The following is a 57,671-nucleotide window of genomic DNA, read 5'->3' as shown; positions in this document are numbered from 1 at the left end:
ATAACACCACTATTGTGAAAATTAAATATTCAAAACCAAGTATTAAAAGTTAATATGCTAAGGGTAACCTCCATGTCTGCTGCTAACTATTCACCCCTTACTATGCATGCACCATATCAAATATATTTGAGGCAAACGTTACCTGAATCTGAGCACTATACGATTACCTCATTATTGAGCTTGTTACCAACCGATTGTATTCACGGTATTCAGCGACACTGTGATGATATGCAAAATCCATCTGCTATTCATATCAAAGATATGGTGGATGGACGCGGACTTGCCTGCCCAATGCCCTTATTAAAAACCAAAGTGGCACTACGTAACGTGGCAATTGGTGAATCTCTATATGTAGTTGCAACTGACCCCAACTCTCAAGCTGATATCCTCGCTTTTTGTCAGCAAACTCAGAAAATAGCTACTACTGATAACTTGTTATTAATGGTTAATCAAACCACTAATGGCTCGTCCATTGGTAGCTTGTCTACCCAAACGTTCGATACAATATTTCACTTCATCATTACCAAAACCGATAGCAACTAAGCAGCGCTATCCTTTACAATCAAGACAACGAAAATCTTCATCTGTAACTTGCTTACCTATTCAATTTTAATCAAGGTCAAGAATATGGCTACTGACTCGGCGACAACGACAACAATGCAGAATAGTGACAGTCCTGCTCCTGAAAAAAATCCAGCCCGTGAAGCGGCGCTGAAGGCAGCAGCACAGCGCCCACCTTATGATGCCAGTGCGCTCGAAGATACCAGTACACGTGATTTAGTGCCTGCCATGCCGACGCATCTGTCGGCACCAGGGGTGAATTTGGGTGCCTATATTAATACTGTACATCAAATTCCTATCTTAACACCGGCCCAAGAGCAGGAACTTGCACATCGTTATTATGATGAAGGCGACGTTGAAGCCGCACGTTTGCTAGTGATGTCGCATTTGCGTTTTGTGATTCATATTGCCCGCAGCTATTCTGGCTACGGTTTACCGCAAGCGGACTTGATTCAAGAAGGTAATCTAGGCTTGATGAAGGCCGTTAAGCGCTTTGACCCCAATAAAGGTGTGCGCTTAGTATCATTTGCAGTACATTGGATTAAGGCTGAAATTCATGAGTTTGTGATTCGCAACTGGCGGATTGTTAAAGTGGCGACGACTAAAGCCCATCGTAAGTTATTCTTTAATTTGCGTAGCCTCAAAAAGACCAATAACCAGCTGACTTTAGAAGAAGCTGATGCCATTGCTAACGACCTTAATGTCACCCGCAAACAAGTGTTGGAGATGGAATCACGTCTGACTTCTTATGATGCGTCATTTGAGACCCAATCGAGCGATGATGATGATGGACGTTATGCACCGCAACTATTCTTAGAGGATGGTTTTGATCCTGCTGAAATGGTAGAAGAAGCAGACTGGGAAGACAATAATTCCTCAGCTCTAATAGCAGCGATGGATACCTTGGATGATCGCTCACGCGATATCGTCGAACAGCGCTGGCTTACTGAGCAAAAATCTACCTTGCACGAGCTGGCAGCGGTATATTCTATCTCTGCAGAACGGGTACGCCAGATTGAGAAAAATGCAATGGATAAAATCCGTGATGCGATGACTATTGAAAGTGTAATTTTGCCTGATGATATTCAATAAATAGCAGATAGAGGGTCAAAACGCCGCATAATTGATAATAAATAAAATAAATACCACTTATAAACTTTCAAGGTTGGTGAAATTTTCTCGCTTACGGTGCTGTGGCTGCGCTACTGCGTAGGCTATAAAAATTTCTACAGACCTTGGGTATCCGTTTTAGAGTAAATCAGCTAGTAACCAGCTGATAATTTATAGAGGTTGGATAATGGTCAACTGGATAGGTATTGCAGCGATTAATCTTACCATAGCAGTTGCTTTAGGGGCATTTGGCGCTCATGCTATCAAAAGTATGGTCACTGCTCAGGAGCTTGAATGGTGGCATACTGCGACGCTATATTTATTTGTTCATGCCCTTGGATTATTAATGGTTGGATTGCTTATTCGTCTTAACTATGCGACCCAAACTAGCGCATGGTTGCTACAAATTGGAATTATCATTTTTGCGGGTAGCTTATATGCCATGACGCTTGGTGCGCCACGTTGGTTTGGCGCCATCACGCCTATCGGTGGGGTGTTAATGATTGCTGGCTGGGCATGGTTAGCAGTGACAGCATTTCGATTAAGTAATCCAACCAGCTAAATAGCAGAATAATCAATTGATTCAAAAACTTCTAATAAAGAGTTTTTAATAAAAGATTATTACTAAAGGATCGCTACTACAATTAGGGAGTAAGTATTATGAGTCTCATTAGCGTCAATGGAAAAACCTTACAGACGACTCATCAGACCGTTCAGTTGGTCGTTAATGAGTTGGGACTGAGTGAAGGTCGTTATGCTGTCGAAGTGGATGGTGACCTTATTCCTAAAAGCGAGCTTGGAAAATTAGTTATCGTCGATGGGATGTCTATAGAGGTTGTACAAGCGGTTGGCGGCGGCTGATCTTGATATTTTTCATATTGCTCTTTACTGTTTTTTAATAGAATCTTTATTATTTAGTAGAACCTTTGTTTTGATAGTAATTTTATCTTCAAAACCTTATCCCTATAAAAAAGACCTCAATGCATTATATGCGTGAGGTCTTTTTATTATTGAATATAAAATATATAGGGCTCCTTAAATAATAATTAGTTAAAATCAAATAAAGTAAGTTGAGATAAACGGCTTGATAGCGTGGTAATAAAGATTTTATTATTATTATTGTTATTACCTATTACCGCTACCAAGCCGGGCAAAACATCATTCTTTCTAATAACTTCTTCTCTTACTCTCATTTATTTTCACTATGATGAGATAGAACCCTAGACAGCTGGAACCGTATCAGCAATTTCATTGTCTTCGTAGCGTCCATCACGCCCGGCACCGCGAATCTTTTTGCGCTCTTGACGAGTTTTATATTTTCGTACTTGTCTATCTAGTTTGTCTGCCATCTCATTAATGGCTTTATACATATCATCATCAAAAGCTTGGACGAACATTTCTTGACCCGAGACTCGCATAATGGCTTCGGCTTTATTGCTCTTTTTGCCACCATCACTTGCGCCGCTATTATCTAGCGACAGAATCACTTGAATGCTTTGTATTTGATCAAAGTGACTCTCAATTTTACTAAGCTTGTCGCGAACGACTGTGTCCATGGCATCAGTAACGCTAATATGGTGACCACTGATAGAAACATTCATAGTCTTATCCTTGTATTTATCACTTATGTACAACAGATGAACCAGCACTCCTGCCTTTATCACCTTGCCTTATCAATAATACCGTTAGCTTGTCATCACTGGCTGTTATGTCCTTTTACCGCCTCGAATGATTCAATAAATAAGCTGTTTGGTTTTTCCTATTGATGTGCTTCTAATTTGTCATGAAAACGAAATAGTAGCAAGCCAGTAAAGTGTAATTAAATGTAAAAAAATCTTTTGTTCTTTACATAATTCTATATAATCAGAAATTTTTGTTTTTTATATATTATTTTGAGTATGTCAAAGTTACTGCAGAGTGTTTAATATTTCTGTTTACGCTGAGTAGAAGAGCCAATATTCATCGCTTCGCGATACTTAGCAACGGTGCGCCGAGCAATGTCGATACCATCGTCTCGTAAGTGCGCTTGAATGCGGCTGTCAGAAAGCGGTTTTTTAGGATTCTCAGCACCAATAAGCTGTTTAATCATAGCGCTGATAGCCGTTGATGAAATATCACCATCGTTACTACTCACGTGTGACGAAAAGAAGTGTTTAAGCGAAAATAGTCCTTGCGGAGTCAAGATAGTTTTACTGGTGGTCAAGCGCGAAACGGTGGACTCATGTAGATCAACTTCTTCTGCAATATTCTTTAAAATAAGGGGCTGCATAGCCGTCGCACCGAAGCGCAGAAATTCTTGTTGATAACGTACGATACTACTAGCAACTTTTAATAAATTTTGATTGCGCTCCTCAATACTACGGATAAACAGTCGTGCATCGGTGAGGTTGTCACGTAAATACTGATTATCAGGACTGTCATCGCCGCGCTTAACTAAGCGGGCATACTCCTGATTGACGCGCAGTTTTGGTAGGGTTTCAGGATTAAGGCGCACATGCCAGCCCTCTTCTTCAGCAGATATAGCGTGCCGTATGGGAGTTACTAAAACGTCAGGAATATCATAGCTGGTAGGTGGCTGAGTATACTCAGGCTGATTACTCTGAAAGGATAAGCCTGGTGCAGGGTTTAACGTGCGTAGTAAACTGAGCGCAGGGGTAATGTGTTCAGGTGCGAGTTTGGTGATTTCAGTTAAGGCTCTGATATTGTTACTGACTAAATGTTCGCTTGCAGACAACAAAGCCTGTGCATGTTTGAGATGTTCAGTATACGGGTCAATCTTAGCAAGTTGAATAGCAAGACATTCGCTGAGATTACGCGCCCCAACACCGAGCGGATCGCAAGATTGGATGATGCGTAGCACGGTCTCCATCTGAGCACGCTCAATCGGCGCGTCCCATTGATAAAAACTTGCCATCGTATCAAAGCTTTGATGTAACTCATCAATATCGATTCGGATAAACCCCATATCATCCATGGACTCGACCATATAATCGGCAATCATCACATCGCTATCAGATAAATGCTTAAAGTTAAGCTGCCAGCGCACATGGTCTTGAATGGTGGCGCAGGTACTACCTTGATAGCGGTCTAGCTCATCATAATCTGAACCTATAGCTGCAGTAGACCCATAGTTACCGATATCAAAATTGCTATAATCATTATCATTGGTCGTATTTTGATAGTCATTATCACTATGATCAACAGCACCGTCATCGATACTGTTCTGCGTTAACTTATCTAGGCTATCGCTAAATGTATCAGAGTCGTATTCGATTGTGGTGCTCTTATTGGCATCAGTCGCTGAACCAGTTACAGCATTACTATTCCACATCTCAAGCGTTAAAGGCTCCGCCCAATCATCGGTCATCTCATCAGTATGCCTCTCATCACCTTCATCATCTTCCACTCGTTCGAGCAGTGGATTACTGTCTAATTTGGCCTGAACCTCTTGCGCCAATTCGAGACTAGAAAGCTGCAGCAATTTGATAGCTTGCTGCATTTGCGGGGTGAGCTTTTGTGAGGTACTTAGCGTGGTCGCCAATCCGAACGACATACTCATGGACAGTTTATTGCACTCCGGTATTGATGATATTTCAATTATAATGAAAGTTTAGTTACAGGTTTAATTTTGTAATATCTTGACGATAGCATTTTTTGCAGTACTGTTGCTATGATAATTTATAACTTGTGTGCAGGGACTATTATTTTATATGTTATAAACGGCTGTAAGGATACTTCAATATTTACGCATTGCCGAACACTATAGAACCCAAGTTACTACTAGCTAAACAAATTAGATATTAAAATAGTAAAACCCATAATTATAATTGAGAAACCACTATGAACGATAATCAACTTACCCTTGCTGCCGTACAGCTGAATAGTCAGCAAGATATTAAGGCTAACCTTGCCTCTATTGAGGCTGCGATTAATGACGCCTGTGCGCAAGGGGCCAAGCTGGTGGTACTGCCGGAGAATTGCTGTAGCATGGGTGAGCAATTTGCAACCGCAGAACGCTTTGAGGTTTTATCTGCCACCCTAGCAGACTATGCGCGCGTACATAATGTTTATTTGCTAGCGGGTACCCTACCTTGTCTTTACCGTCCCGATGGCGTTATCGTCCCTGACGGCCGCTTACGCCAAGTCAGTCAGCTGTTTGCCCCGGATGGTAAGTTGGTCGCGCGCTACGATAAAATTCATTTGTTTACAGCCACTGTCGCTGATCAGCAAGGCAGCTATAACGAAGCTGCAACCTTTGAGGCAGGCACACAGACGGTGACTGCTGCTATTGAGGCGAGCAATACAATTTACCAATTAGGGATGATGGTCTGCTTTGATTTGCGTTTTCCGGCGCTTGCTCAGCGTTTGCGTCAAGCGGGCGCTGATATACTCAGCGCGCCCTCTGCTTTTACTTATATGACGGGTCAAGCGCATTGGTCATTATTATTACAGGCACGCGCCTTAGACAGTCAATGTATGGTCATTGGCGCAGCGCAAGGCGGTGATCATCATTACAAAAGCGGTAATATTCGCCAGACCTGGGGACATACAGCGATTAGCGCTTTTGATGGGGCTGTTGTTAATAGCTATGAGGATAGTAATATCAACAGTTATGATGATAGTGAGCTTAAGAGTCAAAAAGCGGATAAAAATTATGCACTGGTAATGGCAACCTTAGACAAACAAGCTCAAGAACAAGGACGGCAAAAAATGCCTATTTTTCAGTGTCACCGATTGGCGTAAGGCGTATTTGAGTTCTAGGCTTTAAATCTAGCTTTTATCATTCTGGGTATAGGTCGCGCGTGGATGAGCGCGATCATAAACTTGGGTGAGCTTAGCAAAGTCGACATGAGTATAAATCTGGGTCGTACTGATATCGCTATGTCCTAGCATCTCTTGCACGGCGCGTAGATCTCCGCTACCTGAGAGCATATGCGAGGCAAAACAATGGCGCAGTAGATGTGGATATAAGTTTTGGACAATGCCAGCCCGCGTTGCCGCGACTTTCAAGCGCTGCTGAACGGCGCGCGTTGATAATCGCGTCCCTAATTTCTCACTGATAAATAAGGCACTATCCTGCTGCTCTAACCATAAATTACGATGTGGCAAATAACGATTGATGGCCACTGCCGCTTTAGTCCCTACTGGCACTAAACGGGTTTTATTACCTTTACCAGTAACTCGTACGCGCAAATCAGATAAATCTATATCTGCCATATCAAGCCCGACCAGCTCGCCAACACGTAGACCACTGCTATACAGTAGCTCAAACATCGCCTTATCACGTAGCCATAACCGTGCCTGTTCTGGGGTATCAGGAGCGGGTTGGTCAAGCAGTTGAGTGAGCAAGTCTATATCAGCAATTGACGGTAGTGGTCTAGGACTACGCTTAAGCTGATAGCCAGTGGCCGGATTAATACGCGCCAGCTGTTCTTCAATCAGCCAACCATAAAAATGGCGGATAGCTGACAATTCTTGCTGTACGCTAGAAAGAGCAAGCTTATCCTCATCAAGACGCTGACTAATATGCTGCGCTAATTGACGTTTATCACAGCGTGTCCAAGTCAACCGCTTACCGCGTAAAAATAGCGCCAGCTGATTAACCCCAGCAAAATAAGCTGTTAGAGTATGCGCCGAATGGTTGCGTACTGCCAAAATATGAAGCCAGCGATATACGGGTGACAACAGTTCTCTCAGTGTTTCATCCGACTCTACTGCCAACGCTGATTCTACTGATATCCATGACTCCTGAGGCTTAGTTCGTGGCTTAGATTTAGGCGTTGATTGAGACATTGATTCAGCCTCTTTATTGGGAGCAAACATAAGAGCTACCTAGCAGTAAATACTCGCCACTTATTATAGTGAATAAAATAGATGCAACGGCTAAACTCGCAAGACTGGCAAAATTTTCTCGCTTGCTGTGCGGCTTTGCCACTCCAGTGGCTTCGAAAATTTCCCACAGCCATGCTCGCTGTACCTCTCTTATAGTAGACCAACTATATCAAATCAGTATCAAATCATTAGCTATCTGGACTGGGCTTGATGCCCGCTTGCGCCATCAAACCATCCGGACTAAATACCCCTTCATACACAAAAGCTGTCGGGCCGGTCATCATCACCGAATAACCGGGCTGCCAACGGACAACCATGCTGCCGCCATACAGCTGAGCGCGCACATCTTCGCCTTCATCTAACCAGCCCTCTCGTATACCGACTGCTACTGCAGCACAAGCACCAGTACCACAGGCTTGGGTCTCGCCGACACCGCGCTCGTAGACTCGCAACCGTATATGACGCTGATTCATCACTTGCATGAAGCCGACGTTCACCTTATTGGGAAATGCTGGATGAGATTCGATAGCCTTGCCTAATTTTTCGACATCAGCATCGAGCACATCATCAACTTTGATGACCGCATGAGGGTTGCCCATATTGGCCACATATAGTTGAACGGGCGTGCCAGCAACATCTAAATGATACGCGTTTTGAATTTTGGTAATGGCTTTTGGCGTGAATGGAATCTCATTGGGCTCAAACTTAGGTTTACCCATATCTACTTCTACCCAACCGTAACGATCGGTAGTTAAAGAGATAACGCCACTAGCGGTCTCAACGCGCAAACGCTGCTTAAATGACAGCTTACGCGCTTGGACAAAACGAGCAAAACAGCGCGCACCATTACCACACTGCTCGACCTCACCACCATCGGTATTAAAAATACGATAACTAAAGTCGACATCAGGGCGCATTGGGGGCTCAACCACGAGCAATTGATCAAAGCCAATGCCTAGATGGCGATCACCCAATAATTGTACCAACTCCTTGGTCAGATCCAAGCGCTGGGTCACCAGATCGATGACCATAAAATCATTGCCCAGACCATGCATTTTGGTAAATTCTATTAGCATATCCTTGTGTCCTATCCTATTTTTATATGTCCGTTATATTAGCATGGTGGCTGGCACAATGATAACTATCAACGCCGCTGGTACGGCGTTATCCTTGATAAAAATCTTGTCATAAAAAACCCATTGTTATTACAATAATGGGTTATTTTTACACTATTGTAGACAGTCACTATTTACCTTGCCATAAGTTCTCGTGCGCATATAATTCTTCAATCGTTTCGCGTTTACCAATCAGCTGATGACCGTCATTAGCAACCATCACTTCGGCTGCACGCGGACGTGAATTATAGTTGCTACTCATGGTAAAGCCATAGGCACCAGCACCGGTTATTGCTAAAATATCACCCGTCGCTAATGATAATAGGCGATCTTTTGCTAAAAAATCACCGGTTTCGCAAATGGCACCGACGATATCCCATGGCTGCATGCCATCACTATTAATACCGTCACTGGGCAATACATTAGGAATCACCGCCATTTCCGCTTGATAGAGAGCCGGACGAATTAAATCGTTCATCGCTGCATCAACAATAGCGAAATTCTTATGCTCAGTAGGTTTTAGCACATCAACACGGGTCAGTAACACCCCCGCATTAGCAACCATGCTGCGACCGGGCTCAAAAAATACTGTCAAGCCCAGCTCCGTTAATTTTGGCAATAAGGCTTGTGCAAACTCGTCAATGGTGACGGGGGTCTCATCGATATAGCGCACGCCCAAACCACCCCCTAAATCAATATGGCGCAGCTCAATTCCTTTATTACGTAAGCTATGAATAAGCTCAATTATTTTATCCAAAGCCGCAACAAATGGCTTTACTTCGGTTAACTGAGAGCCAATGTGACAATCAATACCGATGATATCAATATGTGACAATTGCGCTGCTTGCTCATATACCGCCAGCGCTTGTTCATGAGCAATACCAAACTTATTGTCTTTCAGTCCGGTTGAGATATAAGGATGGGTATTGGCATCAACGTCAGGATTGACTCGTAGCGATATTGGCGCGCGCTTATCTAACTGCTGCGCGGCGTTATTGATTAAGGTCAGCTCGCTAATAGACTCAACGTTAAAGCAGCTGATACCTTGAGTTAGCGCATACTCAATATCATCACGAGTTTTACCAACGCCTGAAAATACCACGCGGCTTGCCTGCCCGCCTGCTGCCAGTACGCGCATCAGCTCACCGCGCGACACGATATCAAACCCAGCACCCGCCTGCGCAAGTATGCCCAAAACGGCAAGGTTGGAGTTGGCCTTGACCGCATAGCAAATTTGGTGCTTCAGTAGGGCAAAGCTATCACTATAGGATTGATATACATCCAATATCGCCTGCTTTGAGTAGACATAGCACGGCGTATCGTAGCATTCAACCAGCTCACTAATGCTCACTGCCTCCATATACAACGCATGGTTGCGGTATTGCAAGGCCGGTAGATGCGCGGTTAAAGCTTCGGGATCGATATACAACCCTTGCTCCGTTTGGGTAGTTACGCATTGGCTGGTTATAGGATTAGTCACGCAAGCTTGCGGCTTAGAATTATTCATATAAATATCTCTAATGTAATCAAGGTTGAAGGGTATAAAGTCTTACGGCGATTTTACGACGATTTTGATAAAAGCATCATGACCGGTGAAAATTTACTTGCTTACTGTACGGTTGTTCCAGAAGCTAGGTAAATTTTCTCAGCCACTCAGTAACAGAGTCGAAGCAGACACTTTAGGAATGTGAAAGGCTAAGAGACATTAATAATCGTTAGGATCGTCACTGGCGGCGGGCGGCATTTGCTTTTGTTCTGAGTAGCGCGATTTTTGAGAGGTATCATCATCGATACCTGCAAAGGCAGCATCTTGCGGATGACTGGTGCTATCTAATACTTCTGATGCTGACGTATCGGAGCCACTAGTAACCAGTTGGCTGTCAGTATCTGTTAAGTACAACGCGCCTTTTTGTCCGCATCCTGTCACTCCAATCATAACGACGCCGAGTATCAGCGTGCCGATAATACGGTAACTGGCATTGATAATAGGAGGTAGCAAAATAATACTTTTTTTGACATCTTTCACGGATGAATCGGCATCACTAACATTAAAGATCTGAGGGATAATAAGCATAAATACAAACAACCTTGCAAGGGGCTAAAACCATAAGAGAAGCCATAAAAAGAGCAATAAAAAACTACATCAAACCGTCAATTGTAGTTACAAACACACCGCTTATCGGCATTAAAAATTTACCAAAATTTGCCGTTAACGGTCATTGTTTAATCATAGCATTATTCCGTAAAGCTATGCGCATCTCGATTTTATTTAGGCGACAATTATATTAAATCTGATATTTTTTATGGTTATTTCTACGTGGCTTTTTATTAATACTTTGCCTTCATAGCTTACTATCGACTCACCTGATTTGTGATTTATATAAGGTTTTAACAGCTGTTTGACAAACTTTCTTACAATTTGGCTGCTTCCCTCCTATAGCTGCAAGGTACTGGATAAGCAGCAATAGCAAGGGCTTGACTACTGTCAACCTTAAACCTTATGGTTATCATGGTATAACAGCCAAAATATGTTACATTATACCTAGACCTAGCGACAGCTATGGATTGCTAGCATGCATACCCTAATAAATGCGGCTATCGAGTACCTTGAATCAGTAATTAGCATTGATAACTGTTATCAATAATACCGTATTTTTAGCTGTGCTTTTATGCAGCAAAAGCTGGTTATCATAGAGATAATATAGCTGATTTTTGTTTGTTCAATTGGTGTTAATCCGTTATGATTCACCACTTATTTACCCATCATCTAAGGATAGAGCATGAGCGACAGCGTAAGCACCCCCACCTTTAGCGACCACACTACTGGTAAATCAAAACTGATTAATCCTACTTTGGTACTTAACTGCGGTTCTTCTTCAATCAAATACGCGCTGATCAGTGAAGACGAATCTACTCGTATCACAGGGCTCGCTGAAAACTTAGGCCTAGATACCGCTCGTATTAAACACACTACTTTGAATGGCGAAAAGCTTGAAATTACCATTCCAGGTGGTCGTCACGAGTTGGCACTACAAAAAATCCTTGCCTTACTTGAACAATATCACTTTGTCGCTGTTGGTCATCGCGCAGTACATGGTGGCCGTGAATACTCAGAAGCCGTCCGCGTTAACGAGCACGTGTTAGAAGAAGTTAAACGCTTAAAGATTTTAGCGCCACTACATAACCCTGCTAACGCTTTAGGTATCGAGGCGGTTCAAGCCATCTATCCTGATATCCCCCAAGTCGTTGTCTTTGACACCGCATTCCACCAAACTATGCCGCCAGTTGCCTACCGTTATCCGATTCCAAAAGCCCTATATGAAGAAGAAAAAATCCGTCGCTATGGCTTCCACGGTACCTCGCATGCCTATGTTTCAGAACGTGCCAGCTTAATTACTGAGGCCAAAGGTCCCCATGGCTGGTTGACCGCGCATCTAGGTAATGGCTGTTCTGCAGCTGCCGTTTATGATGGCAAAAGCTTGGATACCAGTATGGGACTCACCCCACTTGAAGGCTTAATGATGGGCACTCGTAGTGGTGACGTTGATCCTGGCCTCCACATTCATCTAAAGCGTAAGATGGGCATGAGCCTAGAAGAAGTTAATGACATGCTGAATAATGACAGTGGTTTACTGGGTATTTCAGGCCTATCAAACGATTTACGTACGATTGAACAAGCGGCTAATGAAGGCCATGAAGATGCGCAGCTTGCCATTGAGATGTTCTGCTACCGTGCGGGTAAATACTTAGCCAGTCTAAGCTGTGCGTTACCTGAATTCACCGGCATTGTCTTTACCGGTGGTATCGGTGAGAACTCAGCCACTACCCGCGCGCGTATTTTAGATGTGATGCGTCACTTTGGTATCAAGTTTGATGCCGACAAAAACGCGACTCTGGTCGGCGGTGCAGAAGGCAATTTCCAGACAGCAGACAGCAGTATTGAGCTCTGGGTTATACCAACGGATGAAGAGTGCCGAATTGCTCAAGAGACTCGTCAAGCATTAAGTTTAAACTAAGCGTCTGTAAATGTGTTTATGATACGGTATCGTAGAATTATTTAAACCAGCGCGTGTCATTTAACCTTGCTAATTACTGGTGTTAATTATTAGCGCCAGTATGTACCAAGCATTAACCCACCGTCATAAATTACAGGGTTAAAACTCCAGTATTAAAAGTAACAATAGCCAATCAGCAATACCCCTCAAGGATATAATAAATAGTAGGATACGCTATGCAAACCATTTTACTTGTTCCCATTAGTCGCGGTATCGGCGTGACCTCAGCCGCACTTGGCTTGATTCGTGCGCTTGATTATAACGGCGTTAAAGCCGGGTTTATGAAGCCTTTTTTGCAAGATGATACTTTAGACAAACAAAACAGTTTAGACAGCTCAAGCGCTTTGACTATGCACGCCTTTGGTCTTACGCCGCCTAAATCTATCAATCGTCAGCGCGTTGAACGTATGATAGGTGATGGCAATCTTGATGACTTAATGGAAGAAGTGGTCGAAAACCATCACTCTATCGGTGGCGATCAAGACGTCATTATTTGTGAAGGCTTGGTACCCACGACCGAAGCGTCTTATGCCTCGCAAATCAACCGTGCCATCGCCCATGCGTTAGATGCCAAAATTATCTTTGTAAGCACTGTTGATACCAGTAATCCGGCCTATCTTGCTGATAAGCTTGATGTCCATGCGCGTGAGTTTGGTGGTCTGGTAAATGATCGCACTTTAGGCTGCATATTAATGCGCGTGCATGATGTGCCGAACACTTTTGAGAATCAGCCGGTTGCCCCAGGTGAAGCCGTGGTCAGCTTAGACGAAGGCTTTATGCAAGAAGTACAGCGCCTGTCACCCCATTTCAATACCGATCAATTTCGCTTAATCGGGGTGGTGCCTTTTAGTGATTCATTATCAGTGCCACGTACTTGGGATATCGCCGCTGAGCTTGACGCGACATGGTTAAACGTTGGTGAAGCTAAGTCCCGTCGTATTAACCACATCAGCCTAACGGCCCGTTCAGTAGCGCGCGTCGATGAAGTATTCAAACGCGGTACGCTCATTGTTGTTCCTGGTGATCGTGATGAGCTATTGTTAGCTGCTGCCTTGGCTTGTATCAATGGCGTACCACTGGCAGGTCTGGTATTAACAGGCGGTGTCGCGCCTAATGCCACTGTCGCTGAGTTATGGCAGTCTGCTCTCAAGACTGGTATTCCGGTCATGAGCGTTGAAACTGATAGCTTTGAGACCGTACAGAGCCTGATGCACATGAGTTCTGAGATTCCAAGCGATGATATTGAGCGCGCCCAAGAAGTGACTCGTTATGTGGCTGCGCACTTAGATTTGAGCTGGATCAAAGAATACTTTAGCAATGACCATAAGCCGCGCTTATCACCGGCCGCATTCCGCCATCAAGTGGTCAAAAAAGCCCAAGCTGCCAAAAAGCGCGTGGTATTGCCAGAAGGTTCTGAGCCGCGCACGGTAGAAGCTGCCTGTATCTGCCAAAGCCGTGGTATCGCTAACTGTGTTCTGTTAGCTAAACGTGCTGATGTCGAGCAAGTGGCCAAAAACCGTAACTTAATCTTACCTGAAGGTTTGGAGATTATTGATCCTGATACTCTCGATATGAGCAAATATATTGCTGCCGTCGTTGAGCGCCGTAAAGGCAAAACCACTGAAACTGTCGCCGCTGAACAGCTTAAAGACACCGTCTTCTTAGGCACTATCATGCTGCAGATGGACGAAGTTGATGGTCTGGTTTCTGGCGCGATACACACCACTGCCAATACTGTACGCCCCGCATTTCAGTTGATTAAGACTGCACCGCAATACTCACTGGTATCGTCTATTTTCTTTATGCTGCTGCCTGAACAAGTGGTGGTTTATGGTGACTGCGCCATTAACCCTGACCCAACTGCTGAAGAATTGGCTGAGATTGCCATCCAGTCTGCTGAATCTGCGGCGGCTTTTGGTATTGAGCCAAAAGTTGCAATGATCAGCTATTCAACTGGCTCATCAGGTACTGGCGCTGATGTCGAAAAAGTCACTCGTGCCACTCAAATCGTTCGCGAACGTGAGCCAACACTCGCGGTTGATGGCCCCTTACAATATGACGCTGCCTCAGTCATGAGCGTCGGCAAACAAAAAGCGCCCGATTCACCCGTTGCTGGTCAAGCGAACGTGTTTATCTTCCCAGATCTAAATACCGGCAATACCACTTATAAAGCCGTCCAACGTAGTGCCAACGTTATCAGTGTTGGTCCTATGCTCCAAGGCTTAAATAAACCTGTAAACGATTTGTCACGTGGTGCATTGGTCGATGACATTATCTATACCATTGCCTTGACTGCAATCCAAGCTTATAGTGATGTGATTTAATATTATAAGTTAAATACTCAGCTTAGAAATTTATCGTCTTCTTCGCCGACCTTCATATCATTATGATGGTCGGCTTTTTAATGGCTAGTTGTTTAATGAGCTACCATAAGTTGATGACAATGCTAATGACAAGTGCGCGCCTACCCTCTACAATAGTACTGAATAAACATTTTACTTGAATCATTCTATTCAGCCATCTTACCTATGCCAGATACGCACTTCAGTACCAACATTCGCGCTTCTAAAACAGCCACTGCCCCTACGATTCGTGCCTACCTTGGCGGGTCGTTTAATCCGGTACATAATGGTCATATCCAAATGGCGATGGCCGTTTATAATGGCCTTGCACCTATCGCTGCTGAGCAACGATGTGCGCTACAGGTGTCTTTACTGCCCAATGCACGCTCACCTTTTAAACAACAAAGTATGGACCCTAAACACCGACTGGCAATGCTAAAATTAGCGATTGAAGATACGCCGCTACAAATCAGCGAGCTCGAACTATGGCAAACGCCACCGGTGTATAGCATCGATAGTGTGCGCACTCTATGCCAGTGTTACCCTGATGACAGTCTGATATTCATCATGGGTATGGATAGTGCTCGTAGTTTAGAGAAGTGGAAAGAGGGTCTACAATTGACCAATTATGTGCATTTATGGATTTTTAGCCGGTCTGATAATGATGATACCGCCCAACAAAGCGCTTTTACTCATAAAAACAGTCCTATTAAAAATCTTTCTGCGCAAGATATCATTGCCTTATGTCATGAGCTACCGACTAGGTTACAAACGCAAATTACTTACCTACCGACAGACTTAGCGCAGTCGTTGAACATCACACTAGAATCTAGCAAACCCTTGAAAAACAATACTCAAGGACGCATTTATATAGATCCGCACCAAGTTACCGCGGTGTCGAGTACGCATATACGTCAACAGTTACGTCAGCTCATATATGAGCCAGTACGGACAGACGCCAACCTGACCACCAAACCCAATAATCTGATTAAATTAATAAATCCTACGGTTTATCAATATATTATCGCCCATCAGCTATATTCTGCTGCTCAATTCCGTTAAAATTGCTTTATCTTTGTCATTTCGCCTTTAGCAGGTCTATATATGACTTGCTAGACGCTACAAAATGACCACTTATCACTTTATTTTTAATAATTACGATTCAAGAGACCAAAATTTATGACCAATACCATGACTGACGAACGCTTAGAAGAATGCTTAACAATTGTAAAGACCGCTTTGGAAGATATGAAAGCGAAAAATATCACCGTTCTTAATGTAGAAGACTTAACAGACGTAATGGAACGCATGGTCATCGCTGACGGTACCTCCAAGCGTCATGTACGGGCGCTTGCCGATAGTGTCGGTGCTGAAGCTAAGCAAGCTGACTTTATGCCACTTGGGCGCGAAGGCGGCGTTGATTCAGACTGGACTTTGATCGATTTGGGCGCAGTCGTCGTTCATATGATGACCCCTCAAGCGCGCGAGTTCTACGACTTAGAAGGTCTATGGTCATCACCTGAACAGTTAGCTGAGCTAGTCGCAGTCCCACGTGAAAAGAAAACAGCCGGTCGACGTAATAAAAATAAATAAGGCTATTCATTAAAACTACAATGTAAACCTTAAAAAGGTCAGATTAATTATCTGGCCTTTTTTTATGCTTGGATTTCGATTCATTTAAATAGGGTAAATAAGCTGAAAGACACCAATGTTTGCGCTAAGATAACGTCATTAATTAAATAACTTTTTTATCAAAGCTATTCTTCAGAGCTACCCTCTATAGGACAATCCATGAGCGCAGAAACGATAAAACTACCCACCCAAAAAGTTAAAGCTGACTTCAATCATGCCTTACCTTTGCATATCGCGAACTTAATTGACGTCCGTGCAGGCAAGGCGATGCCGTTCACTCGGGAACAAATGAGTGCCATTGATAAAGCACCGATCAAAGCGCCCGTTGCGGTCAATTTTATGGGATTGACTACTGATGAGCAAGCTGATCGCAAGCATCATGGCGGCCCGCTAAAAGCGGTACATCAGATGCCCCTTGCCACTTATGAGCAGATTAATGCTGAGTTTAATCTCAAAGTTCGTATTGGTACTTTGGGTGAAAACCTCATCACCGAACCTGTTAATGGCTTACCTCATATGGACGAGACCACGGTCTGTATTGGTGATATTTTTCAGTACGGTGGGCCACATGGTGATGAACAGGTGAATGATAGTGATAGCGTTCAATTACGTGTCGTCCAACCGCGCAGACCTTGCTATAAAATTAATGACCAAATTGGGCAATTTACTAAAGTGCCTAATATAGCATCGTGGATTACCAAGCAAGGTATCGCTGGCTGGTATTTTGAAGTGGTTCGTGATGGGATGATTGCTGCTCATTTACCCGTATATTTGATAGCACGCCCTTATCCGTTCGCAACGTTAGAAAAGCTATGGCAACTATCTAATTCAAAAGAGAAATTTGAGGTTGATATTATTGAGTCTTGGTTAGCTATTGAGTGTTTAGAGGACAGTTGGAAGACGGTGCTTAAGAAGAAGGTTGGTAGAGGTTAAATATAGTTGATTCATTTTAAAACAGGCACAGTTTGGCTTGGATAAATTTTTGCTGCCTCTGGAGTGGCGAAGTCGCACAGCAAGCAAGAAAATTTTTACCAGCCACACGCGACTATGAGCGTATCTATTTTATTTTGTATTAACTATAAGAAGTACTAAGAAGAATAAATCGTTATTAATTGGCAATGATATCACCTCCTGATAATAGAGTATTTTATACTATCTCTTTTATAATACTCCTTCCATATTGAGCGTTTCATGGCAAAAGATATCACTTCAATTGCATCAACATTAACACTGGCATCAGTATTAACATTATTCTTAACGTTACCACTGATTGGCTGCGTAACAACCACAGAGCCCCGTTACATTATTGATAGCCAAACCTATCAAGCGACTGGTAAAAGTGAGCGAATTAAAACCATCATTTTGCACTATACCGTCAGCGATAATGAACGCTCAATTAAGCTATTGACTGTCGGTAACGTAAGCTCCCATTACCTTATTCTAAATGAAGACGACGATAAAATTTATAATTTGGTACCGGAAAGTGAACGCGCTTGGCATGCCGGTGATGGCGGGTTTGCAGGTAGAACCATCCTAAATGATACTTCTATAGGCATAGAAATTGTCAATAACGGTATTAAACCAGAGTATAGGAAGGCACTTAAACGAGGCGTCCAAGACTACCATCCTTATGAGCACTATGTGGAATTTGAAGAGAGTCAGATTAAGAAAGTCGCCCAACTGGTACAGGATTTGGCAGTGCGATATGACATCTCACCAAAAAATATCATTGGTCATTCCGATATGGCGCCCTCTCGAAAAATCGATCCTGGTGCTAAGTTCCCTTGGCAACGACTATATGAGCAATATGGTATTGGCGCTTGGTATGACGAGCAGGATAAAAAGCTTTTTATGAATCAAGAAGAGTTTGATGCAGCAACGATTTCCGAAATGAAGCAAGAATTTAGAAATTACGGTTATCAAATCAATGATAGCGATGAATGGGATAAAGCCAGTCACGATGTGATTTATGCGTTTCAGCTGCATTTTAGCCCGCAGCATCTCACCGCGACTATGGATTTGGAAACTTATGCTATTTTAAAGGCATTGAATAAGAAGTATGCTGGTACCGATGATTTTTATTGAGTTGTGTAGGATGAGTTAGTTTTGCCAAATTCTAGTAGAGAAGGCAGACAAGACGTAAACCACTCTACGCTATTAATAAGCGATTTCTAATCATAAGCGGTTTCTAAGCATAAGCAGTTTCTAATTAAAGGTATCCCATGACGCTACGCATCCATGCCCTATTCCATACAGATTATGAAGACCTTAGTTTCATCAAACAGTGGGCAAACAACCACCATCATATGATTAGCGTCAGTCGCTCTTACGATGACTATTCCTTGCCAGAGCACGACAGTTTCGATTGGCTAATAGTGATGGGTGGGCCAATGAGTGTCCATGACGATGAAAAATATCCTTGGTTAGTCAATGAAAAACGGTTGATTAAACAAAGTATTGATAATGGAAAAACGGTTATCGGCGTTTGTTTGGGTGCCCAACTTATCGCGCATTGTTTGGGTGCCCAACTTATCGCGCATTGTTTGGGTGCTACCATCCAGCCGTCTAGCGTAAAAGAGATCGGTTGGTTGCCCATTCGGTTGACGAAAGAAGGTCAGTCACATCCTTTATTACAAGATTTACCCAAGCAACCTTTTACGGTATTTCATTGGCATGGTGATGGTTTTGATTGTCCACAAGGGGCAACCGCTATTGCCACTTCGGAGGCATGGTTCAATCAAGGATTTATCTATCAAACACCGCTACATAAAGAGCTTGGCACTTGGATTATGGGCTGGCAGTGTCACTTTGAAGTGACCAAAGAAAGTATCGTCAAAATGGTAGAAAATGGACATAATGCTATACAAAGTGGACTTAGCAACTATCCCAAAACCGTACAATCAGCTAATGAGATTATAGAAGCTGGACATAAGTATATCGAAGACAACAACGCAAGATTAGCAGCTATGCTAAATCGCATAGCAAAGAGTGACTAAAACTAAATTATAAGAGGAATCAACTATGAGTAATTCACAACAAGACGAACTTCAGAAGTATTTAGAAGAAAAAGCCAAACAAGAGCAGGAGAGCGAGCAGCAACCTAAACTAAAATCTGCATATGAAACATGTGTTTTAGCTGAAAGTGCTAAGATTCATGAATTGATTGCTGAAGCTCAGAAAGAAGGTGGAGAGCGTTTACAAGACGATGAATAATTGTATAAAAACATACACGAAACGAGGGTTCTGCATCAAGTTACGTTGGATGGGTTAATTTTGTCAGATTCTTGTAGAGAATGATAGCAAAACGTAACTCACCATAATTATGAATATTTCATTAACAGTCCAGTATATCTACTGATAAAATCATTACTATCTAGAAAATAGTTAGGATAGGCTTCTGTAATGTTATGAACATCATCTACAGACACGAGAACAACATCAAACATATCACTTCCTTGATAGGTCTGCTCTAATCGCACATAATCTTCATTAGCATCGTGTTCATCGTTATATGGCAAAATTACTGTCTCACGAGTATATAAATCTAATTGTATTAGATAATACTTTGCTTCAATATTTTTCTTAGGTGAAGGTATGGAGTTAATACCCCTTAACATTTCAATAATCTGTAATTCTTTATCTAATTTATTTAACCTAGCACATACTTCTGATGGAGTTAACTCTGCATAGATGGCAACAGTAGGAGTGCCTTCTTCAATTGAAAACAGAACACTTGATAACAGAAGAAAATGTAGATAACTTTCATCTCCTTGACCTGATTTAAATGAAACATGCTTTAAAGACCCAAGTATCTCTACGACAGTCGCCCACTCATGCTGAATTTTAGTCCGAATTTGTAGTTCTAGTCTAACGTAATTGTTTCCATCAGTTTTGCATTTGAATATTTGATGTATTCCCCTATAACCATCAGACTTCGGTTCTAGAATATAATTTGTAGTGTGAAAGTCATCAAAAACGCAGTCAGCATTAATTATTTCGCAATTACTATTGTTATCTAAAAACTGATTTAAAGCCTCTATATTAGGTAAAGTAACTCTTATGCCGACTACATCATCCATTTGCGCCAGTCTCATTGTTGGCTGTCTTACTAACTTAGTAGCTATGGACTCTAATCTTTTTGAACGAGAAGAAACAATACTTTGTTCAAAGATTTGCAAACGGTTTAACTTACTTTCTAACAAAGAAGAAAAAACTTTTAGATGTGGAATATGGTTTTCTCGGTACTGTTTAAGTACAAGTAGTGCTTCTCTAAACTCTTCTTCATTTATAGTTTTTCTACCAGTTAACTTTAGTTCTTCCATATAAGAACGTATGACATTGCCAGATTTTGTGATGGCACCATTAGAAATAGAAAAAGAGAGTGGCGTTTCTTGATTAACGTCACTCTCTTCAATATTTTTAAAAGTTGTTTTTATATCTAATGCCATAGTCACACTATCACACTTTACCTTCACTCATTTCTTGAAGGTTGATGAGCGTGCCCACCTTTCCTTTTGACCATGCAGTTTCTGGCTGATGTGTCATCCAAGACAGTTGAGTACCACTATAGTCGCCATAAGCATTAATTATTTGCTCTAGAAATTCGATTACTTGGTAATCATTGGAATCTACTGTCTGGTATTCACTCCACATACTGGAGCCAAGTTTATCAATACTTTTAGCCCCAAAACTTTTAAACTCATGGTAAATTTCGGGCAAAACAGGGCCGTACTGCCATCGCTCAAAATATCCATCAAATAGAGCACTATGGTTTGATTTTAAGTACCATGATTGAGCAAAAAACATTAACTTTTGTAACTTCATTGGAGTTAAGTTATTAATTTTCCCATTATTAGATTGTTCAATAAAAGCATTTGCAATAGCAATAGCTGAATATTTCATAATAACCTCCTTACGTAAGTTACTGGTGTTTTTAATGAAAAAAGGGATATTGAGGAACTCAAATGTGGAAATACATACTAATTAAAATATGCTATTTTTCTAGAAAACACATTTGGGAAATGTACGGTAATGTCAATTTTAGAGAACAATCAGTTCTCTACTGTTTTCAAAAAAAGCTAACTATTATATCACAGGACCTCATAGACGAACAGATACAATGCATGGAATAGAATCCTGTAAACTGAAATAATAATTAGCAAATTATGTTTTCTGATAAGACAAATTGTATTATTGTTAGTAAGTGCATGATATCGCCACTAACCTTACTATAGCATATATATTTTATTTCAGAAGCTTGAGTATGGGCCTAGCATGAAACTCCCTTCAGGAAACCTCCACTTACAAAGCTAAAATTGTAGTGCAATTTTTTAACGCTACTCAGGATTAGCTCCGCTACTTTTAAAAACACCCAAAGTTCAAACACAAAAAAGGTGAGCTTCTCAGCCCACCTTTTTTATTATCTAAAAATTTTTAGTCTATCTTAACGAACCCAAGCTCGCGCATTACGGAACATCCGCATCCACGCACCATCTTCATCCCAAGCAGCCGGTTTCCAGCTGTGATTGTACGCCCGTAACGTACGCTCAGGGTGCGGCATCATAATCGTGACGCGACCGTCAGTGCTACATAGACCCGTGACACCGCCGACTGAACCGTTTGGATTGAACGAAAATCAGGTAACAGCTTATTTAACCTACTAAGCCAAAGCAATCAAATCAGGTTGTTTATCTAATAAGCGCATAAGCGTAATCGTTGCCCCTGTCGGGTTTCTAATACCTTGTTCCCAGTTTTGTAGCGTACGAGGGCTGATATTTAATTTATCGGCAAACTGCTGTTGCGATAACCCTGTTTTGCTACGAATCAATTTGATGTTAGGTATATCATGGCTAAACTGTCGGCTAGGCTGGGCGTCTCCATTGACAATCGCCAACGCTTGATTCAACGACGTAGATAAATCATCATAAAATTCATTGATCATGGTTATATACCTCTTTGATTTGTTGGGTTAATTTATACAAGCTCGACTTCTCTTGGCTCGACAAACTCACTTTTTTATTTTTCGGGTAGGCAAGTAACATAAAAAATATTCCATGACTATCAACGAAATAATAAATAATACGCACGCCGCCGCTTTTACCTTGATTCAGCGCCCATCTGGTTTTTCTAACACCACCAGTGCCTTGAATTAAACTTCCTTGCTCTGGATTGTGAATCAAATCTGCTTGTAGCTCTTTATAGTTGTCATCATCTAATAGTTTAAGCACTTGTTTAGTAAATAATGGGGTTTCTATAAAATGTAGCATCTAAAATCCTTTATCGTTACTCTTAATTATATACGTCATTGACGTACATCACCAATATTATTTCGATTCAATATCGGCAATAACAAAATAGCTACCCCATATCAAAATTCAAACACAAAAAAGGTGAGCCGAAGCCCACCTTTTTTTATATCTAAAAGTAACTCAAACTATCCTAACGAACCCAAGCCCGCGCATTACGGAACATCCGCATCCACGCGCCATCTTCGTCCCAGACAGCTGGTTTCCAGCTGTGATTGTACGCACGTAACGTACGCTCAGGGTGTGGCATCATAATCGTAACGCGACCATCGGTGCTACATAGACCCGTGACCCCGCCGACCGAACCGTTTGGATTGAGCGGATAAGTCTCAGTTGGCTGACCTTGGCTGTCTACAAAGCGCATAGCAAGCTGACCATGTTTGGCCATACCGTCAATTTCTGTAGCATTAAGCGTCGCAAAGCCTTCGCCGTGCGCAACAGCGATTGGTAAGATACTGTCTTGCATGCCTTTAAATAATATTGACTTGGTGCGCTCAACTTTTACGTTAACCGTACGCGCTTCAAAGCGAGCCGATTTGTTCGCGATAAAACGTGGGAAGTTCTCCGCACCAGGGATTAAGTCTTTGAGCTGCGCCATCATCTGACAACCGTTACAGACACCAAGGGTAAAGGTTTCTGGACGGGCAAAGAAGCGCACAAACTGCATGCGCAAATCATCATGGAAAAGAATGGAATTTGCCCAACCTGAGCCTGCGCCCAATACGTCACCGTAGCTAAAGCCGCCACAAGTCACTAACCCTTCGAAGTCGCGTAGATTAATACGGCCTTTGAGCAAGTCGCTCATATGCACGTCTACTGCTTCAAAGCCCGCTTGGGTAAAGCCTGCTGCCATTTCTAACTGACCGTTAACCCCTTGCTCACGCAAGATAGCGACTTTTGGTTTGTTGGCTCGGCTATTCAGGTAAGGCGCTTCAATCGCTTGGCTCAAATCAAAGTTCGGCGTGGCAATCAGACCCTGATAACTGCTATCGGTAATCAAGTCATATTCTTGTTGTACGCACGCAGGGTTATCACGGCGACGGGCGATTTGATAGCTGACCTGACTCCATTCTTGTTGTAACTTGCCACGGCTAAAGCTGAGCGTGTTATCACCAATTGACGTTGGGGTTTGGATAAGTAAACTTTCTTCCTCACAACTTTGACCGACTAGGCTGAGCATATCACTGACGTTAAATTCCTCTGCCAATTGCATTAAGGCTGGCACATCTTCTGGCATAACTTGAATGACCGCGCCTAACTCTTCACTGAATAATTGACCCAATAAATTATCATCGGTCAGTGATAGCTTGATACCTTGGCGACTGGTAAATTGCATCTCAGCGATAGTTGCTAATAAGCCACCATCACCAATATCGTGATAGGCACTGATAACGCTTTGTGCGTTACCGGCTTGGATAAAGTTAAAGAAATCGACCAAGTCGCTAGGCTGGGTTAAATCTGGGCAGTCATTACCCAATTGGCTTAAAGTTTGTGCGAGGATTGAACCGCCTAAGCGTAATTTTCCTTTGGATAAATCAATCCGATAAAACGCGCTATCGCCATTAATGAGTTCAGGGGTTAGCGTTTGTGCCACATCAACCACTGGTGCAAAAGCAGTAATGACCAAGCTCATGGGCGAGACGACTGATTTATCTTGTGCGCCTTGCTCAGAATTGTTGGCATCGCTATCCGTCCAATTGGCCCGCATGGATAGTGAATCTTTACCCACTGGAATAGCGATACCTAACGCAGGGCATAGCTCTTCACCAACCGCATGAACTGCATCAAACAAGGCAGCATCTTCGACATCATCACCGCAAGCAGCCATCCAGTTTGCCGACATAGTGATATCAGACAACTTAGAAATGCGAGCGCCAGCAATATTGGTAATGGCTTCACCAACGGCCATGCGTGCAGATGCAGTTGGGCTAATCAGGGCGACCGGCGTACGTTCACCGACACTCATCGCTTCACCACTCATTGGTTGCCCATCAAGATTGAGCAGACCAGATGCGGTTACCGCGCAGTCAGCAACCGGTACTTGATAGCGACCAACATACTGATCGCGTACGACCATACCAGAGATAGAACGATCACCAATACTAATTAGGAATGACTTGCTAGCAACGGTAGGATGACGCAATACGTCAGTAATAGATTCCGCTAAATTTACTTCACCAAGCTCTAGCGCTGGCAAAGTACTCTCTTGACGGCTAAAGCTCCGCTTCATCTGCGGTGTACCACCAAGCAAGACTTGCATGGGCATATCAACGGGCTGTTCCATTAATAATTCATCATCGACAATCAACTGACGGACATCAGTCGCTGTTCCTAGGATGGCATACGGGCAGCGCTCACGCGCACAAATAGCATCGAACTGAGCTTCGCTTTCAGGATGAATTGCTAACACATAACGCTCTTGCGCTTCATTCGACCAAATTGCCATTGGCGACATGCCAGCTTCTAACGATGGAATCTTACGCAAGTTTAGATGCGCGCCCATTTCATGGTCATTGACCAATTCTGGCATAGCATTTGATAAGCCGCCTGCGCCCACATCATGTAGCGAGACGATTGGATTGCCGTCTTTGCCATCATTGCTAACATCTACATCATTACCCGCTAAGGCCCAGCAGCGATCCATCACTTCTTGACAGCGACGTTCCATTTCAGCGTTATCACGCTGAACGGAAGCAAAATCCAAGCCTTCATCTAATGAACCGCTATCGACCGAAGATGCCGCTCCGCCACCCAAACCAATTTGCATCGCCGGGCCACCAAGAACGATAAGTAAATCACCTTGCTGAATGCTATTTTTTTCAATTAAGTTACGTTTGATATTGCCATAACCACCAGCCAGCATAATCGGCTTATGATAACCGCGCATTTGGCTGCCATCTTTTGCCGCTGAGGTATCCAGCTGGAAGCTACGGAAATAACCGCATAAGTTTGGACGACCGAACTCATTAGAGAAGTTGGCACTGCCTAAAGGAGCCTCGGTCATAATCTCAAGGCTGGTCGCCATACGATCCGGCGTACCATAATCCTGCGTACTTAATTGACCTGATTGCTCCCATTTCTCAGCAAGCTCTGGGATATGTAAGTGTGACACATGAAAACCAGTCAAGCCTGCTTTTGGCTTACCGCCACGACCGGTTGCGCCTTCATCACGAATCTCACCACCAGCGCCCGTTGCCGCACCCGCATAAGGCGCAATCGCCGTTGGATGGTTATGCGTTTCAACTTTCATTAAGATATCGATATCTTCTTGATGAAAGCCATATAGATGCGCGGCGTCATTATTAACAGTACCGTCAGTTGTAGCTTCAGGAACCGGATAAAAACGCCAGCCTTCAGACCCTGCCATCACTGCCGCGTTGTCTTTATAAGCCGACAAAATCCCTTGTGGATTGGCTTTATAGGTATTTTTAATCATCTGGAATAATGATTTAGACTGCACTTCACCATCAATCGTCCACTGCGCATTAAAGATTTTGTGACGGCAATGCTCTGAGTTGGCTTGCGCAAACATCATTAGTTCAACGTCAGTCGGATTGCGCTTTAGCTCATTGACATAAGCATTCATTAAATAATCGATATCTTCGCTAGATAATGCAAAACCAAAAGTAGTATTGGCAGACTCCAATGCTTCGCGCCCTTCCTCTATCACGTCGATATGATTCAATGATGCTGGCGCTTGGTCGTCAAATAATTTGCTAACGTCGCTTAAGTCATAAGATAAGCTTTGGGTCATGCGGTCAAATAATAATTGCTCGGCAGCTTTTGGTAGTTTTTCACTCAGCTGACTTTCACTAACCTCACCATCGACAGTTAGGGTATAAACAATAACCCGCTCAACGCGATTAATCTCAATTTCACAGTTGTTAAAAATATCGGTCGCTTTACTTGCCCACGGTGAGATGGTGCCAAAGCGTGGACTTACGGTTACCTGTAATTGGTTATTTTCTGGCGCAGTAATTTCAATATTGTCATCAGCCCCTTTATTAACGCCAAGCAAATCTAATGCCTTTTTATGCTCATCACCGTCTAATTCCCTTGATAGCACATAGACTTGTTGAGTGCTAATTTGGGTGATACTTAGATTGGTTTTTTGCTGAAACTGACTGATGAGTTGCTGCGTCTGAAAGTCGGTTAAGAACGGTTGTCCGGCGATGGTCATCATAAAGGCTTGTTCCATAGGATATAGGATCGAGGTGGCATCACTGCCATACAAAGTAAAAGGTCTGCGCATTATAACAAGAAGCCCAATAAGAAACAGGGCCAAACGGCGATAAATCTTGCCTTTGCCTGTCTTATAGTAGGTCTACTGTAAAGACGATACAACATGGCTGTGGGAAATTTTCGAAGCCTCTGGAGTGGTATAGCCGCATAGCAAGTGAGGGAATTTTGCTGGCCTTGCAAATTTATACGCCGTTCTTATTTTATTTATCATAGAATCTAATAATGCTCGATTTTTATTAGAATCATACGTTCCAATTCGCATCAATAAGCAGACTTGGCTATTAACAGAATAAGACTATTGCCCGTTTTACCTAACTCTCGTAGTCCTTACAAACGCTCACATCCCATTACTGGCAGCCTATATAACAGCATGGGTAACTGTCGCTATTCTATGAAACGTTAATAAAAGAAACCATTATCAAAAAACGCATACTAAAATTAATTTAATCCGCTAATTTAATTTACTGATTTAATCCAATAGGGACATATTATGAGCAACCAAGAGAAAATTGACAAAATCCAAGACGTCATAAAAGATATTAAATTCGCCATGATGAGCACGATTAATAATAAAGGCGACATTCACGCTTGGCCGATGACTACTACTGAAACCAGTCTTAGCGCCAAAGAGATCTGGTTTATTGGCGATAAAACCTCAGATGTCGTAAAAGATATTCAGGAAAATCCAAGAGTGGGACTGTCTTATGCGACCCAAGATGCGAAGAATTACGTCTCTATCAGTGGTAATGCAGAATTGTCAACGGACAAAGACAAACTAGATGAACTATGGTCGCCAATGGATAGCGCCTTTTTTGAACATGGCAAAGAAGACCCAAAAGTCCAGCTAATAAAAGTGGTACCGCATGGCGCCGAGTGCTGGATTAGTGGTAGCTCTACAATAAATATGTTTAAGATGGCAGCAGCAGCGGTACAAGACGGTAAGACGGCTAAAGATGTAGGCGAGCAGTTCAATATATCGCTATAGTATGATGAAGTGACACTATAAGATATCCATCTGAAGCGTCAGTAAGAGTATGTCTTATTGGCGCTTTTCATGAGCTAGATTTTAGGTACACATCTGATAGAAGTAAGCTTACAAACTTTCACAGCGTATTACAGACGACCTCTATTGTTATATCGACCTATCTCGCTATATTAATAGCTGATTATGATTAAGCGCACAATAAAACTTGTTCATTATAAAGTCAGTTTATAGTCACTAAACCAGTTACTCTCAAACAATAAATACTTTAGACCACAAGGATGAATATTATGAGTAAACAAGAACAAATGGATAAAATCCAAGACCTAGTAAAAGATATCAAATATACCATGATGACCACCCGCACTAGTGATGATCATCTACATTCTTGTCCGATGAATACGACTGAAACCAGTATTGGTGCGAAAGAAATTTGGTTCATCGGTCATAAACCTTCTGCTACTGTTGAAAATATCAAGAAAAACCCAGAAGTGAACCTTGCTTACGCCACTCAAGATGATAAAAATTATCTCTCTATTGCTGGTAAAGCGGAATTGGTTGAAGACAAAGACAAGCTTGATGAATTGTGGTCAGTGATGTACAACGCCTACTTTGAACAGGGTAAAGAAGACCCTAAAGTTCAGCTGATAAAAGTAATTCCTCATGGTGCTGAATATTGGGCTAATGGCAATTCATTTGCTAATGTATTTAAAATTACAGCCGCTGCAGTGACAGAGACTGCTGTTGGTGATAGCTTAGGTGAAAGCTTCTCGGTAACGTTGTAAGCTAGATTCAAAAAGCAATATAATAAAAAAGTAAGACAATAAAAAACGCCAGTGGCTCAATGCGACTGGCGTTTTTTTGTTTGCTAGAACTTTAATTTGACCTCTTAAAACTAGCCACTTTGCTTTAAATAAGGCCATGCCGCTTTCATGTAAATAAACATCGACCATAACGTTAAAATAACCGCTGCTACCATCAAACCATAACCAATCACCTCAAGTGATTCCCAGTTTAATAACAGCACCGTAATGGCAATCATTTGGAAGGCAGTTTTAAGTTTGCCGACATAAGAGACCGCGACACTAGTACGATTGCCTAGCTCTGCCATCCATTCCCGCAGTGCTGATACGGCAATCTCACGTGAGATAATCACAATCGCAGCTATCGCCATAATAATATTGGGATGCCACTGTACCAAAATAATCAGCGCCGCTGCTACCATCAGCTTGTCAGCGACCGGATCTAAAAACCGCCCAAAGGCAGATATCACGTTCAGCTTACGCGCAAAATAACCATCGAGCCAATCAGTAATCGCCGCGATAACAAATACCACCGTCAATAACAAATGCCGCAGCAAACTATCACTAAACTCACTCATCCCTACCCGCGCAATGACATTGTCAGAAATCGCAGGCATGCCAATGCCCATTGCTGGTGGCCAATAAGCAATCGCCACAAATAGCGGAATCATTAGGATACGCGCGATTGTGAGATTGTTAGGCAAATTAAAGATACTTCTGTCATTTTGCAGTGGTTGCGGTTCTTGCGTGTGCAAGTTCGTGCTCTCGGTCATGGCAAACCCAGTTTTATATAGTAGACGTAAGGATTGCTGCTAGCTTAGCATTTTTCAGGCATGCCGTCATGCCATCTCTGTATGATCATTGGTACCAATAGTAACCTATAGAGCAGCTTATTCATTCTTTTAAAACCATACTAATAGTACTGATATTATTTTTATATATTACTTTAAAGGCTATACAGATTAAAGCCTACAAAGAAAAATAACTGGTTATTTAGATTCTTTCAAACCAGGGCAATATATTAATACTTCTTTAAACGTAATGTCATGTAACAGAACTGACTTAGTACTGCTAATTTCCGCTATGATGAATATCTGAAAGCACAGTTGTACACTGAAATTTGTAATTAAATATTAGAAACTATTGAATTATTAGCAACTGTCCTTATCTCTATAAGTAACAGCAAAGAGCGAATAACAATAACAAGCAACAACCACTGAATTTGTAGCTTAGCTATATAACCAGTTTTCCTCAGCCCACAGTTTCCTCCTCTGTGGGCCTTTTTTTGTCTGTTAAAACCTTGATAAATAAGAATTTACTACCCTAAAATCGTAAATTGACCTCTATTTTACTCACCATTTGCTCAAAATCTTAATCACTTAATAGCTATAGTAAAATATTGTTATCCACCTTAAGGGTGATCTATTGAGCTACTTATTTTGATATTTAAGCTTCATTATTCTCTAACAGGTACACAATCTCAGTAATAGTGTTTTACTGATGTTGCTCAAAAATCACTAATCGGTTAAAGTTATCTAAATTTAACCTTGGCAAGTGATATGGCTAATCTGATTAAATGCTCCGATTGCGGTAAGAAAATAAGCGCCACTGCTATAGTATGTCCTAAATGCAGTGCGTCAGTACAACATTCGATTGAGCAAGCAGATAGAAAAGCAGAAAATAAGAGCACAATATGGGCTTATGCCACGGGCATACTTTTCATAATCACGGGCTTAGGGGCATTTCAAATAAGTATTTCGTCAGCACTCATGCTGATTATTGGCGGAACTTTGGCGCTACCATTGGTCAGAAAAGGTTTAGTTAAGCATAATTTATTCCCCACGGATAGGCCTTTGATTATGGCTAGTGCGGCTATGATTATCTTTGGGGTGATTGGCTACACAAGTGCCGTGAAAAGCGATCGACTAAAAAATATCGAAGAAAATTCAGAAGCTTATGCAGGTGAGCAAGCAGCGCCAGTAAGTGAGTAAGAAGCAAAAGATGTTTTAGCGAGTGGCGATTCTTAGTATGATCGGTTTACTTGGCCTATTTATTAATCGCCGTAGTTATCGCTTGCACTGTTTCTGCTGCCATCAAGTAACAGCTTTCGATATTACCTTGAGCGCACCAATCGCCACTGACGATCCATTGATGAGTCTCATCAACTAAAACACCCAGCTCTTTACGCTCAGTATTAGTGACGGTTGCCGCATAGCGCCAGCGGTGGCAATCTATTTGGCTAGGCGCAGTGTTGCTGTCCCAGTTTAATGCCTGTTTAGCAGCTTGTAGCAGTTCTGCCTGCACAGTCTCAATATCATTATCAACATGCGCTTGCGACCAGTCGTTACGGGCATGAATAGTGACACTGGGCAATAAATCACTATGGGCGGGTTTATGATGTTCAATAAAGATTCTGTCTAAGGGTGAGTCATGCACGTAAGCCACATCCCATGCTGGCGTTGCACTTTTTGCTTTGCTATTTAAGGTCTCGGGTAACTGCTGAACACCATCCCAGCCAAGCATTAGGGTATAACACGCTTGCATTTGTGGCTGACTGATTTGCGCTTGCTCAGTGAAATTACTGTCCGCCATTAACTCTAGCGCCTGATTATTTGGCGCGGTACAAATCACCCAATCAAAGCCGCCTAAGCTGGCGCCGTTCGTATCAAACAATTCAGTTTTTTTATCAGTAACCGCCTTGGGCTCGCTAAGCGGCGCGACCCGGGTTTTAAACTGTACTGTCGTTAAGCATAAATTATCTGCTAACGCTCGCCCCCAACTGGTCATTTTTGGAGTACTGATATAGCGCGCATGGGTGGTATCCCACTGCTCTTTTTTGTTAATATCGGGTGCCTGTTTGTTGTCATTGGCTAGGGTTAACTCAACCACTTCTGCACACCACGGTTGCAATAAACCGCTGTCTAACCACGGCTTAATAAACTGTGAAAAGCTATCTGACTTGGCGGTAAAAAACTGCGCGCCAAATGCCCATTGCCAATTTTTATTGGTGTTCTTATCCGTATGATAGCGTGTTGCTAAGCGCCCAACACTGCGTGATTTTTCAAAGATGGTGATTTGGGGTGAGCTTGCTTTAGGAGCAGCGTTATCTTGTTTTTGCTGACTCAGTCCACGCTCTAATAATGTAGCAGTAAGTAAGCCAGTCAAACCCCCTCCGACGATTGCTATTTTCGGTGCGCCATGGTCGCTATTAGCAGTGAAAGGGGTAGCGTTACCGGTATGAGACAGAGAATGTTCAGTCATAGTGACAGTAGGCCTTATCAAATATTTGGCTAAAAATAAGAAGAATAAAAATTAACAGAGAAACTTAGCATCGATAATAATAAGTCACCCTACTTTTAATAGTATGACTTATTTTAGGCATTTAACGTTAATTGCTGACTAGCTATGAGCGGCAGACTTTGCGTTCCGCTTTAACCACGTCAACCAACTTATTAATGACGGAGCTATCGGCTAAGGTAGACAAGTCACCCAGTCCCACATATTGGCCGGCAGCAAGGTTGCGAAGGATGCGGCGCATGATTTTACCGGAGCGCGTTTTAGGTAAAACGTCTACGATATAGATAGCGTCTAAGTTAGCAATAGGGCCAATCTCGTTGCGGACATGGCGATTAAGTTCCGCTTTTAAATGATCGCTTGCCGTCTCGCCAGACTTTAAAATGATAAAAGCACAAATACCCACGCCTCTAATTTCATGCGGCATCCCCACCACCGCAGCTTCGACAGTAGACGGATGAGAATCCACGGCGCTTTCAATTTCGGCAGTACCTAACCTGTGCCCTGAGACATTAAGCACATCATCAACGCGGCCGGTAATCCAGTAGTGACCATCTTCGTCACGCTGTACCCCATCACCGGTGAAGTAATAACCTGGATAGGTGCTAAAATAAGTTTCCAAAAAGCGCTGATGATCATTGTAAATGGTACGCATTTGCCCCGGCCAGCTATTACTAATAGCCAAATTACCTTCAGCAGGCCCTTCGAGCGCTGTACCATCCGTATCAATGACCTCTGGCTTGATACCATATAATGGATTCATTGCCGCACCCGGCTTCATCGCCACCGTACCCGGTATCGGCGCCAGTAAAATGCCACCGGTTTCGGTCTGCCACCAAGTATCGACAATGGGACAATGGCCACTACCGACGACATTATAATACCAATCCCACGCTTCAGGATTGATGGGCTCACCGACGGTACCGAGCAGACGTAAGCTTGAGCGGTCAGACTCCCGTACAAAATCATCACCCTCTTTCATCATCGCACGAATAGCCGTTGGTGCAGTATATAAAATACTGATCTTGTGTTTATCGATAATATGACCGACCCGTGCCCAGGTTGGATATTCTGGCACGCCTTCGAACATGACTGTCGTGGTGCCATTAGCAAGGGGCGCGTAGGTAGCATAAGTATGACCAGTTACCCAACCAACATCAGCCGTACACCAGTAGACATCATCATCTTTGACATCGAAGACATCACGGAAGGTTGATAGTGCATAGGTAATATAGCCACCAGTGGTATGTAGCACGCCTTTAGGGTTACCGGTAGAGCCGGAGGTGTATAATAAGAACAGCGGGTCTTCGGCATTCATCACTTCTGGTTCGCACTGCTCTTTTTCGCCCTCAATCAAAGTATGGTACCAGATATCACGGCGACCGCTCATTGGGATGGAATTGCCCGTCCGATGTACCACAATCACTTTTTCGACGCTTTCGGTACCCTCCATATCTAAGGCGTGATCGACATTCACTTTTAATGGGGTGCGTTTATTACCGCGCAGGCCTTCATCAGCAGTGATAACCAGCTTGGATTGGCTATCGATGATACGGTTGCCTAGGCTTTCAGCAGAAAAACCACCGAATACTACTGAATGTACCGCACCAATACGCGTACACGCCAGCATGGCCATCATAGCTTCCGGTATCATTGGCATATAAAGTGTGACACGATCGCCTTTTTTGACACCCAGTTTGCGCATCGCATTCCCTAGGCGGCAAACCTCCGCATGCAGCTCTTTAAATGAGATGATTTTATGTAAGGAAGGATGGTCACCCTCCCAAATAATAGCGGGCTTATAAGGGTTGGTCTTTAGGTGACGATCTAAACAGTTGACTGATATATTAAGTTCACCATCTTCAAACCATTTAATCCGAAAATCATCTAAGTCATAGCTGACATTACTGATTTTGGTCGGTTTTTTTATCCAATCAATCTGTTCAGCGCGCTCCGCCCAAAAAGCATCAGTAGCGTCATGCGAGGCGATAGACTGCTTGTAATCGCGCGCGTATTGCTCGGGGGTAATATTGGCGGCGGCGATAAATTCAGCCGTAATGGGAAATGATTTTTGGGTCATAGTTCTACTCCTTTTTTAATTATTATTGCCTACGCCAGTTATCGATAATATTGGATATTTGTACTGCAAAAGCTGACGCCTGAGAAGTTAAATATATTGCTAATACTTGGGTTATTACTTACCTTCTAAGTAGCTGCTATTCAATATTCACAGTGGGCGTAGGCGACGTGGTGTCATCTTCCATAATGAGTGACGCCCTAGTTCTAGTTTGACAAATAAGGGGGGCTGATGCAAGACCTCAACATCTAATGACAACATTATCACCTTACAAGTGTACACTTAGCGCTTATGCCATATCTACTTAATCTATAAGCATTTATTACCTTTATTGCCTTTGGTATTGATTTGGATATTCACTGTCATTAATCCTTGTAACTGTTGAGTAAATGTGGACAATAGCCACTCTAACTACAGCGTTTTAAACGCTATTTTTAATGATATTATCTGCCTTATTTTTACGTTTTTTTAAACATCTCGCTTTATGGAAGTAGCTGCAATGGACAATCACCGCAAGGCAAAATCCCACTCCCATTATGATGCCATTATTATTGGCGCTGGCGCATCGGGGCTATACTGCGCGCTGACGGCAGGTCGCCGTGGCCGCCGCGTACTGGTACTGGATCATGCTAATAAAGTAGGCAAAAAAATCCTGATGTCAGGAGGTGGGCGCTGTAACTTTACCAATTATTATGTCGAGCCTGAGCATTTTATCAGCGCCAATCAGCATTTCTGTAAATCCGCACTCAGTCGTTATCCGAGTTGGGAATTTATTGGGATGGTTGAGCAGCATAAGATTGCCTATCATGAACGCGAGCATGGGCAGCTATTCTGCGATGATTCTGCGCAAGATATCGTCACCATGTTGCTCGATGAATGCGCCGCGGCAGGTGTGCAAATACGGCTCAATACTCAGATTGAGCAGGTTCAAGTCAATAAGAATAATGAGAGCGAAGGTTTTCAATTACGAACCTGTAAGAAGCTCAGTAAAAAAGAAATAGCCGCTGAAGCACAGGCACCTCAGACTAACTATAGCTGTGAATCGCTGGTCATTGCTACTGGCGGACTGTCTATCCCAACCATGGGCGCCAGTGGTCTCGGCTATGAGCTAGCGCAGCAATTTGGGCATCACTTAAACCCTATCGATGCCAGTCTTGTGCCCTTTACTTTTACCGATAAAACCGGTGAGCTGATTCGTTCTTTAGCAGGCATCAGCCTACCAGTGATTGCTAGTAATGACCGTATTTCGTTCCGGCTACCACTACTATTTACTCATCGCGGATTGTCTGGCCCTGCTATGCTGCAGTTGTCTAACTATTGGCAAACGGGCGAATACCTTAGCATTAACTTACTGCCCGATACTGATATCGCCGCGCTACTGCTTACGCATAAGAATTCGCACCCAAAGCAGCTAATTCGTACGGTACTCGCCGATAATACCGATAACACACTACCCAAAAAACTACTGACTGCGCTGCAAACAACACTGTGGGACGATATCAAAGATAAAGAGCTGGCCAATATTAAAGATGAGCGCTTAAGCGAGCTTGGCGCAGCTATCAACGGCTGGCAACTTAAGCCATCCGGCACTGAAGGCTATCGTACTGCTGAAGTCACTCGCGGTGGCGTAATAACCGATGAAGTCTCTTCCAAAACCATGCAAAGCAACTATCAAAACGGCCTATACTTTATTGGTGAGGTGCTCGATGTCACTGGTTGGCTTGGCGGCTATAACTTTCAATGGGCATGGGCAAGCGGCTTCGTCTGTGGTGAAGTGGTTTAAATAATAAACTCCGGCTTACGAGGTGCGATATGCGCGCAATCAAAAACATTCATGGCGATAAGCCAAACCATTGGGTGGGTGACGGCTTTTACGTACAAACCCTGATCAACCACATGACCTCGGATTCTGACTTTAACTACAGCCATACCGATCCCTTTTTATTGTTTGATTATGGCAACCCAACGACATTTACACCCAATCCAACTTATGAGACGCAGCCGCATGGTATCGGTCAGCATCCGCATAAAGGTTTTGAGACCGTAACTATTGCCTATGCTGGTGAGATCAGTCATGCGGATTCTGCTGGCGGTAGCGGTGTTATCTTAGAAGGTGACGTCCAGTGGATGACCGCCGGGCGAGGCATCATACATGAAGAGTTTCATTCACCCGCTTTTGGGCAGCGCGGTGGACTCTTTAGCATGGTACAAATGTGGATAAACTTACCCCGTCAGCATAAACTGACTGACCCTAAGTACCAAACCCTTAAGCGTGGTGAGATGCCCACTATCGATTTATACGCTCAGCACTTTGATGATTACGCTAAGACAAATAATGATGAGGTTCAGATAGGTTGCGCCACTATTATTGCAGGTACTTGGCAAGATAAAACGGGTACGGCGACAACCTTTACCCCGATTAATCTATGGGATATCAAGCTGTGGGCAACAGGAACCACAATGCTAGATATTCCAAATAGCCACAATGTGATGTTACTAGTACAAGAAGGTGAGCTGCTTATAAATGATAGGCCAGTCAATGCTGGCAAGCTTATTCAGTTTGCTGCCCCCAATACAAGTAATACTGAAAACTCTTTAGCAGTTAATTCTCCAGTAGCTACTAATGCTACCGATAGCATCATGCTAACTTATCCTGCAATTTCTGATTCTAATTCAGGGTCTATTGTTAAGTTACTTCTGCTGAGCGGTGAACCCATCGGACAACCGGTGGCGGGCTATGGACCATTTGTGATGAGCACTCAAGAGGAACTCAAACAAACTTTCCGCGATTATCAGAACGGTAATTTTGGTTAATTCCATCAGAACCCTGACCTATTCATTCAAAGTACAACATTAGAACTTAAATAAAAAAAGCCGCCTTACTGTTTATAGTAGGGCGGCTTTTTATGGCATATTGCACACTGTAACCATCATATTTGAATGACTATTTTAAATAACTGTTTAAATAATCGTCTTTAAACAGTTAGTAATTAAGCCTGATTTAAAAATGGATAGTCGGTATAACCTTGCGTACCGCCACCATAAAAGCTCTCCGGATGCTGCTCATTAAGCGGCGCATCCTGGCGAATACGCTCAGCCAGATCAGGATTGGCGATATAATCACGACCAAAAGCCACCGCATCAATATAGCCTTTATTAATATTTCTTTCAGCTTTCTCAACGCTATAACCACCAGCGGCAATAATCATATTGTCAAAGGCACCGCGAACGCGCTTACGGAATTCATCGCTATAAGGCGTGCCACCTGCCCAATCAGGCTCAGATAAATGTATATACATGATACCGCGCTTATTGATTTGCTCAATCAGCCAGATATTTTCATCTTCGTGATAGCCAGCCTCTACATTATTAAAGGTACCAAGTGGAGAGATACGAATACCAACATGGTCGGCGTCCCAGGCACTCACGCACGCATCAATAACATCTAGCGTTAGACGAGCGCGATTGTCACGACTACCGCCGTACTCGTCGTCACGCTGGTTGGTGTGCTGTGCCCAAAACTGATGTAGCAGATAGCCATGGGCGCCATGAATTTCTACCCCATCAAAACCAGCTTCTTGCGCGCATTTGGTCGCATGAGCGAAGTCAGCAACTACTTGCTTAATTTCATCAATAGTCGCGGGACGAGGCGTTGTCGCATCCACACGGATGGCTTGATTGTCGCTATCACGCAGCGAAGTACGAATACCGACGTTGACATCAGAGGCAGAGATAGGGGCTTGACCATCAGGCTGCACGCTTTTGTGTGCGACAAGACCCGTATGCCACAACTGTACGACAATTTTACCGCCTTTGGCGTGCACATCATCCACAATCGTTTTCCACGCCGTGGTCTGATCCTGGGTATGAATACCTGGTGCACCGGCATAGCCTTTGGCCTGAAAGGAAACTTGCGTTGCCTCAGCGATAATGAGACCTGCACCGGTACGCTGAGAATAATATTCACCAGCCAGTGCCGTGGGAACATCACCAGGTTCAACGGCACGCAAGCGAGTCAACGGCGCCATAATGATACGGTTGTCTAAAGTTTGGGTGCCCATTTTGATGGGTTCAAATAAATTATCGTGTGCCATGGTTTGTCCTATTTATTGCGCTGTATAAAAATTATTGTTAGTAAAATTCTGAGTTAAAAATACTTATAAAAGCCTTCCTAAAGCTGCTCTTATCGGTTTTCTTTATAGGGGATAGATGGGGTTATTCAAGTAAGTTTTACAAACAAAAACACCAACATAACGTGATATCGATATTTATAATACTCATTGTTCAAGTACTCTTATCATCGTATTAAGCTAATAGATTTAATGAAAACGGCGCAGGCTAGATTATGCTGATAACTGAACAACAACAGCAAGAATTGAGGAATCAATAGAATAATTTGAATGATCTAACAGATTATCTAGCAGGGCTTGCTAGGACACAATCCGTGTACGTAAATATTCTCAATTTTCTTGATGTTTAGTATAAATTATCACAAAGCAGTTATTAAATATTAACCCTAGCAATGACTATGCAAAAACAAATGGAGGGTCTTAATGTTAGATATTATCGGTATCGGCCTAGGGCCCTTTAATCTTAGTTTGGCGGCATTGCTAGCAAACCAGCCTAATATCAATAGCAAGTTTTTTGAGCAAAAAGAGGGATTTAATTGGCACAAAAGTATGATTTTGCCCCATACCACCTTACAGGTGCCTTTTTTGGCAGATTTGGTGACCCTAATTGACCCAACCAGCACGTATACCTTTTTAAACTATTTGCATAGCCAGCATCGATTACTGAAGTTTTATTTTTTAGAAGATTATGCCATTTATCGTAAAGAGTATAATCACTACTGTCAGTGGGTAGCAGGGCAATTGGGTAGTTTAGTATTTGATGCGCCAGTGATTAATGTGGCTTTCATAACAGAGAATGATGGCTTTGAAGTTACTGTCTGCGAGCAGGGTAAAAACCAAACATATACGGCCAAGAATATAGTAATCGGCACAGGCTCACAGCCAACACTGCCGCCATTTTTGCAACAAATAGCCAAGCAAGCGCCGCATCGCTGTATGCATACGGCTGACTATTCAACTAATTTTGACTTGAGCATTATTCGGCGTAGCGATAGGCTCACTAAAGTGCTAATAATAGGTTCTGGGCAGTCATCAGCGGAGGTGTATCGATCGCTGTTTGACCAACAGTTGGATGAGAATAATGACGCAAAATTTCAGCTCGATTGGATGACACGTTCCACAGGATTTTTCCCCATGGAATATTCTCCATTGGGAATAGAGCATTTTAGTCCCACCTACATCAACTATTTTCACAATTTAAAAACGGCCACTAAAGCCAAAGTGGTGTCAAAGCAAGATTTGCTACATAAAGGTATCAGCTTTGCCACTATTACGGATATTTATCATAAGCTCTATGAACGTAGCATCGCCAATCAACAGACCCACTCTATTATTTTGTCCAATTGCGAACTTCTGGATGCCCAGTTGAATAATACGTCTAATGACACGCTTAATAATACACCTAACGATACGCGCAACGACGATACGATTAACGTGACTTTGAGACAGCATGAGCAAGATAAACAGTTTACCGCCGAATACGACTGTGTGATTGCAGGGACGGGCTATCGAGATGGCTTACCTCCTTGCCTTGATACCTTACTGCCTACTATTGAGTATGATGAATTTGGACAACCTCAAGTTAATAGGAACTATACTTTGGGTTATCGAAGTCATTTGGACAATTCTGGCAATGGCGGCAAGATTTTTGTCCAAAATCAAGAAACTCACAGCCACGGCGTTGGTGCTGGAGATTTAGGACTGGGCGCCTATAGAGCGGGATGTATTGTCAATCAATTGGTTGGCAAGCAAGTCTATAACACCGAAGCTTTAAAGATTTTTCAAAACTTTGGTGTCGAGTCAGGTGATATAAAATAGACGTAGGCTGGGCATTTTGCCCAGCTTTTTATTACCTTAAAATTGTCTAGGCTAAAACCTATCGCATATAGTCGATTCAAAATAAAAGAGAGTCGTTTATAGCAACGTGCTACTGGGATAAATTTTTCTTGCGTGCTGTTCGCATGCGTGACAGAGGCTGCAAAAAATTCATCCCAGTAGCACTGTACCGTTTCCAAATTGGATTAACTATAGTGTTAATTGCCATAATCAAAAGCCCCTAACTAAACTGTTATCTTAAAGAATCATTGAGTTCTGATCGCACATCAGTAAAAATAACGGCATCTAATCTAGAAAGGCGAGCTTATAAAAGCTAGTCTATCAAAGCTACTCTATAAAGGATTTGAATAAATGAAACTACGTATCTTAAAGTCTGCCGTGACCAACCCTTGGTTCAACCTTGCGACTGAGGATTGGATATTCCAAGCGCTTGACCCTGATTCGCACACGCTATTCTTATGGCGTAATGCTGAAACGGTGGTTATTGGACGCTCACAGAACCCTTGGGTAGAATGTAAGACTGATAAAATGGAAGAAGACAATGTCTTTCTTGCTCGGCGTCAAAGTGGTGGTGGCGCGGTGTTTCATGATTTAGGCAATACCAACTTTACCTTTTTATCGCCCAAAAACGAGTATGATCAGGCGGCTAATTTTACCATCATCATAAACGCGCTAAAAAAACTGGGTATAGACGCCGAGTTATCTGGTCGCAACGACATGCAAGTTGGCGATCGAAAAATATCAGGCAGCGCCTTTAAACATGCCATTGATCGCAGCTTTCACCACGGCACTTTATTAGTGAATGCCGACATGCAAAAGCTTGGCGATTATCTCAATCCGCACCCACTAAAATTACAAGCAAAAGGCATCAAATCCGTGCGCTCACGTGTCGCTAACTTAGTTGAATTCAATAAAGACATTAATCACGAGACACTGTCTGAAGCGATTATCGAGGCGTTTTGTGAGTATTATGGACAAACAGTTGTAGTAGAAGAGTTAGATGAAGACAGCCTCGCAAAGCAGCCCAATCTTAATAAATACTACCAGCAAATGTCAGACTGGGATTGGCGCTTTGGCAAAACTCCTGAGTTTTCGCATCGTATCGAAACTCGGTTTGATTGGGGCATGATTGATTTGCACATGGATGTGAAGCAAGCGGTGATTGAACAAGTGGTTATCTTTTCTGATGCATTGAATGTTGAATTGATTGACCTCTTAAAAGAGGCGCTGACCGGGATTAAATACAATAAGAATGACGTTAAATCCAAACTTGATGAATTAAAGAACGCTCAACCAGAGTTAGCGGCGCAAGTTGATAATTTTGAGAAGTGGTTGGTTGGAGAGATGCAAGGTGGGGATTTTAGTAAAATGTAATCTATGATTATTTGGCCTACGCTTGCTAGACAGTTTGGTTGATTGTTTAAACTAATAAAAAATGCGGCTAGATGATGTATCTAGCGGTACGCTTATATAGAGCTTCAATGTCTACACTATTCAATAATTCTACGATCATTATAAAAGGGTGTGGTTATGAATAAAAGAAATGAATCGCACCAATGTATTGTTTGTGGACAAAATTATCCTATAAACAGCCTTACACCTATAGGTACCGTACGAGAAGCCATTACACAAGAAATTTCACATGATTTTTCCGAATGCTCACCTAAAGATTATATTTGCCAAACTGATTTGAGTCAGTATCGAACGAAGTATGTTCACTCATCACTAAAGTCTGAAAAAGGTGAGGTGACAGATCTTGAATCTGAATTGATTAAAAGTATGCAACAGCATGAACTCATCACTAAAAATATTGATACGACCTTAGATCAAAAATGGACTTTTGGTGAACGGTTGGCAGATAAAATTGCAACGTTTGGTGGTAGTTGGTCATTTCTCATTTGTTTTGCTATTTTTCTAGCCATTTGGATTACCGTAAATACCATGGTGATGATCGCCCATCCTGCTGATCCATATCCGTTTATTCTATTAAATTTAATATTGTCCTGTATCGCTGCTATTCAAGCACCTGTGATTATGATGAGCCAAAATAGACAGGAAACAAAAGACAGATTGCGCTCAGAAAATGATTATCAAATTAACTTAAAAGCTGAGCTTGAAATTCAACACTTGCATGAAAAACTAGATCATCTTTTAATGCATCAATGGGATAGGCTGGCTGAAATACAAGAAATACAACTGGATTTATTATCTGAAATGAGCAAAAAGCATTAGGATAATTACCATCCTGCTCTTTGAGGAAATTTTAAATCTGCTATAAACAAATATCAGATTGGTCTCTTCAATATCTCGTAGAGAGTGAATATTAACCTTAACCTATTGTTAGGTATCGAATCTAAGTTGAATGAGCTTAAACAAGCGCAAGTTGATAATTTTGAGAAGGGGTTGGTTGGAGAGATGCAAGGTTAGGTTTTGAGTGTTTAATGAAGAAAGCATAAAAATAGTATATAGATTCATTCAAAGCTGTAGCTATCAATTAAAATTTTACAGCTAAATTTTTTCAGACAACTATAAATTATAAGGTATTTTTATGAAATATTTACATGCAATGATTAAAACCAACAAACTAGAGGACACTTTACATTTCTATTGTGAGCTTATGGGTTTAGAGCTTCTTAGGAAGAAGGACTCTGAAGTAGGTAGGTTCAGCTTATACTTTTTAGCGACTCATGACGGTGCGCCAGAGATTGAGGTTACTCATAACTGGGATGAAAAAGAATACACCAACGGAGACAACTTTGGGCACTTTGCCTTTAGAGTTGACAACATATATGAGCAATGCGAAACATTTATGAAAGCGGGTGTCGACATATTAAGACCGCCTAGAGATGGGTATATGGCTTTCGTTAAAGACCCCAACAATATCTCAATCGAACTACTTCAAGATGATGAGCGATTAGAACCTCTTGAGCCATGGATTTCGATGGAGAATATCGGTACATGGTAGGTAAATAAGGCTAGGTTAGACTTATTAAGCTCTTATAAATAGTAAGGATTAAACGTAACCTACCGTTGAATATCAAAGTTATAGATTTGGTTGGTTATGCTTTGGCTAACCCACCCTACGCTTACTAGTCTAGTATAATCAGGCATTTAGCTTTAAGACTTAGAGTCGAAATATATTTGGGTAACCCACTCAACAATGTAAACAGGACTTGTAAAAATGAATATAGATTTAAGCAATTGGAATGCAATCAAAAAAGTCTTTTCTAAATCACAAAAATCAAATATGCACGCAAATATTGCAAGTGTTTCTAAAGAGGGAGTACCAAATATTACCCCAATAGGAACTGTTTTTCTAAATGAAGATGGAACAGGATTTCTATTTGATTCTTTCTCTCAACAGCTGGCAGAAAATTTAAAACTGAACAACAATGTTTGTATTAGTGCAGTGAATTCAAGCAAATTCTTTTGGTTGTCATCTTTTATAAAAGGACAGTTTAATGATTATCCGGGTGTAAGACTATATACCAAATTAGGAGGATTAAGACTGGCAACAGATCAGGAGAGATTGCTCGTTAATACTCGAATCCGTTCTCTAAAATGGACAAAGGGTAGTAAGTTAATTTGGTCTGATTTTACTCATGTGAGAGAGTTCAAAGTTGATAATTACCGTTGGATTCAATATCCTAACATGATGGAGAAACTGATATAAATTTTGGCATTAACAGGATCTAAGAATCAAGCGTAGGATGGGTCAACCATAGCGTAACCCACCCTAAAAACGGCTAAATTCCAACTATAAAAAAGTGGCAGGATAAACTAACCCACCACCTATTCTTTCACGCCTCTAATCTATAGTAGCTCTTAAATCCCCGCCGCAACCTCAGCCCCATCACGAATGGCGCGTTTTGCATCCAACTCAGCTGCTAGTTTTGCACCACCGATAAGATGATATTGCGCATCAGGCGCATCACCAACGTTAGGCATCAAATCTACCACCGATTCTTGACCAGCACAGACGACTACGCTATCAACACGCAATAGCTGACTTTGACCTTGGTTATTGGTTATCCAAATGCCTTCATTAGTGATTTTTTCATACTGTAACCCGGACACTTGAATAACGCCATGCGACTTAACATGGGCACGGTGTACCCAACCGGTCGTTTTATTCAGACCACCGCCTAAACGCCCTTTGGTACGCTGCATCAAATACACTTGCCGTACTGGGGTAATGCCTTCTGGTTTAATTAAGCCGCCATCACTTTGATAGTCAGGGTCAGCAGTCACGCCCCACTCTTCACGCCATTCTCTAACCGATTGTGCTTTTGGGCGATAGCTTGGGTCTTTTAGAGTTTCAGGCGGCAGCTCATCTAATGGCTGACCATGACGAGCCGTGAGGTACTCGCTCACATCAAAGCCAACGCCGCCCGCACCGATGACCGCCACGGTATTACCGACTGCTTTTTGGCCAGATAGCAATTCTGCATAGCTCATCACTTGCGGCAAATCTGCGCCTTCCAATTTACCTGCCAAACTTTTCGGCACCACACCAGTTGCCACGATAACATGATGAAACTTGCCAGCTTCTAATAGCGCCTTGTCTACTTTAGTATTCAGCTTGATCTCAACCCTCAAATGCTCAAGCTCATTAATATAATAGCGAATGGTTTCAAAGAACTCTTCTTTACCGGGAATGACTTTGGCGTAGTTAAACTGCCCGCCTAAGATATCTTTGGCTTCATATAAAGTCACTTCATGTCCGCGCAAGGCTGCCACATGTGCCGCTGACATTCCAGCTACCCCGCCACCAATAACGGCGACTTTTTTGGGTTTTTTAGTTTTCTTATAAATCAGTTCAGTCTCATAACAGGCTTGCGGATTGACCAGACAAGTTGAGCGTTTATTCTCAAAGGTATGGTCAAGACAGGCTTGGTTACAAGCAATACAGGTATTAATACGATCGGCTTCACCGTTTTTGGCTTTATTAACCCAGTTTGGATCCGCCAAGAACGGACGCGCCATTTGAATCAAATCTGCCTGACCACTGGCAACGATATCCTCAGCGGTATAAGGCATATTAATACGATTGGCCGCCATCATTGGAATGCTAATATGTTTTTTGATTTCAGCGGTAAAGTCCACAAAGGCTGCTCGTGGTACACTGGTTACAATCGTTGGCACTCGTGCTTCATGCCAGCCGATGCCAGTATTCATAATAGTGACGCCCGCTACTTCTAGCGCTTTAGCAACGATGATGACGTCATCCATGACGTTGCCATCTTTGACCAAATCAATGACCGATAAGCGAAACAGGATAATAAAGTCATCACCCACTGCTGCGCGCACCGCTTTGACAATATCAACCGCCAGCTTCATACGCCCATGAATATCGCCGCCATAAATATCGCTACGTTTATTGACATGGCTGGATAAAAATTGATTAAGCAAATAGCCTTCAGAGCCCATAATTTCAACGCCGTCATAGCCTGCTTGCTTGGCCAATCGTGCGGCGCGTGCATAATCATCAACCGTCTGTTCGATATTTTTAATACTCATTTTACGCGGTTTAAATGGTGAGATTGGCGACTTAATCGGACTTGATGACACCACAAACGGGTGATAACCGTAACGACCACTATGTAAGATTTGCATGATAATTTTGCTATCATATTTATGGGCAGCGCGGGTCACACGTTGATGGTTCATGACATCCATTTTACTGTTCATGGTGCCGCCTGCCGGTAGCAGCCAACCTTCACGGTTGGGCGAGATACCACCAGTAATCATCATTGCTACGCCGCCTTTGGCACGCTCAGCGAAATAAGCCGCAAGCTTGCCATAGTTATAAAAGCGGTCCTCTAACCCCGTATGCATAGAACCCATGACCAATCGGTTCTTTAAAATGGTGAAGCCCAAATCTAACGGCTGAAATAAATGTGGGTAATACTCGGAGGCGTTAGCAGCATCAATAGCGGTATCACTGGTGGAGATACGATCAGTATTTTTAGCACTTTTATTTGTCTGGCTGGCGGCATCAAGGCTGGCACTCATTTCATTATCCTTATGAATCAATGGTTTATATAGCGAAAACAGTTCAAAATCTAACTTTAATTCTATCGTAACATAATGCCATTATTATCAGCTACGCAGACAAACGACTGCTCAGTGATTAATAATTTTTTATACTCTATTGCTAATGGCTTCTATTGCGAAACGCTATAAAATAATTGGTGTTGCCTTATTGCTAGTAGTAGCAGACAATAGTGGGGACTAAAAATAGCCGTCGTTAAGTTATCTGTACAAAATAGGCTGATTTCTGGCGTACCATTCTCTATAATAAATGAGCGCCTATCAACCACTATGGTTTATCTTATCGACCTATCCTCTCAAGCGCTTTGATATAACAGACACGATAAAGGACTATCTCCATGACTGACTTTCATACGGGTCTCAATAAAAACCCTGCCAACTATCAACCGCTTACCCCTATTGATTTTATTATTCGTAGTGCGCAGGTTTATCCTGATAAAACCGCCATTATTTATGATGACCTCAATGCTAATAATCTGACTCAAACGTGGCAACAAACCTTTATTCGTTGCCGACAACTGGCCGATGGTCTACGTAAACTGGGTATTGATAAAAACGATACGGTCGCAGTCATGATGCCCAATATCCCAGCAATGATAGAATGCGCGTTTGGCGCACCGATGTCGGGCGGGGTTCTTTGCACCTTAAATACCCGTTTGGATATCAATGCGCTGACTTTTTGTCTGCAACATGCTGAAGCCAAAGTTCTAATCTTAGATAGTGAGTTTGCTGAGCACGCTGAAATTATCACTGAAACCTTTCCCGATTTGATGATCATTCATGTCACCGATGACGCGATAGAGGTGGAACGTTTCGGGCAAATGACCTATGAAGAATTAATTGCTAGCTCAGACAGTTTAGATAATTGGGAGCGACCAACAGACGAGTGGGATGCGATTGCGCTCAATTATACCTCTGGCACCACCGGTACTCCAAAAGGCGTGGTTTACCATCATCGCGGCGCCGCATTAAACGCGGTTTCAAATATATTAGACTGGGATATGCCCAAGCATCCAGTATATCTGTGGACGCTGCCATTATTTCACTGCAATGGCTGGTGCTTTCCGTGGTCTATTGCTGAGCGCGCTGGGGTCAATGTCTGCCTACGTAAGATTGATGCCGATTTGATTTTGCAAATGATTGCTAAATACCAAGTGACTCATTATTGCGCTGCGCCTGTGGTACATAATATGATAGCTGGCGGTAAGCCAGAATATAAAGCAGCGATTAGCCATAAAGTCAAAGGTTGGGTTGCAGGTGCACCGCCATCTGAAACTATGCTCACACAAATGGAAGAGATGGACTTCGCTATCACCCACACTTACGGTCTTACCGAAGTATACGGGCCGGTGACGATTTGCGCAGAACAAGAGGAGTGGGGCCAGCTTACCATTGCCGAACGTGCGCAAAAGAAATCGCGCCAAGGTGTAACCTCACATTTAATGACTGGTTTTGAGGTCTTTAAACAAGGGACCACTGAACCAGTAAAAGACGATGGCGAAGAAATGGGCGAATTGGCATTGCGCGGTAATATGGTGATGAAAGGTTACCTAAAAAGTCGCAAAGCCACTGAAGCCGCCTTTGCTAATGGCTGGTTCCGTACTGGAGATTTAGGGGTCAAATATCCCGATGGTTATATCAAAATCATGGATAGGCTTAAAGATATTATCATCTCTGGTGGTGAAAATATCTCCAGTATTGAAGTCGAAAACGTCTTATATAAAATGGAGGCTATCCAAAGTTGCGCGGTCGTTGCCGCACCGCACGATAAATGGGGTGAAGTACCGATTGCGTTTATTGAAATTCATGAAGGCAGTACTTTACAGCGTGATACGGTGATTGAGCATTGCCGCCAACATCTGCCAAGATTTAAAGTGCCCAAGCATATTATCTTTGCTGAAATCCCAAAAACCAGTACCGGTAAAGTGCAAAAGTTCGAATTGCGCCAAGCAGCAAAATCTTTGGCACATGAAACATCTAAAGTCACCCACCAATCAGAGTAAGCAGCTTGTTATTCAAAAGACCATAAGCACTTAACAAAAAGGGACGCTTAAAATTATTGTTTAAGCGTCCCTTTTTACTAACCGTATTTTTTAAATATGTTTTTTTTAAGTCAGAATAGATAAAGCCTGCTATTTAATTAAGCTTAGGCTCGAGCCCCTGATATATCAACATTCCCAGTACCATTGCTGGGATAAAGACATAAGCTTGCCATTGTCCGGTACCGAGCAACACAATCCCTGGTCCTGGACAAATACCAACCAAACCCCAACCAATACCGAATAACATCGCACCGATTAATAGTTTTTTATTAATAATGGTATTAGTTGGCATGTCTATCGGTGTCCCAATCCAGCTATTACCCTGGCGCTTGGCCAGTTGTACCCCAACGATGGCCACTATTAATCCACCACCCATCACTAGCGCTAATGAGATATCCCATGCGCCAAAAACGTCCAAGAATCCTTGTACTTTAACAGGATCAGTCATGCCTGATATCAGTAGACCAAACCCAAATAATAACCCTGCTACTAGCCCAATTATGTTTTTTAGCATCATCGTCTCTTATTATCATTGCTTCATATTAATATTAAAATCGGTATAACAGATCTTATAGTGTCAAAATATGCTAAGTATCAGTCAGCGTTTAGATCAGCCCAAATAGATGCCGACCAATATAAACGGTGATAACACCGAAACCCATAAAAGCCACCGTTGCCGCCATTGAACGGGGAGATAAGCGCGCATTACCACAAATACCATGACCACTAGTACACCCTGACCCTAACCGTGTGCCAAAACCTACCAGCAATCCTGCGCCAATTAATAACGGCAAAGAACTGGTGATTTGCATCATAGGTAGCGGGGCCACCAGCCTATACAACAACGGCGAAACAATGAGTCCCAGTATAAACAATACTTGCCATGCCTCTACACGTTTGGGTTTGAGCAAGCTTGCGCCAATACCACTGATACCGGCAATACGCCCAATGCCTAGTAGCAAGATTACGGTCGCCACCCCTATCATCACACCACCCATTAAGGATATTGGGGTAAACGCCTGCCAGTCTATTTGTATACTCATAACGGATTACCTAACTTAATGTTTACTAACTGTTGATTATTAATACTTGCTTTAAAATTCTATTTATAAAAACACATTATATAATAAAGTATAATAAATAGGTAAAAAAATACTGAACGCGGCGGCTCAGTATTTTTCTTAGGTTTAGTTTTCTATACTGCTTAGTATTAATTGTACTAATTCACAAATCGCTTGCCAAATTAATAAGTTTATTTAGCCAATACTTTATCAAGTACGGATTCAAAACGCTCAACGGCACCATCGACATCAGTCAATTTGTCAAAACCAAATAGGCCTAAGCGGAAAGTTTTGAAGCTTTCAGGCTCGCCGCATTTAAGCGGCACACCAGCAGCGATTTGCATACCAAGCTCAGCAAATGCAGTGCCTTTATGCATGTCATCACGACTGGTATAAGAAACCACCACGCCTGGTGCTTTAAAGCCTTCAGCAGCAACACTTTGAATGTCTTTAGACTCTAACACTTCACGGATCTTGTTGCCAAGTTCCCACTGCGCGTCACATAGTGTATCAAAGCCGATTTCTTTGGCTTCGTTAATGGTGTCGCGGAACTGACGTAAGCTATCAGTCGGCATCGTTGCATGATAAGCATGACCACCATTCTCATAAGCGCGCATGATGTTTAACCACTGTTTTAAATCTAAGCTAAAGCTATTTGATTCAGTGCTGTCTACTTTTTTGACAGCTGCTTCGCTAAGCATAACCAAACCGGCACAAGGGGTGCTGCTCCAGCCTTTTTGCGGAGCACTGATAAGCACGTCAATACCAAGCGCTTTCATATCCAGCCACACGCAACCTGACGCGATGCAATCGATAACCAATAAACCGCCGACGCTATGAACGGCGTCGCTCAAGGCTTTAATATAGTCATTGGGTAAAATGATACCGGCTGAGGTTTCAACATGCGGAGCAAAGACGATGCCAGGCTTGTGCTCTTTGATTTTGGCAACCGCAGTTTCGATATCAACGGGCGCAAATGGCTTTGGCGCATCTGTATCTTCAGTGCGGTCAGCGGCCAATACGGTCGTTGTTTTACCGATGTTGTTTTTTTCTAAAATTTGCGTCCAACGATAGCTAAACCAACCGTTACGGATGATTAGGCAGTCTTGGTCACGAGCCAGTTGCGCTGCAACTGCTTCCATACCATAAGTACCAGCGCCGGGAACAATAGCCACGGCATCAGCGTTATAGACTGATTTCAGGTTACTTGATAAGTCATTCATCACTTGTTGAAAAGCTTTTGACATATGGTTAAGGGCGCGGTCAGTATAAACCACTGAATACTCTAATAAACCTTCTGGATCGATATCTTGACGTAATGCAGACATAGGACATTCCTTGTTTGTTGTTAGATTCTTTAGATATTGTTAATAATTTGGGCACAGCTAAAACTTAGTTATAAATATAGCTTTATTGAGTGACATAAAGACACTGGATACCGCTATAAGTGTTGCTAGCTATAGGTACTACTAAGGGTGTTACTAGAAGGTACGACATGGGCTGGACGATATAGCACTTTATCCTAGCGCTATTGCCGTTGTTGGTTTATGTTCTATACAAGAGTGCATAGAACATCAGCGCCATTATAGTAGCTGCGCAGTGGCAGGCAGATGATAATGGTAACTGGTGATCTGACTAAATGTGACTTTATTAGATAGGTCTTTGTTTAGCGTTTAATAGCATCATAACTTAATACAAGCGTGATAGCTTGATATTAGCACTGATAATGGTAGTTGACAATGAATTGTTGACTAGAAAAACATCAAGCCCCAGAGTCTAGTTAATTATTATCTAACTGGCCAATAGTGAGCCCTTCTTAGCGATGACGGTAAGCGTCGTGTAGCCCTGAAACCACAAAGTCTAATAATTCACTATCGCCCTCACGAGCAGCCTTACGCATTAATTTCGAGGGTGCATGGGTCAAAGTTTGAGTAAGACGCCTTGATAGCTCAGTGATGATATCCTCAGCACTGACCTCACCCTGTTCAAGCTGAGCGATGGACTCATGAAGTAGTTTGTCTACTTGCTCATGAGTGCGGGTACGATAATGCTGAATGTCTTTACCGACTTGCCGTACTTGGAAACGCCGCTCCATCTCAACAACCAGTTGACTGACTAGCAGTTCAGCATCGACTGCTGCTTGTCGGCGCTGCTCAATATTACCCGCGATAACATGCTGTAAGTCATCAACTGAATATAAATATACAGCATCCATACGGCTGATGGACGAGTCAATATCACGCGGTACTGCCAAATCTATCAGTAACATCGGTTGGTAGCGGCGGCGTTTAAGCGCTTGGGCAGTCATGGTTTTATCAATCAGCAAGTCCATACTACCACTACAACTACTAACAATATCAGCTTCTGCAAGCACTTGCGGCAGCTCTTTTAAAGACCTGACTTCTACCTGTCGATTAGGTTGGCGCAACTCAGCAGCCAAGGCTTCAGCACGCTCAGGACTGCGATTACAGATAATAATTCGTCCGACGCCAAGACCTGCGATATGGGTGGCAACCAAGCGATTCATCTCGCCTGCGGCAACTATTAGTAGTGTACGATTGGCCAGATCAGCAAAAATCTGGGTGACGAGCTTGGCAGCAGCAAAGCCCAGCGATACCGCATGGGCGCCCACTTGGGTCTCATTACGCACGCGTTTGGAGGCCGCAAACACCTGATCAATAACCCAGCCTAGCTGCTTGCTCAGTGCTTGCTCAGTTTGCGCTAATTGTACCGCTTGCTTTATTTGTCCAAGTATCTGTGGCTCACCTAAAATCATAGAATCAAGGCCCGCAGCAACTCGTAACCAATGGGTTATCGCATGAGTATCGCGATGGACATATAGATACGGCTCTATCTCAGTTAGCGGTAATTGCTTAAAATTAGCAAGCCACGTTTTGATTTGCATGACATGGGCATTCATCTCAGCTGTGGTTACGCCAGAACTAAGGGTTACGCTACTACTCTGAGACCTATTATTAAGAGATTTATGGTGAAGAGCTGTCGTAGACGCGAGATTAGTTATCGTATCGTCAGCTTGCGGTACTAGCGCATAGATTTCAGTACGGTTGCAAGTCGAGACAATCACACTACCATCGGTAAAGCCTTTGAGCTCACTAAGTGCAGCGTTCAGGTCATCACCCACAAATGCCAAGCGCTCACGTAAAGCGACTGGTGCGGTTTTGTGATTGACCCCAATGACCACTAATCTCATTATTGATAGACCATAAACATGACGCTCATTGATGTGCTAAACCTTAGTATTGCTGCTACAAGCCGCGATTAAAAAAACACTACGGATACACGCAAGCCAGTGCATATATAATGCAGCGTCATTGATTTGAATAGGTTAAATAGCAAATGCTATAAATATAAAACCGCTTATTATATCATTGTTATGGGCTTTATTTAATACTCACCCAGCAGTACGGGCAGCTATTTGCTTGTATCTGGGCAGATAGGCGACAAATCAACCGCTGTCTGCGCTTTTAATTGACAGCAAGCATACCCATTATTAGGTAACACGAGTACTATTGTTTAGCGTGGTCATCCGATTTTATAATAAAGTGTCTTTTTTAATGGTAAATACCACTATCTATGATTTTTTTTGGGTCATCGTTCCATTCAAAACCTGCGCATAGCGATCAGTCCAACCTGCAGGCTTCATTGCAGGTCATCATAGAGCGACTGTGCCAGCGCCATAAGCTAACCTTCGTGTTGGCTCTTTGTCTGTGTCTGGGAACACCTGCTCATGGGGCGCTGTCCAAACCGTTATTTGATACCTGGTCACCGCAACCTGCAGTAACTGCTGTATCTACTACTAGTGATAAAGAGCCTAACAATGATAAAAGTATAAAAGCGCAAAACCACTCAGTATTTGCACCAATATCAACTGATACGGACACCCAATTAATCGGTGGTTCAACTGATAGTTCAACTAAAAGTCCTGAAGGTAAGCAAGTGGTAAAAGTGGTTAATATTAATAGCTTACCACCAGCGACTATATTGAAACCTGAGCTTACTGAGCCTAGCCTCTACGCGCTATTAGATGCTGAGTTTGCAGCTGATCGCGGTGATAGCCGCCGTGCCGTTACTATCTATAAACAGCAATCTTTTAAAGAAGATGCCACTGCTGTATTTGAGCGTGCCCTTAGTTTATCACTACGTAGTGAAAACGTCAGCTCTTCACTACAGTTTGCCAGAACATGGCAAGATCAAAATCCCGATCACGTTCCTGCTTGGTTTTATGTGGCACATTTAGCGCTTAAAGCGCATGATTATGCGCTAGCCAGCGAAACCTTAAGTCGTATCTTACGCTATGATCCACGTACAGACTTAAGTGAAATATTAATTGGTATTTATCCTAATACGGACAGTGATCAGCGCGAATTGCTGGCCGCCTTGCAACCTATTGATAGTGAGCAAAATGCGTCATTATCGGTGTTAAAAGCTGGCTTGCTCTATCAGTTCAATGAACCAGAAATCGCGCTCGTTCATATTAATCGTGCTTTGATACGTCAGCCTGATTATGTGCCTTTTATCACTTTAAAAGCGGATATTTTACGTAAAATTGAGCCTGCTGAGACTGTTGTTAATTATGTCAGCCAAGCCCGCCTGCGTAACCCTAGCAGCAAAAGCCTATATCTATACGAGATTCGCTATTTGCTTGACTTGAAGCAAAGCACCGAGGCCTGGCAGCTATTACTTGACGCCCATAACCGCTTTGAGGATGATGCTGAAATTACCCTATTAGCAGCATTGGTTAGCTTGGATGTTGAAGAGTATCGCAGCGCTGATCACTTGCTCAATATATTGGCAAAAAGCCCTACTTATCTTGATCAAGCTTATTATTATCTAGGTATCAGTGCGGAGCGCCAGCAGAACTTTGAACAAGCTAAATACTATCTTAATGGCGTTATGCAAAAGGACTTAGTTCTGGCTGCACGTAAAAAAGTCGTCGCTTTTGAGCTACTTGATAACAATATCGAAGCTGCAATAGCGACTCTAGAAAAACTGCGTCAACAGTTTGAAGTCTTTGCCCCTGAAACTTATGTTTTGCAGGCGGATATTTTATGGCAACAAGATGAAACTGCGGAAGCGCTACGACTGCTGACTCGTGCCAATCGCAAGTATCCTGATAGTGAAATCATACTCTTTGCTCGCGCCCAACTGCTTGATGATCGCAATGACTATGTGATCAAACGTACCTTGCTCAATCATTTGCAAGCGCTAGATTCTAGAAATCTGTCTTATCAGCTGAGCTACGCGCAACTGCTTTTAGCCAATAATCGTGACTCTGAGCAAGGTTTAGAGCTTGCGCAAACTATCGTTCAAATTCGCTATGATGACCCACGTTACGATAATGAGCTACACTTGCAAGCATTGAATGTACTTGCTAGTAATGCTTTAGCTAATGACCAGTACACCCAAGTTATTAATTATCTACAAATCCCTTATGATGTGCTGCCCACCCTACGTTCAGGCGTCCTCTTGCTACGCGCTTATCAAGGCTTGGGTGAGAATGGTAAAGTCAACGCTCTATTGGCTGATTTACAGCAGCGTTTCTCATTTGGGCAACATAATGTCAATGACCACGTGCAGCTGTATTAATTATCTTGTGAGACAGGATAAGAGGTGATTTGATAAAATGGAAATAAACGCGCGCACATGCGGGTCTGTGGATAACTGAGTCGAATTCTTTAGCAAATCCCTATAAAAATCATAGACTATTTTTGATCAACTGACTAGCGACAATAAGCTGATTGTACGTGACACTTATAAATCACTAACAACAGACCATAACTGAGTAACAAAAATAGCTTAAGCTGTTTTTTATGTTCTATGAGCACTCAAACACTTTTAACTGCTTTAAATTTGTAATTCTTGAGGAAAAATCATGTCAGCGCTTTTAACAACATTCCCCAATAAACCGGCTAAGTTAGCTGCGTTCAGTGCCCTTACCGCTGCATTGGCATTCATCTCCGGTTGTCAATCACTACAAGGTGCGCAGGCCACCACTAATTCTACGCCTGTCGTGCAAGCCCAAAATCTTAATAATTTTAATATTACTGGTAAAATTGGTGTGACCATGCCAAAGAACGTGCCTGCTAACAGCTCAGCCAGTACTGACACCCAAGGCGGTAGTGCATTTTATGCGTGGGCACAGCAAGACGAGCGCTTTGCTATTGAGCTGATTGGTGCACTAGGTATTGGCAAGACCAATATCGAATACGACGGCCAGACTGCGACTTTGGTCAGTGAAAAAACCGGCACTTTAACTGCGGAAAACCCTGAAACCTTGCTAGAGAAAGCCACTGGCTGGCAAGCGCCCATCTCGCAGATGCCTTATTGGATTTCTGGACGCTCCGCCCCTTCTGATAGCGCACCACAAGTTGATGCACAAAATCGTTTGATCAGCTCAGTCAATGGTGAATGGACCGCAAATTTTACTTATAAGAGCAGCGATAAACTGCCTAGCAAAATCAGCGCCACCCAAACCCAAGGCCACAAAGTAGTCATGACCATTAATCATTAAAGCAATCATCAAAGCCAATAATATAGTGATTATAAATGGTTAATGAATGCTGTCTCCTTTACCAATACTGAGAGCTTATAAACACAGTAACTTATGACTCAAAATATAACGATTTCAGACGAAGTTATTACGCGTTTATCGCCTGCAAAAATTAATCTATTTTTGCATATTACTGGTAAGCGCACCGATGGCTATCATAATTTGCAAACTGTATTTCGCTTGCTCGATTGGGGCGATTATCTACATTTTTTGCCAGCTGCGATGCTGTCCACTACCGAGTTTGGTCATAAAAATAAAGTAGATTCGGATAGCGAGATGTTACCTTTATCTGACTTAGGAGATACTCTAAAACTATCTGAGCTACGTTCGCAGCAAGCAACCAAACTGTGCTTTCAGCTGCTGACACTGACAGGTGCTGAGACCATTACTGCTAGTATAGATGATAACCTGATTATTAAAGCAGCACGCGCGCTGTTGGCAACTGCGATCCAGCAGCAAAAACTTCCCACGCGACTACAGCAAGTCAGGATTACCCTAGATAAACGCTTGCCGATGGGTGCAGGCTTAGGCGGCGGCTCATCCAATGCGGCGACTACCTTGTTAGTACTCAATGAGCTTTGGCAGCTGTCTTTTAGTAACGCACAGCTGCGTACTATTGGAACATCACTTGGTGCAGATGTACCGATCTTTATTTTTGGGCAAGATGCTATTGCGATGGGCATTGGTGAGCAGCTGACGCCCATTGACTTGCCTGACCAACAATACTTATTATTGACCCCAAACGCCCATATCAATACCGCCCAGCTATTCGTCCATCCCAAGCTACGCCGCAATATGAAACCTCTTACCCCAGCGACTATTAGCGAGCAGTCAGCGTACTATACCCAGGCGCTCTGCGCCCCTTATCGTAATGTCTTTACCCCAGTGGTTGAGTACCTTGCGCCTGCAGTAACCCAAGCCTTGCAATATTTGCGCGATTTAGAAACGCAAGCGTTAGGGGTGGCACGGATGACCGGCTCAGGTAGCGCCGTATTTTTGCCACTAGATCCTGGAGTTACTGACGATATTCAAATGTTAACAAGCTGGATAGCTGGCGCACCTTGCTCCGCTTATTTGGTAAATAATTTACGAGAGTAATATAAATATAAATCATTAACAACGGTAGGCTTAGCGTCATTAATTTGCTAGAATAGCGCTGGTATTGGCCGATTATGAATATAAAACTAGAAAAAGACGCAAATGTCTTGCAATATCGAAATATTTATTTATAATAGGTCGCGAATATAGGGGTATAGCCAAGTTGGTAAGGCATCAGGTTTTGATCCTGACACCGTTGGTTCGAGTCCAGCTACCCCTACCATATTTTTAGTTTGTATTGCTTGATTCATAGTTATGATAGGTGCTAGCATAAATAGCTACTTGTTTTATAGCAATTGACAATACCCTCCCAGTTTCGGTATAGTTCGCAACGAACACCGTTAGGAAATGTTGTTTTTAGACGGTTCAGCTGTTTTTTAAACGATTAAAAAGGTAGTAGCGTTATTCTAATATTTTTTTATTAGACCACAACGCTTGCATAACCTAGATATTATAGGGGTATAGCCAAGTTGGTAAGGCATCAGGTTTTGATCCTGACACCGTTGGTTCGAGTCCAGCTACCCCTACC

At 42.7% G+C, this 57,671-nt stretch carries 47 protein-coding genes, 2 tRNA genes and 1 pseudogene; 29 read left to right on the top strand and 21 right to left on the bottom strand.

Going from position 1 to position 57,671, the window contains the following annotated elements; all coding sequences use genetic code 11:
* The first annotated feature begins 72 nt into the window (after nt 1–72).
* The 4 genes from AAEY88_RS07915 (at nt 73) to thiS (ending at nt 2,532) form a co-directional block, all read left to right on the top strand.
* A complete protein-coding gene (locus AAEY88_RS07915) occupies nt 73–543 on the top strand; it encodes a sulfurtransferase TusA family protein (RefSeq protein WP_350561188.1) in 471 nt (156 codons plus the stop codon).
* Between the two features lie 246 nt (nt 544–789).
* Entirely contained in the window at nt 790–1,653 is an 864-nt protein-coding gene (gene rpoH / locus AAEY88_RS07910) for an RNA polymerase sigma factor RpoH (RefSeq protein ID WP_350561567.1), read from the top strand.
* 205 nt (nt 1,654–1,858) lie between these two features.
* Complete coding sequence (locus tag AAEY88_RS07905; RefSeq protein ID WP_350561186.1) at nt 1,859–2,233, top strand: DUF423 domain-containing protein; 375 nt, start codon at nt 1,859–1,861, stop codon at nt 2,231–2,233.
* A gap of 98 nt (nt 2,234–2,331) precedes the next feature.
* Complete coding sequence (thiS, locus tag AAEY88_RS07900; protein WP_350561184.1) at nt 2,332–2,532, top strand: sulfur carrier protein ThiS; 201 nt, start codon at nt 2,332–2,334, stop codon at nt 2,530–2,532.
* 359 nt (nt 2,533–2,891) lie between these two features.
* Here thiS and hpf read toward each other — a convergent pair whose 3' ends face one another.
* Both hpf and rpoN read right to left on the bottom strand, forming a co-directional pair.
* The gene (gene hpf / locus AAEY88_RS07895; RefSeq protein ID WP_350561182.1) at nt 2,892–3,272 is read right to left on the bottom strand and encodes a ribosome hibernation-promoting factor, HPF/YfiA family; all 381 of its coding nucleotides are present in this window, start codon (nt 3,270–3,272) and stop codon (nt 2,892–2,894) included.
* 320 nt (nt 3,273–3,592) lie between these two features.
* Nucleotides 3,593–5,230 (bottom strand): RNA polymerase factor sigma-54, encoded by a 1,638-nt coding sequence (rpoN, locus tag AAEY88_RS07890; RefSeq protein WP_350561180.1) that lies wholly within the window; start codon nt 5,228–5,230, stop codon nt 3,593–3,595.
* Between the two features lie 281 nt (nt 5,231–5,511).
* Here rpoN and AAEY88_RS07885 point away from each other — a divergent pair, with 281 nt between their 5' ends.
* On the top strand, nt 5,512–6,414 hold the full coding sequence (locus tag AAEY88_RS07885) for a nitrilase-related carbon-nitrogen hydrolase (RefSeq protein ID WP_350561178.1): 903 nt from the start codon (nt 5,512–5,514) through the stop codon (nt 6,412–6,414).
* A 27-nt stretch (nt 6,415–6,441) separates the two neighbouring features.
* Here the strand turns inward: AAEY88_RS07885 and AAEY88_RS07880 are convergent, their stop codons facing one another.
* From AAEY88_RS07880 to AAEY88_RS07865, 4 genes are all read right to left on the bottom strand, one after another.
* The gene (locus AAEY88_RS07880; RefSeq protein ID WP_350561565.1) at nt 6,442–7,464 is read right to left on the bottom strand and encodes a tyrosine recombinase XerC; all 1,023 of its coding nucleotides are present in this window, start codon (nt 7,462–7,464) and stop codon (nt 6,442–6,444) included.
* 227 nt (nt 7,465–7,691) lie between these two features.
* Nucleotides 7,692–8,579 (bottom strand): diaminopimelate epimerase, encoded by an 888-nt coding sequence (gene dapF, locus AAEY88_RS07875; protein ID WP_350561176.1) that lies wholly within the window; start codon nt 8,577–8,579, stop codon nt 7,692–7,694.
* Nucleotides 8,580–8,748: 169 nt separating this feature from the next.
* Nucleotides 8,749–10,125 (bottom strand): diaminopimelate decarboxylase, encoded by a 1,377-nt coding sequence (lysA, locus tag AAEY88_RS07870; RefSeq protein ID WP_350561175.1) that lies wholly within the window; start codon nt 10,123–10,125, stop codon nt 8,749–8,751.
* Nucleotides 10,126–10,323: 198 nt separating this feature from the next.
* Nucleotides 10,324–10,692 (bottom strand): LPS translocon maturation chaperone LptM, encoded by a 369-nt coding sequence (locus AAEY88_RS07865; protein ID WP_350561174.1) that lies wholly within the window; start codon nt 10,690–10,692, stop codon nt 10,324–10,326.
* A 706-nt stretch (nt 10,693–11,398) separates the two neighbouring features.
* Here AAEY88_RS07865 and AAEY88_RS07860 point away from each other — a divergent pair.
* The 8 genes from AAEY88_RS07860 to AAEY88_RS07825 all read left to right on the top strand — a co-directional run bounded on the left by AAEY88_RS07860 (nt 11,399) and on the right by AAEY88_RS07825 (nt 19,860).
* Nucleotides 11,399–12,634, top strand: a complete 1,236-nt coding sequence (locus AAEY88_RS07860; protein WP_350561173.1) for an acetate kinase — start codon at nt 11,399–11,401, stop codon at nt 12,632–12,634.
* Between the two features lie 215 nt (nt 12,635–12,849).
* The gene (pta, locus tag AAEY88_RS07855; protein WP_350561172.1) at nt 12,850–14,997 is read left to right on the top strand and encodes a phosphate acetyltransferase; all 2,148 of its coding nucleotides are present in this window, start codon (nt 12,850–12,852) and stop codon (nt 14,995–14,997) included.
* Between the two features lie 204 nt (nt 14,998–15,201).
* Complete coding sequence (locus AAEY88_RS07850; RefSeq protein WP_350561171.1) at nt 15,202–16,077, top strand: nicotinate-nicotinamide nucleotide adenylyltransferase; 876 nt, start codon at nt 15,202–15,204, stop codon at nt 16,075–16,077.
* Between the two features lie 117 nt (nt 16,078–16,194).
* On the top strand, nt 16,195–16,608 hold the full coding sequence (gene rsfS, locus AAEY88_RS07845; protein ID WP_350561169.1) for a ribosome silencing factor: 414 nt from the start codon (nt 16,195–16,197) through the stop codon (nt 16,606–16,608).
* Between the two features lie 198 nt (nt 16,609–16,806).
* A complete protein-coding gene (locus AAEY88_RS07840) occupies nt 16,807–17,580 on the top strand; it encodes an MOSC domain-containing protein (RefSeq protein ID WP_350561167.1) in 774 nt (257 codons plus the stop codon).
* Nucleotides 17,581–17,838: 258 nt separating this feature from the next.
* Complete coding sequence (locus AAEY88_RS07835) at nt 17,839–18,732, top strand: N-acetylmuramoyl-L-alanine amidase (RefSeq protein ID WP_350561165.1); 894 nt, start codon at nt 17,839–17,841, stop codon at nt 18,730–18,732.
* A gap of 137 nt (nt 18,733–18,869) precedes the next feature.
* Entirely contained in the window at nt 18,870–19,643 is a 774-nt protein-coding gene (locus tag AAEY88_RS07830; RefSeq protein WP_350561163.1) for a type 1 glutamine amidotransferase, read from the top strand.
* A gap of 25 nt (nt 19,644–19,668) precedes the next feature.
* Nucleotides 19,669–19,860, top strand: coding sequence for a hypothetical protein (locus AAEY88_RS07825; protein WP_350561161.1), 192 nt, complete (start codon nt 19,669–19,671; stop codon nt 19,858–19,860).
* A 107-nt stretch (nt 19,861–19,967) separates the two neighbouring features.
* On the opposite strand, the gene AAEY88_RS07820 is transcribed toward AAEY88_RS07825, so the two are convergent.
* The 6 genes and pseudogenes from AAEY88_RS07820 to purL all read right to left on the bottom strand — a co-directional run bounded on the left by AAEY88_RS07820 (nt 19,968) and on the right by purL (nt 27,135).
* Complete coding sequence (locus AAEY88_RS07820) at nt 19,968–21,095, bottom strand: RelA/SpoT domain-containing protein (RefSeq protein ID WP_350561563.1); 1,128 nt, start codon at nt 21,093–21,095, stop codon at nt 19,968–19,970.
* A gap of 10 nt (nt 21,096–21,105) precedes the next feature.
* Nucleotides 21,106–21,549, bottom strand: coding sequence for a type II toxin-antitoxin system antitoxin SocA domain-containing protein (locus AAEY88_RS07815; RefSeq protein ID WP_350561159.1), 444 nt, complete (start codon nt 21,547–21,549; stop codon nt 21,106–21,108).
* A 541-nt stretch (nt 21,550–22,090) separates the two neighbouring features.
* Nucleotides 22,091–22,282 (bottom strand): annotated as a pseudogene (locus AAEY88_RS07810) (phosphoribosylformylglycinamidine synthase subunit PurQ); the annotation flags it as partial.
* A 24-nt stretch (nt 22,283–22,306) separates the two neighbouring features.
* Complete coding sequence (gene nadS, locus AAEY88_RS07805; RefSeq protein ID WP_350561157.1) at nt 22,307–22,588, bottom strand: NadS family protein; 282 nt, start codon at nt 22,586–22,588, stop codon at nt 22,307–22,309.
* Entirely contained in the window at nt 22,578–22,913 is a 336-nt protein-coding gene (locus tag AAEY88_RS07800) for a type II toxin-antitoxin system RelE/ParE family toxin (protein ID WP_350561155.1), read from the bottom strand. The genes nadS and AAEY88_RS07800 overlap by 11 nt, the downstream gene beginning before the upstream one ends.
* Nucleotides 22,914–23,085: 172 nt before the next feature.
* Nucleotides 23,086–27,135 (bottom strand): phosphoribosylformylglycinamidine synthase, encoded by a 4,050-nt coding sequence (gene purL / locus AAEY88_RS07795; protein WP_350561561.1) that lies wholly within the window; start codon nt 27,133–27,135, stop codon nt 23,086–23,088.
* A 549-nt stretch (nt 27,136–27,684) separates the two neighbouring features.
* On the opposite strand from purL, the gene AAEY88_RS07790 reads away from it, so the two are divergent.
* Both AAEY88_RS07790 and AAEY88_RS07785 read left to right on the top strand, forming a co-directional pair.
* Complete coding sequence (locus tag AAEY88_RS07790) at nt 27,685–28,179, top strand: pyridoxamine 5'-phosphate oxidase family protein (protein WP_350561153.1); 495 nt, start codon at nt 27,685–27,687, stop codon at nt 28,177–28,179.
* Between the two features lie 287 nt (nt 28,180–28,466).
* On the top strand, nt 28,467–28,961 hold the full coding sequence (locus tag AAEY88_RS07785; protein WP_350561151.1) for a pyridoxamine 5'-phosphate oxidase family protein: 495 nt from the start codon (nt 28,467–28,469) through the stop codon (nt 28,959–28,961).
* Between the two features lie 110 nt (nt 28,962–29,071).
* Here the strand turns inward: AAEY88_RS07785 and pgsA are convergent, their stop codons facing one another.
* Nucleotides 29,072–29,752, bottom strand: a complete 681-nt coding sequence (pgsA, locus tag AAEY88_RS07780; protein WP_350561149.1) for a CDP-diacylglycerol--glycerol-3-phosphate 3-phosphatidyltransferase — start codon at nt 29,750–29,752, stop codon at nt 29,072–29,074.
* Nucleotides 29,753–30,538: 786 nt separating this feature from the next.
* On the opposite strand from pgsA, the gene AAEY88_RS07775 reads away from it, so the two are divergent.
* Complete coding sequence (locus tag AAEY88_RS07775; protein ID WP_350561148.1) at nt 30,539–30,970, top strand: hypothetical protein; 432 nt, start codon at nt 30,539–30,541, stop codon at nt 30,968–30,970.
* A 55-nt stretch (nt 30,971–31,025) separates the two neighbouring features.
* Here the strand turns inward: AAEY88_RS07775 and AAEY88_RS07770 are convergent, their stop codons facing one another.
* Nucleotides 31,026–32,240 (bottom strand): NAD(P)-binding protein, encoded by a 1,215-nt coding sequence (locus AAEY88_RS07770; protein ID WP_350561146.1) that lies wholly within the window; start codon nt 32,238–32,240, stop codon nt 31,026–31,028.
* A 142-nt stretch (nt 32,241–32,382) separates the two neighbouring features.
* Nucleotides 32,383–34,353: an acetate--CoA ligase gene (acs, locus tag AAEY88_RS07765; protein WP_350561144.1), complete on the bottom strand. Its 1,971-nt coding sequence runs from the start codon at nt 34,351–34,353 to the stop codon at nt 32,383–32,385.
* A 496-nt stretch (nt 34,354–34,849) separates the two neighbouring features.
* Here acs and AAEY88_RS07760 point away from each other — a divergent pair, with 496 nt between their 5' ends.
* Both AAEY88_RS07760 and AAEY88_RS07755 read left to right on the top strand, forming a co-directional pair.
* Entirely contained in the window at nt 34,850–36,133 is a 1,284-nt protein-coding gene (locus AAEY88_RS07760; RefSeq protein ID WP_350561559.1) for an NAD(P)/FAD-dependent oxidoreductase, read from the top strand.
* Nucleotides 36,134–36,162: 29 nt separating this feature from the next.
* Nucleotides 36,163–37,164, top strand: coding sequence for a pirin family protein (locus tag AAEY88_RS07755; protein ID WP_350561142.1), 1,002 nt, complete (start codon nt 36,163–36,165; stop codon nt 37,162–37,164).
* A gap of 176 nt (nt 37,165–37,340) precedes the next feature.
* On the opposite strand, the gene AAEY88_RS07750 is transcribed toward AAEY88_RS07755, so the two are convergent.
* Nucleotides 37,341–38,444, bottom strand: coding sequence for an alkene reductase (locus AAEY88_RS07750; protein WP_350561140.1), 1,104 nt, complete (start codon nt 38,442–38,444; stop codon nt 37,341–37,343).
* Nucleotides 38,445–38,903: 459 nt separating this feature from the next.
* Between AAEY88_RS07750 and AAEY88_RS07745 the strand changes: the two genes are divergently transcribed.
* The 5 genes from AAEY88_RS07745 (at nt 38,904) to AAEY88_RS07725 (ending at nt 43,989) form a co-directional block, all read left to right on the top strand.
* Complete coding sequence (locus AAEY88_RS07745; protein ID WP_350561138.1) at nt 38,904–40,298, top strand: SidA/IucD/PvdA family monooxygenase; 1,395 nt, start codon at nt 38,904–38,906, stop codon at nt 40,296–40,298.
* 369 nt (nt 40,299–40,667) lie between these two features.
* On the top strand, nt 40,668–41,690 hold the full coding sequence (locus tag AAEY88_RS07740) for a lipoate--protein ligase (protein WP_350561136.1): 1,023 nt from the start codon (nt 40,668–40,670) through the stop codon (nt 41,688–41,690).
* Nucleotides 41,691–41,846: 156 nt separating this feature from the next.
* The gene (locus tag AAEY88_RS07735; RefSeq protein WP_350561134.1) at nt 41,847–42,548 is read left to right on the top strand and encodes a DUF1003 domain-containing protein; all 702 of its coding nucleotides are present in this window, start codon (nt 41,847–41,849) and stop codon (nt 42,546–42,548) included.
* Nucleotides 42,549–42,864: 316 nt separating this feature from the next.
* On the top strand, nt 42,865–43,281 hold the full coding sequence (locus AAEY88_RS07730; protein ID WP_350561132.1) for a VOC family protein: 417 nt from the start codon (nt 42,865–42,867) through the stop codon (nt 43,279–43,281).
* Between the two features lie 216 nt (nt 43,282–43,497).
* Nucleotides 43,498–43,989 carry a pyridoxamine 5'-phosphate oxidase family protein gene (locus AAEY88_RS07725; protein ID WP_350561130.1) on the top strand — a complete coding sequence of 164 codons (492 nt, stop codon included), beginning with the start codon at nt 43,498–43,500 and terminating at the stop codon, nt 43,987–43,989.
* Nucleotides 43,990–44,141: 152 nt separating this feature from the next.
* On the opposite strand, the gene AAEY88_RS07720 is transcribed toward AAEY88_RS07725, so the two are convergent.
* Complete coding sequence (locus AAEY88_RS07720) at nt 44,142–46,331, bottom strand: FAD-dependent oxidoreductase (protein ID WP_407074438.1); 2,190 nt, start codon at nt 46,329–46,331, stop codon at nt 44,142–44,144.
* 377 nt (nt 46,332–46,708) lie between these two features.
* Here AAEY88_RS07720 and AAEY88_RS07715 point away from each other — a divergent pair, with 377 nt between their 5' ends.
* Complete coding sequence (locus AAEY88_RS07715; protein WP_350561128.1) at nt 46,709–48,373, top strand: AMP-binding protein; 1,665 nt, start codon at nt 46,709–46,711, stop codon at nt 48,371–48,373.
* A gap of 133 nt (nt 48,374–48,506) precedes the next feature.
* Here the strand turns inward: AAEY88_RS07715 and AAEY88_RS07710 are convergent, their stop codons facing one another.
* From AAEY88_RS07710 to hemA, 4 genes are all read right to left on the bottom strand, one after another.
* The gene (locus tag AAEY88_RS07710; RefSeq protein WP_350561126.1) at nt 48,507–48,929 is read right to left on the bottom strand and encodes a DUF6691 family protein; all 423 of its coding nucleotides are present in this window, start codon (nt 48,927–48,929) and stop codon (nt 48,507–48,509) included.
* A gap of 88 nt (nt 48,930–49,017) precedes the next feature.
* Entirely contained in the window at nt 49,018–49,455 is a 438-nt protein-coding gene (locus AAEY88_RS07705; RefSeq protein WP_350561124.1) for a YeeE/YedE thiosulfate transporter family protein, read from the bottom strand.
* Between the two features lie 209 nt (nt 49,456–49,664).
* A complete protein-coding gene (locus tag AAEY88_RS07700) occupies nt 49,665–50,801 on the bottom strand; it encodes an aminotransferase class V-fold PLP-dependent enzyme (RefSeq protein ID WP_350561122.1) in 1,137 nt (378 codons plus the stop codon).
* Between the two features lie 488 nt (nt 50,802–51,289).
* On the bottom strand, nt 51,290–52,684 hold the full coding sequence (gene hemA, locus AAEY88_RS07695) for a glutamyl-tRNA reductase (RefSeq protein WP_350561120.1): 1,395 nt from the start codon (nt 52,682–52,684) through the stop codon (nt 51,290–51,292).
* A gap of 383 nt (nt 52,685–53,067) precedes the next feature.
* Here hemA and AAEY88_RS07690 point away from each other — a divergent pair, with 383 nt between their 5' ends.
* From AAEY88_RS07690 to AAEY88_RS07670, 5 genes are all read left to right on the top strand, one after another.
* On the top strand, nt 53,068–55,080 hold the full coding sequence (locus AAEY88_RS07690; RefSeq protein WP_350561118.1) for a tetratricopeptide repeat protein: 2,013 nt from the start codon (nt 53,068–53,070) through the stop codon (nt 55,078–55,080).
* A gap of 286 nt (nt 55,081–55,366) precedes the next feature.
* The gene (gene lolB / locus AAEY88_RS07685; protein ID WP_350561116.1) at nt 55,367–56,005 is read left to right on the top strand and encodes a lipoprotein insertase outer membrane protein LolB; all 639 of its coding nucleotides are present in this window, start codon (nt 55,367–55,369) and stop codon (nt 56,003–56,005) included.
* 93 nt (nt 56,006–56,098) lie between these two features.
* Entirely contained in the window at nt 56,099–57,142 is a 1,044-nt protein-coding gene (ispE, locus tag AAEY88_RS07680) for a 4-(cytidine 5'-diphospho)-2-C-methyl-D-erythritol kinase (RefSeq protein ID WP_350561114.1), read from the top strand.
* Between the two features lie 148 nt (nt 57,143–57,290).
* Nucleotides 57,291–57,365, top strand: a tRNA-Gln gene (locus AAEY88_RS07675).
* Nucleotides 57,366–57,597: 232 nt separating this feature from the next.
* Nucleotides 57,598–57,669: transfer RNA gene (locus AAEY88_RS07670), tRNA-Gln, on the top strand.
* Nucleotides 57,670–57,671 lie beyond the last annotated feature (2 nt).

Source organism: Psychrobacter sp. CAL346-MNA-CIBAN-0220 (genome assembly GCF_040309805.1).
Taxonomy (GTDB): Bacteria; Pseudomonadota; Gammaproteobacteria; order Pseudomonadales; family Moraxellaceae; genus Psychrobacter.
Note: the sequence above shows the minus strand (reverse complement) of the source record. Positions and strands in the feature narration are given on the sequence as shown.

Bases quoted from the DNA above. Each gene is read 5' to 3' on its own strand.
- AAEY88_RS07740 (WP_350561136.1), top strand. From the start codon at position 40,668: ATGAAACTACGTATCTTAAAGTCTGCCGTGACCAACCCTTGGTTCAAC.
- AAEY88_RS07785 (WP_350561151.1), top strand. From the start codon at position 28,467: ATGAGTAAACAAGAACAAATGGATAAAATCCAAGACCTAGTAAAAGAT.
- nadS (WP_350561157.1), bottom strand. From the start codon at position 22,588: ATGATCAATGAATTTTATGATGATTTATCTACGTCGTTGAATCAAGCG.
- AAEY88_RS07825 (WP_350561161.1), top strand. From the start codon at position 19,669: ATGAGTAATTCACAACAAGACGAACTTCAGAAGTATTTAGAAGAAAAA.
- AAEY88_RS07800 (WP_350561155.1), bottom strand. From the start codon at position 22,913: ATGCTACATTTTATAGAAACCCCATTATTTACTAAACAAGTGCTTAAA.
- AAEY88_RS07700 (WP_350561122.1), bottom strand. From the start codon at position 50,801: ATGTCTGCATTACGTCAAGATATCGATCCAGAAGGTTTATTAGAGTAT.
- thiS (WP_350561184.1), top strand. From the start codon at position 2,332: ATGAGTCTCATTAGCGTCAATGGAAAAACCTTACAGACGACTCATCAG.
- AAEY88_RS07830 (WP_350561163.1), top strand. From the start codon at position 18,870: ATGACGCTACGCATCCATGCCCTATTCCATACAGATTATGAAGACCTT.
- AAEY88_RS07820 (WP_350561563.1), bottom strand. From the start codon at position 21,095: ATGGCATTAGATATAAAAACAACTTTTAAAAATATTGAAGAGAGTGAC.
- AAEY88_RS07850 (WP_350561171.1), top strand. From the start codon at position 15,202: ATGCCAGATACGCACTTCAGTACCAACATTCGCGCTTCTAAAACAGCC.
- AAEY88_RS07750 (WP_350561140.1), bottom strand. From the start codon at position 38,444: ATGGCACACGATAATTTATTTGAACCCATCAAAATGGGCACCCAAACT.
- AAEY88_RS07710 (WP_350561126.1), bottom strand. From the start codon at position 48,929: ATGATGCTAAAAAACATAATTGGGCTAGTAGCAGGGTTATTATTTGGG.
- AAEY88_RS07720 (WP_407074438.1), bottom strand. From the start codon at position 46,331: ATGAGTGCCAGCCTTGATGCCGCCAGCCAGACAAATAAAAGTGCTAAA.
- AAEY88_RS07865 (WP_350561174.1), bottom strand. From the start codon at position 10,692: ATGCTTATTATCCCTCAGATCTTTAATGTTAGTGATGCCGATTCATCC.
- AAEY88_RS07770 (WP_350561146.1), bottom strand. From the start codon at position 32,240: ATGACTGAACATTCTCTGTCTCATACCGGTAACGCTACCCCTTTCACT.
- AAEY88_RS07815 (WP_350561159.1), bottom strand. From the start codon at position 21,549: ATGAAATATTCAGCTATTGCTATTGCAAATGCTTTTATTGAACAATCT.
- AAEY88_RS07840 (WP_350561167.1), top strand. From the start codon at position 16,807: ATGAGCGCAGAAACGATAAAACTACCCACCCAAAAAGTTAAAGCTGAC.
- rpoN (WP_350561180.1), bottom strand. From the start codon at position 5,230: ATGAGTATGTCGTTCGGATTGGCGACCACGCTAAGTACCTCACAAAAG.
- rpoH (WP_350561567.1), top strand. From the start codon at position 790: ATGCCGACGCATCTGTCGGCACCAGGGGTGAATTTGGGTGCCTATATT.
- AAEY88_RS07735 (WP_350561134.1), top strand. From the start codon at position 41,847: ATGAATAAAAGAAATGAATCGCACCAATGTATTGTTTGTGGACAAAAT.
- AAEY88_RS07790 (WP_350561153.1), top strand. From the start codon at position 27,685: ATGAGCAACCAAGAGAAAATTGACAAAATCCAAGACGTCATAAAAGAT.
- AAEY88_RS07915 (WP_350561188.1), top strand. From the start codon at position 73: ATGTCTGCTGCTAACTATTCACCCCTTACTATGCATGCACCATATCAA.
- lysA (WP_350561175.1), bottom strand. From the start codon at position 10,125: ATGAATAATTCTAAGCCGCAAGCTTGCGTGACTAATCCTATAACCAGC.
- AAEY88_RS07745 (WP_350561138.1), top strand. From the start codon at position 38,904: ATGTTAGATATTATCGGTATCGGCCTAGGGCCCTTTAATCTTAGTTTG.
- lolB (WP_350561116.1), top strand. From the start codon at position 55,367: ATGTCAGCGCTTTTAACAACATTCCCCAATAAACCGGCTAAGTTAGCT.
- AAEY88_RS07860 (WP_350561173.1), top strand. From the start codon at position 11,399: ATGAGCGACAGCGTAAGCACCCCCACCTTTAGCGACCACACTACTGGT.
- hpf (WP_350561182.1), bottom strand. From the start codon at position 3,272: ATGAATGTTTCTATCAGTGGTCACCATATTAGCGTTACTGATGCCATG.
- purL (WP_350561561.1), bottom strand. From the start codon at position 27,135: ATGATGACCATCGCCGGACAACCGTTCTTAACCGACTTTCAGACGCAG.
- AAEY88_RS07715 (WP_350561128.1), top strand. From the start codon at position 46,709: ATGACTGACTTTCATACGGGTCTCAATAAAAACCCTGCCAACTATCAA.
- pgsA (WP_350561149.1), bottom strand. From the start codon at position 29,752: ATGACCGAGAGCACGAACTTGCACACGCAAGAACCGCAACCACTGCAA.
- AAEY88_RS07705 (WP_350561124.1), bottom strand. From the start codon at position 49,455: ATGAGTATACAAATAGACTGGCAGGCGTTTACCCCAATATCCTTAATG.
- AAEY88_RS07755 (WP_350561142.1), top strand. From the start codon at position 36,163: ATGCGCGCAATCAAAAACATTCATGGCGATAAGCCAAACCATTGGGTG.
- AAEY88_RS07690 (WP_350561118.1), top strand. From the start codon at position 53,068: ATGATTTTTTTTGGGTCATCGTTCCATTCAAAACCTGCGCATAGCGAT.
- pta (WP_350561172.1), top strand. From the start codon at position 12,850: ATGCAAACCATTTTACTTGTTCCCATTAGTCGCGGTATCGGCGTGACC.
- rsfS (WP_350561169.1), top strand. From the start codon at position 16,195: ATGACCAATACCATGACTGACGAACGCTTAGAAGAATGCTTAACAATT.
- dapF (WP_350561176.1), bottom strand. From the start codon at position 8,579: ATGCTAATAGAATTTACCAAAATGCATGGTCTGGGCAATGATTTTATG.
- AAEY88_RS07905 (WP_350561186.1), top strand. From the start codon at position 1,859: ATGGTCAACTGGATAGGTATTGCAGCGATTAATCTTACCATAGCAGTT.
- hemA (WP_350561120.1), bottom strand. From the start codon at position 52,684: ATGAGATTAGTGGTCATTGGGGTCAATCACAAAACCGCACCAGTCGCT.
- AAEY88_RS07725 (WP_350561130.1), top strand. From the start codon at position 43,498: ATGAATATAGATTTAAGCAATTGGAATGCAATCAAAAAAGTCTTTTCT.
- AAEY88_RS07775 (WP_350561148.1), top strand. From the start codon at position 30,539: ATGGCTAATCTGATTAAATGCTCCGATTGCGGTAAGAAAATAAGCGCC.
- ispE (WP_350561114.1), top strand. From the start codon at position 56,099: ATGACTCAAAATATAACGATTTCAGACGAAGTTATTACGCGTTTATCG.
- acs (WP_350561144.1), bottom strand. From the start codon at position 34,353: ATGACCCAAAAATCATTTCCCATTACGGCTGAATTTATCGCCGCCGCC.
- AAEY88_RS07730 (WP_350561132.1), top strand. From the start codon at position 42,865: ATGAAATATTTACATGCAATGATTAAAACCAACAAACTAGAGGACACT.
- AAEY88_RS07760 (WP_350561559.1), top strand. From the start codon at position 34,850: ATGGACAATCACCGCAAGGCAAAATCCCACTCCCATTATGATGCCATT.
- AAEY88_RS07835 (WP_350561165.1), top strand. From the start codon at position 17,839: ATGGCAAAAGATATCACTTCAATTGCATCAACATTAACACTGGCATCA.
- AAEY88_RS07880 (WP_350561565.1), bottom strand. From the start codon at position 7,464: ATGTCTCAATCAACGCCTAAATCTAAGCCACGAACTAAGCCTCAGGAG.
- AAEY88_RS07885 (WP_350561178.1), top strand. From the start codon at position 5,512: ATGAACGATAATCAACTTACCCTTGCTGCCGTACAGCTGAATAGTCAG.